At 59.4% G+C, this 57280-nt stretch carries 55 protein-coding genes (1 of these 55 cut by a window edge); 33 read left to right on the forward strand and 22 right to left on the reverse strand.

What is annotated here, in order from left to right:
* Positions 1–116: 116 nt before the first annotated feature.
* The 3 genes from LVD11_RS07445 to LVD11_RS07455 all read left to right on the forward strand — a co-directional run bounded on the left by LVD11_RS07445 (position 117) and on the right by LVD11_RS07455 (position 1652).
* Positions 117–437, forward strand: coding sequence for a hypothetical protein (locus tag LVD11_RS07445; protein ID WP_237057542.1), 321 nt, complete (start codon positions 117–119; stop codon positions 435–437).
* Between the two features lie 82 nt (positions 438–519).
* A complete protein-coding gene (locus LVD11_RS07450) occupies positions 520–936 on the forward strand; it encodes an FRG domain-containing protein (RefSeq protein WP_237058266.1) in 417 nt (138 codons plus the stop codon).
* Positions 937–1064: 128 nt separating this feature from the next.
* Complete coding sequence (locus tag LVD11_RS07455) at positions 1065–1652, forward strand: class I SAM-dependent DNA methyltransferase (protein WP_237057543.1); 588 nt, start codon at positions 1065–1067, stop codon at positions 1650–1652.
* Here LVD11_RS07455 and LVD11_RS16895 read toward each other — a convergent pair.
* Entirely contained in the window at positions 1646–1780 is a 135-nt protein-coding gene (locus LVD11_RS16895; protein WP_255775464.1) for a hypothetical protein, read from the reverse strand. The genes LVD11_RS07455 and LVD11_RS16895 overlap by 7 nt on opposite strands.
* A gap of 366 nt (positions 1781–2146) precedes the next feature.
* Between LVD11_RS16895 and LVD11_RS07460 the strand changes: the two genes are divergently transcribed.
* From LVD11_RS07460 to LVD11_RS07475, 4 genes are all read left to right on the forward strand, one after another.
* The gene (locus tag LVD11_RS07460) at positions 2147–2662 is read left to right on the forward strand and encodes a YcxB family protein (protein WP_237057544.1); all 516 of its coding nucleotides are present in this window, start codon (positions 2147–2149) and stop codon (positions 2660–2662) included.
* Between the two features lie 360 nt (positions 2663–3022).
* Positions 3023–3643 (forward strand): hypothetical protein, encoded by a 621-nt coding sequence (locus tag LVD11_RS07465; protein WP_237057545.1) that lies wholly within the window; start codon positions 3023–3025, stop codon positions 3641–3643.
* 105 nt (positions 3644–3748) lie between these two features.
* Positions 3749–4552, forward strand: a complete 804-nt coding sequence (locus LVD11_RS07470) for an NYN domain-containing protein (RefSeq protein ID WP_237057546.1) — start codon at positions 3749–3751, stop codon at positions 4550–4552.
* Positions 4553–4677: 125 nt separating this feature from the next.
* Entirely contained in the window at positions 4678–5286 is a 609-nt protein-coding gene (locus tag LVD11_RS07475; protein WP_237057547.1) for a hypothetical protein, read from the forward strand.
* Between the two features lie 256 nt (positions 5287–5542).
* On the opposite strand, the gene LVD11_RS07480 is transcribed toward LVD11_RS07475, so the two are convergent.
* Entirely contained in the window at positions 5543–7261 is a 1719-nt protein-coding gene (locus tag LVD11_RS07480; RefSeq protein WP_237057548.1) for a HEAT repeat domain-containing protein, read from the reverse strand.
* Positions 7262–7435: 174 nt separating this feature from the next.
* On the opposite strand from LVD11_RS07480, the gene LVD11_RS07485 reads away from it, so the two are divergent.
* On the forward strand, positions 7436–7573 hold the full coding sequence (locus LVD11_RS07485; RefSeq protein WP_237057549.1) for a hypothetical protein: 138 nt from the start codon (positions 7436–7438) through the stop codon (positions 7571–7573).
* 314 nt (positions 7574–7887) lie between these two features.
* On the opposite strand, the gene LVD11_RS16900 is transcribed toward LVD11_RS07485, so the two are convergent.
* Complete coding sequence (locus LVD11_RS16900) at positions 7888–8019, reverse strand: hypothetical protein (RefSeq protein ID WP_255775467.1); 132 nt, start codon at positions 8017–8019, stop codon at positions 7888–7890.
* Between the two features lie 252 nt (positions 8020–8271).
* On the opposite strand from LVD11_RS16900, the gene LVD11_RS07490 reads away from it, so the two are divergent.
* The gene (locus LVD11_RS07490) at positions 8272–8856 is read left to right on the forward strand and encodes a nucleoside deaminase (RefSeq protein ID WP_237057550.1); all 585 of its coding nucleotides are present in this window, start codon (positions 8272–8274) and stop codon (positions 8854–8856) included.
* A 60-nt stretch (positions 8857–8916) separates the two neighbouring features.
* On the opposite strand, the gene LVD11_RS07495 is transcribed toward LVD11_RS07490, so the two are convergent.
* Together LVD11_RS07495 and LVD11_RS07500 are read right to left on the reverse strand one after the other, a co-directional pair.
* Entirely contained in the window at positions 8917–9600 is a 684-nt protein-coding gene (locus LVD11_RS07495) for a spermine/spermidine synthase domain-containing protein (protein WP_237057551.1), read from the reverse strand.
* 96 nt (positions 9601–9696) lie between these two features.
* A complete protein-coding gene (locus LVD11_RS07500; protein WP_237057552.1) occupies positions 9697–11553 on the reverse strand; it encodes a cation:proton antiporter in 1857 nt (618 codons plus the stop codon).
* A gap of 1039 nt (positions 11554–12592) precedes the next feature.
* Between LVD11_RS07500 and LVD11_RS07505 the strand changes: the two genes are divergently transcribed.
* Complete coding sequence (locus LVD11_RS07505) at positions 12593–14998, forward strand: Ig-like domain-containing protein (protein ID WP_237057553.1); 2406 nt, start codon at positions 12593–12595, stop codon at positions 14996–14998.
* Between the two features lie 565 nt (positions 14999–15563).
* Positions 15564–16280 (forward strand): NYN domain-containing protein, encoded by a 717-nt coding sequence (locus tag LVD11_RS07510; protein ID WP_237057554.1) that lies wholly within the window; start codon positions 15564–15566, stop codon positions 16278–16280.
* Positions 16281–16356: 76 nt separating this feature from the next.
* Here LVD11_RS07510 and LVD11_RS07515 read toward each other — a convergent pair whose 3' ends face one another.
* Entirely contained in the window at positions 16357–16638 is a 282-nt protein-coding gene (locus tag LVD11_RS07515; protein WP_237057555.1) for a carboxymuconolactone decarboxylase family protein, read from the reverse strand.
* Positions 16639–16805: 167 nt separating this feature from the next.
* The gene (locus LVD11_RS07520; protein WP_237057556.1) at positions 16806–17996 is read right to left on the reverse strand and encodes a PilT/PilU family type 4a pilus ATPase; all 1191 of its coding nucleotides are present in this window, start codon (positions 17994–17996) and stop codon (positions 16806–16808) included.
* 424 nt (positions 17997–18420) lie between these two features.
* On the opposite strand from LVD11_RS07520, the gene LVD11_RS07525 reads away from it, so the two are divergent.
* The 7 genes from LVD11_RS07525 (at position 18421) to LVD11_RS07555 (ending at position 24132) form a co-directional block, all read left to right on the forward strand.
* Positions 18421–19011 (forward strand): class I SAM-dependent DNA methyltransferase, encoded by a 591-nt coding sequence (locus tag LVD11_RS07525; protein ID WP_237057557.1) that lies wholly within the window; start codon positions 18421–18423, stop codon positions 19009–19011.
* 66 nt (positions 19012–19077) lie between these two features.
* Positions 19078–20466 (forward strand): glutamine synthetase family protein, encoded by a 1389-nt coding sequence (locus LVD11_RS07530; RefSeq protein ID WP_237057558.1) that lies wholly within the window; start codon positions 19078–19080, stop codon positions 20464–20466.
* A 173-nt stretch (positions 20467–20639) separates the two neighbouring features.
* Positions 20640–21500 (forward strand): DMT family transporter, encoded by an 861-nt coding sequence (locus tag LVD11_RS07535; RefSeq protein WP_237057559.1) that lies wholly within the window; start codon positions 20640–20642, stop codon positions 21498–21500.
* Positions 21501–21545: 45 nt separating this feature from the next.
* Positions 21546–22133 carry a DUF6512 family protein gene (locus tag LVD11_RS07540; RefSeq protein ID WP_237057560.1) on the forward strand — a complete coding sequence of 196 codons (588 nt, stop codon included), beginning with the start codon at positions 21546–21548 and terminating at the stop codon, positions 22131–22133.
* Between the two features lie 254 nt (positions 22134–22387).
* Entirely contained in the window at positions 22388–22717 is a 330-nt protein-coding gene (locus tag LVD11_RS07545) for a hypothetical protein (RefSeq protein WP_237057561.1), read from the forward strand.
* A gap of 453 nt (positions 22718–23170) precedes the next feature.
* Positions 23171–23677, forward strand: coding sequence for an NlpC/P60 family protein (locus LVD11_RS07550; RefSeq protein WP_237057562.1), 507 nt, complete (start codon positions 23171–23173; stop codon positions 23675–23677).
* A gap of 68 nt (positions 23678–23745) precedes the next feature.
* Complete coding sequence (locus LVD11_RS07555) at positions 23746–24132, forward strand: DUF2750 domain-containing protein (RefSeq protein WP_237057563.1); 387 nt, start codon at positions 23746–23748, stop codon at positions 24130–24132.
* 33 nt (positions 24133–24165) lie between these two features.
* Here the strand turns inward: LVD11_RS07555 and LVD11_RS07560 are convergent, their stop codons facing one another.
* Positions 24166–24351 carry a hypothetical protein gene (locus tag LVD11_RS07560; protein WP_237057564.1) on the reverse strand — a complete coding sequence of 62 codons (186 nt, stop codon included), beginning with the start codon at positions 24349–24351 and terminating at the stop codon, positions 24166–24168.
* 687 nt (positions 24352–25038) lie between these two features.
* Between LVD11_RS07560 and LVD11_RS07565 the strand changes: the two genes are divergently transcribed.
* Positions 25039–25905, forward strand: coding sequence for a hypothetical protein (locus tag LVD11_RS07565; RefSeq protein ID WP_237057565.1), 867 nt, complete (start codon positions 25039–25041; stop codon positions 25903–25905).
* 9 nt (positions 25906–25914) lie between these two features.
* Entirely contained in the window at positions 25915–27111 is a 1197-nt protein-coding gene (locus LVD11_RS07570; RefSeq protein WP_237057566.1) for a DUF4785 domain-containing protein, read from the forward strand.
* 66 nt (positions 27112–27177) lie between these two features.
* Here the strand turns inward: LVD11_RS07570 and LVD11_RS07575 are convergent, their stop codons facing one another.
* Positions 27178–29622 (reverse strand): DUF305 domain-containing protein, encoded by a 2445-nt coding sequence (locus LVD11_RS07575; protein ID WP_237057567.1) that lies wholly within the window; start codon positions 29620–29622, stop codon positions 27178–27180.
* Positions 29623–29894: 272 nt separating this feature from the next.
* On the opposite strand from LVD11_RS07575, the gene LVD11_RS07580 reads away from it, so the two are divergent.
* Positions 29895–30809, forward strand: coding sequence for an alpha/beta hydrolase (locus tag LVD11_RS07580; RefSeq protein ID WP_237057568.1), 915 nt, complete (start codon positions 29895–29897; stop codon positions 30807–30809).
* A 244-nt stretch (positions 30810–31053) separates the two neighbouring features.
* Here the strand turns inward: LVD11_RS07580 and LVD11_RS07585 are convergent, their stop codons facing one another.
* Positions 31054–32475 (reverse strand): hypothetical protein, encoded by a 1422-nt coding sequence (locus tag LVD11_RS07585; protein WP_237057569.1) that lies wholly within the window; start codon positions 32473–32475, stop codon positions 31054–31056.
* A 489-nt stretch (positions 32476–32964) separates the two neighbouring features.
* Complete coding sequence (locus LVD11_RS07590) at positions 32965–33633, reverse strand: DNA-3-methyladenine glycosylase I (RefSeq protein WP_237057570.1); 669 nt, start codon at positions 33631–33633, stop codon at positions 32965–32967.
* 171 nt (positions 33634–33804) lie between these two features.
* Between LVD11_RS07590 and LVD11_RS07595 the strand changes: the two genes are divergently transcribed.
* Positions 33805–35289 (forward strand): amidohydrolase, encoded by a 1485-nt coding sequence (locus tag LVD11_RS07595; protein WP_305080668.1) that lies wholly within the window; start codon positions 33805–33807, stop codon positions 35287–35289.
* Positions 35290–35401: 112 nt separating this feature from the next.
* Here LVD11_RS07595 and LVD11_RS16905 read toward each other — a convergent pair whose 3' ends face one another.
* From LVD11_RS16905 to LVD11_RS07605, 3 genes are all read right to left on the reverse strand, one after another.
* Positions 35402–35533, reverse strand: coding sequence for a hypothetical protein (locus tag LVD11_RS16905; RefSeq protein WP_255775470.1), 132 nt, complete (start codon positions 35531–35533; stop codon positions 35402–35404).
* Positions 35534–35706: 173 nt separating this feature from the next.
* Complete coding sequence (gene tmpT, locus LVD11_RS07600; RefSeq protein WP_237057572.1) at positions 35707–36357, reverse strand: thiopurine S-methyltransferase; 651 nt, start codon at positions 36355–36357, stop codon at positions 35707–35709.
* Between the two features lie 153 nt (positions 36358–36510).
* On the reverse strand, positions 36511–37320 hold the full coding sequence (locus LVD11_RS07605) for a hypothetical protein (RefSeq protein ID WP_237057573.1): 810 nt from the start codon (positions 37318–37320) through the stop codon (positions 36511–36513).
* 592 nt (positions 37321–37912) lie between these two features.
* On the opposite strand from LVD11_RS07605, the gene LVD11_RS07610 reads away from it, so the two are divergent.
* Both LVD11_RS07610 and LVD11_RS07615 read left to right on the forward strand, forming a co-directional pair.
* Complete coding sequence (locus tag LVD11_RS07610; RefSeq protein ID WP_237057574.1) at positions 37913–39196, forward strand: acetyl-CoA C-acetyltransferase; 1284 nt, start codon at positions 37913–37915, stop codon at positions 39194–39196.
* 19 nt (positions 39197–39215) lie between these two features.
* Positions 39216–40574, forward strand: coding sequence for a 3-oxoacyl-ACP reductase (locus tag LVD11_RS07615; protein WP_237057575.1), 1359 nt, complete (start codon positions 39216–39218; stop codon positions 40572–40574).
* A 7-nt stretch (positions 40575–40581) separates the two neighbouring features.
* On the opposite strand, the gene LVD11_RS07620 is transcribed toward LVD11_RS07615, so the two are convergent.
* From LVD11_RS07620 to LVD11_RS07630, 3 genes are all read right to left on the reverse strand, one after another.
* On the reverse strand, positions 40582–41424 hold the full coding sequence (locus LVD11_RS07620) for a metallophosphoesterase (RefSeq protein ID WP_237057576.1): 843 nt from the start codon (positions 41422–41424) through the stop codon (positions 40582–40584).
* 141 nt (positions 41425–41565) lie between these two features.
* The gene (locus LVD11_RS07625; RefSeq protein WP_237057577.1) at positions 41566–43752 is read right to left on the reverse strand and encodes a S9 family peptidase; all 2187 of its coding nucleotides are present in this window, start codon (positions 43750–43752) and stop codon (positions 41566–41568) included.
* Positions 43753–43904: 152 nt separating this feature from the next.
* Positions 43905–45284, reverse strand: coding sequence for an SLC13 family permease (locus LVD11_RS07630; protein WP_232941372.1), 1380 nt, complete (start codon positions 45282–45284; stop codon positions 43905–43907).
* A 215-nt stretch (positions 45285–45499) separates the two neighbouring features.
* Here LVD11_RS07630 and LVD11_RS07635 point away from each other — a divergent pair, with 215 nt between their 5' ends.
* From LVD11_RS07635 to rrtA, 5 genes are all read left to right on the forward strand, one after another.
* Positions 45500–46123, forward strand: a complete 624-nt coding sequence (locus LVD11_RS07635) for an MliC family protein (RefSeq protein ID WP_232941371.1) — start codon at positions 45500–45502, stop codon at positions 46121–46123.
* 187 nt (positions 46124–46310) lie between these two features.
* Positions 46311–47663 (forward strand): Na+/H+ antiporter NhaC family protein, encoded by a 1353-nt coding sequence (locus tag LVD11_RS07640; RefSeq protein WP_232941370.1) that lies wholly within the window; start codon positions 46311–46313, stop codon positions 47661–47663.
* A 60-nt stretch (positions 47664–47723) separates the two neighbouring features.
* Positions 47724–48371 carry a signal peptidase I gene (lepB, locus tag LVD11_RS07645; protein ID WP_237057578.1) on the forward strand — a complete coding sequence of 216 codons (648 nt, stop codon included), beginning with the start codon at positions 47724–47726 and terminating at the stop codon, positions 48369–48371.
* 71 nt (positions 48372–48442) lie between these two features.
* Positions 48443–49021 (forward strand): SLATT domain-containing protein, encoded by a 579-nt coding sequence (locus tag LVD11_RS07650; RefSeq protein ID WP_232941369.1) that lies wholly within the window; start codon positions 48443–48445, stop codon positions 49019–49021.
* A 24-nt stretch (positions 49022–49045) separates the two neighbouring features.
* Positions 49046–49672: a rhombosortase gene (rrtA, locus tag LVD11_RS07655; RefSeq protein WP_232941368.1), complete on the forward strand. Its 627-nt coding sequence runs from the start codon at positions 49046–49048 to the stop codon at positions 49670–49672.
* A 45-nt stretch (positions 49673–49717) separates the two neighbouring features.
* Here rrtA and LVD11_RS07660 read toward each other — a convergent pair whose 3' ends face one another.
* The 5 genes from LVD11_RS07660 to LVD11_RS07680 form a co-directional block, all read right to left on the reverse strand.
* The gene (locus LVD11_RS07660; protein ID WP_232941367.1) at positions 49718–50596 is read right to left on the reverse strand and encodes an aldo/keto reductase; all 879 of its coding nucleotides are present in this window, start codon (positions 50594–50596) and stop codon (positions 49718–49720) included.
* Positions 50597–50691: 95 nt separating this feature from the next.
* Positions 50692–51987 carry a glycosyltransferase family 4 protein gene (locus LVD11_RS07665; protein ID WP_237057579.1) on the reverse strand — a complete coding sequence of 432 codons (1296 nt, stop codon included), beginning with the start codon at positions 51985–51987 and terminating at the stop codon, positions 50692–50694.
* Positions 51987–52712, reverse strand: coding sequence for a DUF8692 domain-containing protein (locus tag LVD11_RS07670; RefSeq protein ID WP_232941365.1), 726 nt, complete (start codon positions 52710–52712; stop codon positions 51987–51989). Before LVD11_RS07670 ends, LVD11_RS07665 begins: the two co-directional genes overlap by 1 nt.
* A 181-nt stretch (positions 52713–52893) precedes the next feature.
* Entirely contained in the window at positions 52894–53505 is a 612-nt protein-coding gene (locus LVD11_RS07675; RefSeq protein WP_232941364.1) for a serine O-acetyltransferase, read from the reverse strand.
* A gap of 1 nt (position 53506) precedes the next feature.
* Positions 53507–54463 carry a glycosyltransferase family 2 protein gene (locus LVD11_RS07680; RefSeq protein WP_232941363.1) on the reverse strand — a complete coding sequence of 319 codons (957 nt, stop codon included), beginning with the start codon at positions 54461–54463 and terminating at the stop codon, positions 53507–53509.
* A gap of 494 nt (positions 54464–54957) precedes the next feature.
* On the opposite strand from LVD11_RS07680, the gene LVD11_RS07685 reads away from it, so the two are divergent.
* The 4 genes in view from LVD11_RS07685 to LVD11_RS07700 are tightly spaced (at most 15 nt apart) and all read left to right on the forward strand, a layout consistent with a single transcriptional unit that may run on beyond the window.
* The gene (locus LVD11_RS07685; protein WP_232941362.1) at positions 54958–56019 is read left to right on the forward strand and encodes an XdhC family protein; all 1062 of its coding nucleotides are present in this window, start codon (positions 54958–54960) and stop codon (positions 56017–56019) included.
* 15 nt (positions 56020–56034) lie between these two features.
* Entirely contained in the window at positions 56035–56607 is a 573-nt protein-coding gene (locus LVD11_RS07690; protein ID WP_232941361.1) for a nucleotidyltransferase family protein, read from the forward strand.
* Positions 56604–57083 (forward strand): (2Fe-2S)-binding protein, encoded by a 480-nt coding sequence (locus LVD11_RS07695; RefSeq protein ID WP_233006732.1) that lies wholly within the window; start codon positions 56604–56606, stop codon positions 57081–57083. Before LVD11_RS07690 ends, LVD11_RS07695 begins: the two co-directional genes overlap by 4 nt.
* On the forward strand, positions 57076–57280 hold the 5' end (the start) of the coding sequence (locus LVD11_RS07700) for a xanthine dehydrogenase family protein molybdopterin-binding subunit (RefSeq protein WP_237057580.1). Its footprint extends 2063 nt past the window's final position; only the first 205 of its 2268 coding nucleotides appear in the window; the start codon lies at positions 57076–57078; the stop codon falls past the right edge of the window. The genes LVD11_RS07695 and LVD11_RS07700 overlap by 8 nt, the downstream gene beginning before the upstream one ends.

Raw genomic sequence — 57280 nt, forward strand, 5'->3', positions numbered from 1 at the left:
ATTGGGTATGTAAGCCCGGCAGAGTATGAGCGCAAATGCGCGTAGTTAGAGTGTCTACTTTTTGTGGGTAAGACCAGCCAAGAGGAATGATGAAGCAGAGTGCCCGGGTTGTCGTAATGCTTCTGGAACTCTTCCTGCTTGGCAATGCCATGCTGATAGCATTTCTGATGTGCAGTTGGATGGAGAGCGATGCCTTTGCGTATTCTGCAAGCGAGCTGGATTGGTGGGAGCTGGCCGTAAAACGGTTTCTCCTCCTATCGGTGCTGTCCGTCATTGCATCGGCAATTGTGTGGAAGATCAATAAACAGCTATTTGCATGGAGTGGTTTCAAGAATGAGCAACTTCCTGTTATCACGGCAAGGATAACCCTGGTAAGTCTTTGTGTAGCGGGTCTCGTGGGAGCGGTCATATTTGCGGTCACAAAGCCATACATGTAAGTGGCCTAATCAGCTGTTAGGAATATCTTCGATGGGATGCTGCGACACCGACATTTTTGGTTCTGTACCCTTGCCTAATTCAATGACCGAGATTCTTGATTTGGCGAGGGAGCATTCTTCTGATAGGCGAAACGTCCACTTATGGAGGGGACAAAGCAATATTGCTTGGCCAATTCATAGCTCAGCCTACAGAAGACTCATTAGAACCAATCGAGTTGTAAATGAAAGTAGCATGCAATACTACGAAGAATATTTGCTGAGGCATGCAACTCATCAGGGCTATCGGTTTGAATCAGGGCGGGAGTTATCAGATTTTGAACTCTTGGCCAAACTGCAACATCACGGTGCTGCAACAAGGCTAATAGACTGTTCAAGGAACATTATGGCTGCTCTCTGGTTCGCTTGCGCATCTGAACCCGATAAAACAGGCCTTCTTTTTGGTGTTGATTCTGATCACCTAGGTGGAGGCGAGAACAAACCCGAGACGCGCCAAGAATAAATGGGGTCAGATCAATTTTTTGGCGTTGAACCACCCAGGATAAAGACTCTCCAAAAGCTCCGTCTGACCACATTTTACCGACTACCGACGACCCTGGCTCGCACTGATAATTGGAGAAGTAACCCGCAATGACCGACAACAGCTGGGATAGTTACGCCGAGGGGTGGGACAGCAATAGCGATGTAATCACCTATTCAGAGCGCGCCTTCCGGTCGCTGACCGAAACCCTGGATTGCAAATGCGCCCGGATTCTGGATTTCGGCTCGGGCACGGGCCTGCTGACTGAACGCCTCTCTCCCCTGGCAAGCAGTATCGTCGCCCTCGACCCATCAGAGAAAATGCTTGCCGTACTGGACGCCAAGCAACTGGGCAATGTCACAACCATACAATCCAGCCTGACTCGGGAGCTGGTCGACGAGAGCAGGCAGCTCCAGGAAGGGTTCGACCTGATCGTCGCCTCCTCCGCACTGGCGTTTGTTCCGGACTACAGGGACACAATACGACTGTTGGCCAAGCTGCTGAACAGGAATGGCCGGCTGGTGCAGTGGGATTGGCTGAAGGAAGACAGTGGCGAAGATACCGGATTTACCCGCGAAGGCATCGCTGCCGCCTTCAGGGACGCAGGCCTGTCCCACATCCAGGTAACCGTCCCCTTCTCCATAGGCACGGGTGAAAACCAGATGGACGTTGTAATGGGCACAGGCACCAATCAATAAGAATACTCCTGCCCGCGCTGGCGCAGCCTGGGTATACCGCCGTTATTGGGAATCTCGGCGGTACCGAATTCGACCCAGGGATTCATGGCGTAGGCACGCTGTGTGGCGGTGGTAACAGATAGAGCCAATAAAAAGGACATCCATTGATTGTCCCCCCTTCTTTACCGCTCACAGCTGAACCGCTGAACTTGATGAGCCGCCTGCAATATCTGCAGGGCAAATGTTGTGCGCATTGGCTTTTTAACAGCCAACCTCCTCCCAGCAGAATGGCGACCGCATCACACAATCGGTAAAATCCCGCTCACGTGTTTAATTTATAAAACCTGGGGAAATGTGGTTTCTTTAATGATGATTCGCTGGGGTCTGTGGGCGATGCCTGGCGCTGGGGCCATGCTGGGAGTGTCGTTCCTCGCGGGTCTGTTCCTCGCCGACCAGGATTGGAGAAGTCCCAAAACACCTTTCTACAATCCCTGGGGCAAGGTATAACTTGAGACATGACAGGCAACCCAAAACAACCCGTGGCTCCCGTGCAACCGTTTAATACCCAATTTACGCTATCCCGCGAATATCTTGCCGAGTGTTTCGACCAGTCTTTACCCCACGGTAAAGGTGCCAAGCCAAACTACCTGTTCCCGCTATTACTGTTTGCTGCCGGTGCAGGCTTACTAACGTTCACTGAGCAGCCCAAGGTCGCCGGTTACATGTTGATCGCTTTAGCGATTCTGGAGCTGCTGCATATTCGATTCCGGCGCGCCTGGTGGTTGACACGGCAGATGTGGGGCAAGGGTGCCGGCGGCGAAGTGAAATTAACTGTAGATGATGACGGTATCCAGACCCAGACAGCCCATACGCAAACAGCGCTATTGTGGTCTGATATAGAGCGCGTCATTGAAACCGATTTGGGACTGATTCTGGTGGCCAAATCCGGCGGCCGGCAGTACTTGTCCAAATCGCTGTTTCCTGCCGATTTGGTGCCCGAGATCATTGCCACGGCCAGTGGAGAAACTTGAACCTATTCCAGGCACGACCAGCAAAACAAATGGGGTCAGATCAGCATTTTGGCGCCGAATTACTCAAAATAAGAACGCGCCTAAAGTGTGATCTGACCTAAGTTATTACGGTCACCGGAATGGCAATTTGCTTTTTATACGGTAGTAATCGTAGCCCAAGGGCGCTTTAATACATATATAAGAATCACAGGCAGCGAGGCTCCAGCCCTTTGGGCCTCCGCGGGACACCCAACACTATGCAGATTTTTGCGGGTCACTGCGCCCCAAGATTCGCACAAAATATGAACATCACTGGTCGGCATTGCTGCGAGCGTTATAGGACCCAAAACCCGAAACAACCCGAGGCATCCCATGCAAAATATGTCAAAACTGCTGTTGTTGAGCTTCGCCCTTTCATTCGTAACCAGCGAAGCCAATGCTTCCGAAACCATCGCTATCAACCCAACCAACAAAGCTGCACTATTAGACGGCCACTGTGGGAAAGATGAATGGCAAGCAGCAACAAAGATCGAGCTTCCCGCAGAGGCTGCCATTTATCTAATGCACGATAAAGACTCCTTATATGTTTGCGCCAAAGGGAAAGCAGAAGACACCACGGTCCTGGATCTCTACATAGAAAATGCAGCAACTGGCCATCTCCACAAGTTTCATCTCTCCGCTCAAATGGGGGAACGAGTACTCACAGACGAAGGGTGGAGTGAACCCGAGACGTGGATTCTCAAGGATTGGACTGGATTCTGGGTACCCTATTTTGGTTATGAAGATACCGAAGATGGAAAGCGCCCTAAATTCTTTAGAGGATTACACAGGCAAGTGCAAGTGTTACGTAAAAAATTCCCAGGCAACAGCTGGAATATGATGTTTGGCGTAAGTATTAAACGTGATGGTGAGTGGACTGATTCCTTCTATCCAGAAAAAGCAGAAGACAGCGATAAGTCGACCTGGGGGACGTTTTCATTTACTGAATACAGTCCTGAATAATTGGGGTCAGGAATAGTTGGGGTAAGAGTTGAATTTTGGCAGGTTAGGAATCATCTGCCAACCCCTAATAATTGAGTACCGGAAATAACAAGAGCAAGGAAGGCAATGAAAGACCTCGATGACCACAAGAAAATCGCTGTTTTGATCGATGCGGACAACGCCCAGTACTCCAAGGTCAAGGCGATCCTCGACGAGATTTCGGCACACGGCCATATCGTCATCAAGCGTGCCTATGGCGACTGGTCCAGCGACAACCTGAAGAACTGGAAGAAATCCCTCAACGAGCTGGCCATCCAGCCGGTGCAGCAATTCGCCTACACCACCGGCAAGAACTCCACCGATGCCTCGATGATCATCGACGCCATGGACCTACTCTACTCCAAGCGCTTTGATGCCTTCGCCCTGGTCTCCAGCGATAGCGACTTCACCAAGCTGGCCGCCCGCCTGCGTGAGGACGAGCTGTTCGTGTTCGGCGTTGGCGAACGCAAGACGCCCATCTCGTTCCGCAACTCCTGCGATGATTTCATCTTCACCGAAAACCTGGGTGGTGATGACGAGTCCGCAGAGTCCAGGGCAGCGGACAAACCGAAAGCACCGGCAGCCAGGAAGAGCCAGAGTGATCCAGAAGAGCTTATCCCTTTGCTGACCAAGGCCTGGGAGCAGTTCCAGGATGACAGCGGCTGGGCCAACGCCTCTGCGGCAGGGAGCTTCCTGAAGAGATCGATGCCGGATTTCGATCCCCGCTCCTACGGAGCGGCCAAGTTCTCACAGTTATTAGAGAGCCTGAAAGGCAAACTCGAAATCACAAAGAGGAAGGGGAATGGCAACCAGATCGCCTATCGAGTGAAGCGCATGAAATCCCAGGCCAGACGCCAGCCGACTGCATCCAGGGTAGAAGAACCTGCATAACAGCAATAAACGGGTTCAGATCAAACTTTCGACATTGCAAGACTCAAAAATTCGGCGAACCATAGGCCTGTTCTTTCCAAATTATTCAGCTGACCATGTCACACCAAGATAGCGGATCATAAAAAATGCAAAAAACTAACCTCTTTCTCGCCCTTCTTCCCTGGATGGCCATCCCATATGCACAGGCGGAGGAGTGGGTCTGTTATAGCTCGTCTAGAGCCGAAAGCTCAGTTATTGCAACCCAAATCGAATCTGGAGAATCTCATCAAATTTCGCTTCCTTCCAGCGACTTCTTATGCCTGGAGAAGCCGCTTGATTCGGGGAGAGTAAACGTATTGGATTTTGCTGCGGGTGTACCGTTCAAGTATATCCGCAATCCGGGTGAATACGCATTTTCTATAAATCCGGCAGAATTCGTTAGAGTGCAGGAATCAGGCAGTGAATTGCTGGAGGGATTTCAGTCGGTTTCCTTCTACCACGAGGATGGAAGAATCCAGAAAATACTCAAGGGGCAGGACACATATCAGGACAGCTTCGCTGACGACCTTAAGGCAGGCATCAATGACGAAATGAACTTGGTCTATTTCTTCAATCTCGACAAGTCAGCATTTAATTATGTCGTACTGCTACTGGACCAAAAGAGGAAATGCGCATGGTCTGAATGGCCCGGCATTCATACTCTCGAGTGGGAGGGGTGGGACACCTGCTCAAAGTCTCCTTCACTAAATAATTAGAAGAAAATGAACGGGTGGGTGTCAGATCAAGATTTTGGCATTGGATTACTCTAAGCAAACACGGAAAAATCCCGATTTAACCCCATCTCCCTGATTCCCCGTACGTTAGCGGTTCACGACCGGGAAATCACCAGGATTGGTGTGGCGGATCTGTTCTATCACTCCAATGAGCTGCGAGCAAACCTGATACGCCAGGGCCTCAAAGCAATAAGTGGGATACAGGAAAAAGGATCAACTGTTAGCCGGCCTCGCTCAATTACTTTGCACATTCAGCCATACGCATACTGCCATCGGCTGCAAGTAAAATAGAGCCGCCGGAATAAGTATCAATAAATAGCTCACCGGTATCAACAAAATACGACCTGCCAGGTGCGCCGGGCAGAGAACGCCAAAGTTCAGCCTGCCAGTCGCCCCCTACCCCCTCCTTAAGTTCATAAACCGCACCTTCATTGGAAAACATGTGGGCAAGGCCGGTGACCGCAATATACCTTTGACCCAGGCGGTATATATCCTCCACGTTGGCCTTGAGAATCACTTCTGCTTGAGCTGAGTTGTCAATAAACACCAGCTCCCCACCCCATTCTCCGCGATCACTTCCCACAAGCCAGCCGCCATTTACCTTGAGCCCTTTCGCAGGCACTTGCCGAACCTGTTCGCGAATCTCCTTGATATTGTCCTGATGAATCTCGATGACGCCATCTGGGTTTTCCGCTCGCTGCTCGGCTTCATCCGCTGCTATATAGCTGATTCTCTCAACTTTATATGCCAAACGGTCCAACTCTTTAGCCGCGTAACGGGAATATAGCTTGGCATCCCGGGGCTCCTCTACCATATTTCCGCTTATCGATTCACAGGAATCTGTCGCAAAATGCTGATAGGCAAAGAAGCGACCAGGGAAATTTCTGTCTTCGCCAAGCTCCGTACCACCCTGCTTTTTACTGGTAGGTAAGGCAGCCTGCCTTACATGTGGATGCCAGTGGCTGGCCGCAGCTTCTCTGAGTGCCTCGCCAGCTTGAACACCCCCTATACGAGCTAGAGCCTCTGCAGCCACGAGATTCATCACAACATCGGAATCATCATTCAACAGTTCAACCAGCTTCGGGACTGCGGGCTTGTACTCTAGATAGCCTATCGTGCGCGCTGCGCCAATTCGCAATTCTCTATCGTGGGATTTCAGGAGGCGTGCAACTACGGGACCAGCACTCTTTCCTCTGGTTTTTAGTTCAGACAAATCTCGCAAGACTAGAATATTCGGCTGTTCACCTAGCGCCTTAGCGAAAACTTCGCCGGCAAACTCTGAGTGAATACCGATTAGTGCCCGGTCTGCGCAGTTGCGAACAGGAGGATCCTCCCTCCTCAACCGGAGCAGGTCACGCTCTACGTTGATAGCTGGCTGACCGAGACTGCCGATCATACAAACCATGCCCGCCCTGGTTTCGGCAAGCGCGACATCTGGAAGCGTATTGATGATTTCACGAGCTGCGTGTGCCCGTGTCTGGGCGTCCATTTCTCCCAGGATATATCCGACAAGATAATGTCGATTTGCTGGGCAGCCGTCCTTACACAACGATGCGTCGATCAGGAAGGGCAATGCGCGTTCCCCACTATGCTCAACGGCAAAGGAGATCTGATTACCTCCCGCATCCCCCTCCTTCAGGTATCGCTTCACCGCCTCCCTGGCAGCCTCGGGATCGTCTATCTTACCCAAAGCCACTGGCAGCCACCCCAGGTCCCTGCCACTATCCAGCGCAGCCACAATATCGGGCAAGTATCGCGGGTCAATTGAATCCATTTCCCGCAGTGCTACGGCTGCGACCTGCGCGACATCAATATCGGTTTGTGCCATTAACGGAACCAACTCCCTGGCTGCCGCATCACCAAACTGGCTCAGGCGCCGGGCAACTTCCCATTCGCGCTCGGAGACCGTCAGGTAGCTGGCCTCAGCGGGTTCAGCCACCTCAAACAGCTTGGCCATACAGGCAGTCAAGTCTGCACAGTCGTCTATAGGGCGCTCCCTTTGCTCCGCCTGCGCACTTACCATGACCACCAGGCTTAGCAATACGAAGCAAAACGCCCTGCAGCACCGGGAAAGCGCACTTATCGATTGAAAGTATATTTTTAGCATAACGTTTCCGGACCAGACGTGTTTATGATTTTTGATAACAGAATCCGTGAAGCTAAGCAAGTTGGGGCGATGCTGGATACTTACATTGAAGCGGGGGAAGACAGCAGGCCACTCTGGCTGGAATTCATGAATATCTGGGGAGGCCATCCAGAATTGAAATGATAGATGGGTCAGATCAACATTATGATCCCCCAATCAATCACGAAAGAGTATCAGCTCATCGTGAAGTGGACAGGTGGAAATACAAGCTTGAATCGGCCAAAGAGTTCTCTAAGGATTAATCTGACTTAATCTGTCCCGGCATCTTACACGGACGTTTTCTTTGCCAGAAAAATGGTATGCCGCGCCCCCTTGCCCGGCCGTTCGCGCACCGTCTTGATCTCGACGTCAAAGCCGGTCTTCCTCAGCCGGTTGACATACATAGTGTCGGGCCCTGCCGACCACACCGCCAGCATGCCGCCCGCAGTCAGGCTCTCTTAGATACAGCTGGTGCTCTCGAGGGAGTACAGCCAGTTGTTGTCGCTGTGGGGCAGGCCCTCGGGGCCGTTGTCCACATCCATTAATACAGCGTCCCAGGCACTGCCGCGCCAGTCCAGAAGCGCACACACATCGCCGAAATAAACCCCGCAGCGACTGTTGTCCAGAGGCCCTGGCAGCGCTGTGCCAATGCTCGTCCAGTGGCATAATCGTCATCCCGAGCGCCGGGGACTGGGCCCCGATTGTCGCTTCCTTCTTCCAGGGCTTGCGTGTATGAGCGGGTTACTGCCTGTCCTGACGTGGCTGATACAGCTGCGGGCGACTAGCCTAATAAATCCGCTGGCTAGTAACCGCGCTACAGGTCGACTTCCTGAGAATCCAATATGATGAGCCTTTTCAATAAGCAGACAGAGAACAGTGATGCAGTATTAAGGGCTATAGCGCACATGCCGACCAAGAGCCTGCATGTTTTGATGGCCGAGGAGTTTACACTGGGGCTGTCAGATACGGACTTCATGCGAATTGCTGTATTCCTGGCAGAAAAGAGCTATGCCGAAGGAGGCTGCCCGATTGGTGCGGTTATCATTGATAACTCGACAAGAAAAATCCTGGGAAAAGGCCATAACACGCTTGTTCAGGAGAACCACCCCTATAACCACGGTGAAACCTGCGCTATCCGTGATGCCGGTCGAATTGATTTTAGTACAACGACTCTTTTTACGAGCCTGAGTCCATGTGACATCTGCGCGACGTTGATTTATATGAGAGGGTTCAGTCGTGTGGTCATAGGCGATGTCACCAATGCTGGCGGCAATGAAAATTTTTTGGAGGAAAAAGGTATTCCAGTGGACATCCTGCAGGACCGGAATGGTATATCGCTTTATGCGCGCTTCAGGTCTGAAAACCCTGACCAGGAGCTGGAAGACTGGCACGGCCTGAGCGCCGTGAAAAATCAGGGTATAAAATAAATATACGGGATCCCTAGCCTCCGGCTAGCAATAAATTGGCCGAACCTGCGTTCCAGCGCGTCACATTGACGTTTTCTTTGCCAGAAAAATGGTATGCCGCGCCCCCTTCCCGGGACGCTCGCGCACGGTCTTGACCTCGACTCTGAAGCCTGCCTTTTTCAACCGGTTGACATACATGCTGTCGGGCCCCGCCGACCACACTGCCAGCATACCGCCCGGCCGCAGGCTCTCGTAGATACAGCTGGTGCCCTCGAGGGAGTACAGCCAGTTGTTGTCGCTGTGCGTCAGCCCTTCAGGGCCGTTGTCGACATCCAGCAGCACGGCGTCGTAGTCACTGTCATGCGTGTCCAGCAGTTCCCGCACATCGCCGATATGCACCCTGGTTCGGCTGTCGTTCAGGGGCCGGCCGGCGCATTCCCCCAGTGGGCCACGGTTCCACTCCACCACTTCGGGGATCAGGTCGGCAACGATCACCTCGGCGCTGGATGACAGCACCTCGAGGGCGGCGGCGAGGGTGTAGCCCATGCCCATGCCGCCCACTACCACCCGGGCGCTCTCGCGGTTCTTCAGGTGGGCGCAGCCCAGCAGCGACAGCTCACGCTCACTGTTGAAGCGGCGGCTGTTCATCAGTTCACCACGGGGGCCGGACAGGGAGATGGAGAACTCCTGGTCGCGCTGGCGCAGCGTGAGTATGCCACCATTATTGGGAATCCGGGCGGTACCGAGTTCGATCCAGGGTTTCATAGCGTGTGCTCGCGGTGGGAGGACGGGGATACGGCGCGCAATGTAGCATAAAGCCTCGCCGCTTTGGCGATCAGCAACGCTGCTTGTAATGTCGCCCTAGCCGTTTGGCAGGCGGCCGCCTGCCGCCGGCGAGCCCCGTGCAGGCGCTTCCGCCCCCTCCTCTGGCGCGACCAGGCTGGCAATCTGCCAGCCCTCCCCCACATCAACTTCCTGTGAAACCGTATAGAGATGGACCCTGCCGTCTGGATCCACGGCATAGAGTGGCGTGGCACGGTTGCCGTAGGTTTCCCGGTAATCGTCGACGGTGAAGTCTTCCGTGAGTCCCGTGGTCCTGATCGTTGCTCCTCGCGCCACCAGGCTGGCAAGGCGGCCAAAGGTTGCCTTCTCCGAAAAGAGTTCCAGTGTCTTTGCGTATTGTTCCGATACCCGGTGGCTGGGCCGCCCCTCCTGCTGGCCGTAGCCAAGCCCCACCACCGAGCCCTGGCCGAGCACATGCTCGAAGTGATAGGTGACCAGTGGATTCAGCTGCCTGTAGGGAGACAGCACCAGCACCTTGCCAACTGCGGACAGATCCAGGGTCAAGCTGGCGTGCTCCGAGATTGGGTTACCGTAATAGGAGGGGATGTTTTCCATCCGCGCCTCGCGTATGGCGTCCCAGTTGGTATCCGCCAGCAGGACGGGAATGTCCTTCTCCATCAGGTCTTTCGCCAGCATACGTGCGAACCTGCTGCCACCGAAGATCAGGTAACCGCCGGGATAGGGGGCGCGCACACCCAGCAGTTTGGCGCAGCCCTTGGCCGTCAGGCTCTGCAGGACGACGGTGACGATGATCACCAGGAATACCATCGGTACCAGCAGTTCGGATTTTGGCAGCCCGAACTGCTCCAGCTTTAGGGCGAACAGTGCGGATACCGCGGCAGCCACGATACCCCGTGGTGCAATCCAGCTCAGCAGTGCCAGCTCGCGCCAGCTCAAACCTGACCCGGGCGAAGACAGGACCACGCCCAGCGGCCGGGCGACAAACATGATTGCCGCCAGCACCACCAGCGCCCCCCACCCCAGCTGGGTAAGCGTGGACAGCTCCAGCCGTGCTGCCAGCAGGATAAACAGCGCCGAAATCAACAGTACGCTGAGGGTTTCCTTGAATTCGATAATATCGTCCACATCCAGGCCTTTCATGTTGGCCATCCAGACACCCATCACCGTGACCGTGAGCAGGCCCGATTCATGGGTCATCAGGTCGGATGCGGCGTAGGCGCCGAGCATCAGGGTGAGTACCGCGGTATTACGCAGGTAGTGCGGCACCAGGTTTTTCCTGAGCAGCGCACCAATGAAGTACCCCATCAGCGAGCCCAGGCCAAAACCGATAGCCAGCACCTTCAGGAACGTGACCAGGGTATGCTCGAGCGCGTCTTGCGAGACAGCAACGTACTCGTACACCAGCACCGCCAGCAGCGCGCCGATAGGGTCTATGACGATGCCCTCCCAGCGCAGGATGTTGGATATACGGCTATTGGGCCGCACGGAACGCAGCATTGGCACAATGACCGTCGGGCCGGTAACCGTGACAATGGCACCGAAGAGTGCGGCCAGCTGCATGGGCATGCCGAGTGCGTAGCCGGCGGCGAGTGCGGCGACCAGCCAGGTTACCAGGACGCCCACCGTACACAGGTTGCGCACCATAGAGCCGTGCCCGCCGAGGTCCGACAGCTTGAGGGTCAGGGCCCCTTCAAACAGGATAATCGCCACCGCCAGGGATACGACGGGGAAAAGCAGGTCGCCGAACAGGGCATCGGGGTCGAGCACGCCAGTGACCGGTCCCAGCGCCAGACCGGCCAGCAGCAGGGGCAGGATCGCCGGCAGCTTGAGCTTGTAGGCCAGGTACTGGCACGCAATCGAGACGATACCCACCATCACCAGCAGGGCCATTGGATTGGTGATGATCTGTTCCATAGTGCTGATCGCCCGCTTACGATATGTACCTGAGCACGAAAGTATAACTTAGTGAAGTCCCCGCACATCGATTGTCGAACAGGCGAATGCGATGTTAGGCTCTGGCGACCCGCCCACCGATCGCGGTGCGCGTCGGGTGCGCCCAGGTGAACTCGAGCGACACGCGAATGATGGATTTGAGGCCCCTGACGAGGCCTTCCTTCAGTATTGTGACAACCGCAGCCAATTGCTGGCCGATCACATGGAGGCGGCAGGGCATTAAGATAGACGGCGTCCACTGGAAAGCGGTGGCCACGGCAATCCGGAATCAGTGCAGCGCCCAACTCCTTATAACCTTTGATACTGAGACCCAGGTCACTAAAGCGTGTTTTCCAAGTGAGGGCAGGCCCCGCAACCAGGGTGCGCCGGCAGCTTTGAGGCTGGGAACGGCTGCTTGCGCGGCTGAGACACATGGGGCTCGCTGTCACGCATCCCCGGCACCTCTGGTTTGCAGGCCAGGATCAGCTTCAGGTGCACCCATCCCCTGCAGTCCGTCAGCTACGCTGTATCGATGTGAACTGCCGCACGATAGTGAGTGCTCATTACCGTTATAGACGGACACAGGTGTGCGAGAGCGCGAGGAACCAGCCCTTTATCATTTCGGTCGACGGTCAAAACAGCGTGTACTCCGTTCGTACCGCTCGTAGAGCAGCCCCCCATGGATATCGGGAAACGCAGTGATACTGGGGAGTGAACTCCGGGCCGGCGGGGACTGCACACGGCCTGGCCGGCTGGCAGAAGCCATGGAGGTTCACCATAGTTTGCCTGGAATACGACAAATCCAGTGCTGTAGCACAGGTCACTTTATATTTCCGGGGCTTCCTGCTGTATCATGATGTAGCCCCCCTCCTCTATTAGTCCCCGCATTAATATACTCAGGGCAACCCCACTTTACTCAGGGCATCCCCATCAAAACTGACTTCTTTTAAATATTCATTCAATAAGTCCTCGCCCCCTTATATTATTAGGCGTCATAACAAAAAAATAAGGGTTTTGCGCTGTGATTACACGCTATTACACCAAGTTATTCCTGCTCCTCTTTCTATCCGCCAGTATCGCATGCGGCGGTGGTGGTGGCGGCGGCAGCGACGGCGGGAATGTTCCTGGCACCAGCCAGGATTCGGTTCCGGATTCTTTCTCGTTCGAGGCGCAATCCGGGGTCCCGGTCAGTGCCTGGATATCGTCAAACAGCATCACCATATCCGGAATCAACACTGCGACCAGTGTTTCGGTATCGAATGGTGAATACGCTGTGAACGACGGCGCCTTTACCAGCGCCAATGGCTCTGTCAGCAACGGTGATGTCGTCATCGTACGTGTGATGTCCGCACCCAATTCACAGGTGACGGAATCGGCCACGTTTACCGCCGGGGGCGTGACGGCTGAATTTTCCGTGACCACAGGTTACGATGGTCAACCTCCCCAGGGAGCCATAACCTTCCCAAGCAACCGGGAATTCGTGGCTACAGGGGACTCCATCGTGATTAGAGGCACGGCCAGTGATGACTCCGGTGTCGCCGCTGTCTATGTCAATGACATTCTGGCGACCACCAGCGACAACTTTGCCAACTGGCAGGCACAGGCCTATTTAGCCCCCGATAGCCTGACCGACCTATCCATCACCGTAAAAGATATCTATGGAAACATCCTGGACCTGGACAACCTGCGGGTGAAGGTTCCCGGCAAGGTCGAGAGCCAACGCATGGACAGTATCGCCTGGGATTTTGCGCGCGGGAAACTGTACACCAGCGGTTACCTGGGAATTTTTGATCCAAACACCGGTATCCGTTCGGACATGCCCCTGGTCGGGCAGGGGCCGGCGGAGTGGGCGCGTTTTGTCATGTATGACAATATCAATGCCCGCCTTTTTGGCTTTAAAGGTACGCAGATTTTTGAGTTCAATCGCAATACTGGTGAATCCCTGGGGCTCGTCCGGGAAACGCAGAGCAGCAATATCCATGACACCGCACTGGATGCCTCACTGGGCCGAATTTACTGGATAGCTGACTTTTCGCTGCGCTATTACGACTTGAACAGCAACACTGAAACCGTTCTCTCGAACGACGGGGGCATCCTGGGCAGGGATTCCAGGGTGGCAGCCGCCGGCGGCCGGGTGTTCGTGAGTGACAAGGGCAATGAGTGGGTATACGAGATAGATGCCAACTCCGGCACCAAGCGCTTTATGTTCAACAGCGTTGACTGGGATCACGTCGAGACTATGACGGCCTCGGAGAGCGGTGACATGCTCTATGTGATTGCCGACGGTGCAACGAGCCACCCATACCCCACTGTTTACCGGATAAACCCGGATACTTCGACCTTTGCGCACCTGGGGCCTACAAGCAGTGCCGGGGAGCTAGCCAATTTCAACCTGCAGTCCGCCGACATGGTGGTGGATGAGACCAACAACCGCCTCCTGATTAGTGCCAGCAGGTCGAACCACCTGATTCGGATTAGCCTGACAGATTCCTCTGCAAGCTGGTTTACGATGACCCATCGCGGTTCGGGCATTCCCATCGCCGGTGAAAATACACTCCGGCCCCTGGCGCTCGATGAACAGGGCAACCGCGTCCTTGTCGCCAGCTCAAGCTATGTCGACGCCTATGATGGCGGCAGCTCTACAGAATCACCCAAACTGATCGCCGCAGACCAGCAGACAGGTAACCGTGAAGAGCACTCCGGGCCGACCCGGGGCAGTGGCCCCCTGTTTGATAATATCGCTGGAGTGGACGTCGGTCCCTCTGGAACTGCCTATGTCATCGATTCGACCGTCGAGGGTGGCGCCATTATTGCAGTTGATCCCGCCACGGGTGATCGCGATGTGATCACCAGCGAAGATACCAGCCTTGGACTCACAATGACTGGAGGAAGCCAGATCAGCATTTCCTCTGACGAAAATACTGCCTGGTATCTTGACAGTGGCGACACCATCGTTGCCGTAGATATGCTGACTGGTTCAGGAACAGTCCTCACCGATGGTACCGGAACTTACTCGGGTGGCGACAACTGGTCCGGAATCATCCATATGGATGTCGACAAGGAATCCAGAGTTGCCTATGTCTTTGGCAATGTTTCGGGGAACTTTAAATTGTTCCAGGTAGACCTGGAGACAGGGAAAAGAACCGTGCTGAACCCGAACCTGACCCTGAACATACTTTCCCCCTGGTCGATTCTGTACAGCAAGCCGGACAACTCGATTCTGCTGGCGAGCTCTCGTCTTTATCGATTCGACATAGGCAGTGAAACCCTTGAGCAGGTGCATATCAACGGGATTGCTGCAGGTGACGACCTGGGCGGGCTGGCCAGGGGAAAGGCAAGCGATCACGCCTACTTCAGCGGCGTAGGCTCCCGTTTCATCGGCGAGCTTGATATCAGTGCCGCGTCGGGCGCAGTCATCTCCTGGTAAAACATTCAACTGAATGGGGTTAGATCGATATGGTGCTTAACGGTGCAAGTGGCACCTTGAGTGTTGATCTGGCCCCATTTACTTTTCCGGCCTCATGGTTTTCACCCTGCCTTTCCGCTAGTGCACCTACGTCGACAGTAAACACGGCGCAGCGGCTTCTGTGCAGGGGCCGATCGGTCCCGCGGAGCCAGGTCATGCTCGGGCTCTTGAAACACAGGAACCTCCAGGCACCCTGCGGCGACACATGGCAACCCCTGCCACGTATGGTCCGGTGTAACAGCCATTCTGGCCCGGGCCGGGTTCAGGCACATATAATCCTCGCAGGCCACCAGGACCAGGGCTCTGCCACCTTGCACAGACTTCCGCCCACCGCCCGCGTCCTATTAATGGCCGGGACCACGTGGTAGAGATTGCTCATTAACTGGAACCATGCACAGCACTCTGCCCACGGTCTAAGCAAGCGCCACATTTATGGCGTAGAATGCCTGGTAATTAATGGGTGTACCGTACCGGGCTTTTGATCTGTGACTGATACAAACCTGTTTGGCAAAGCGGTGGATACTAAATGGACGAAATAAAACAGAAGATCGCGCTTTTTATCGATGCGGATAACGCACCTGCGGGCAAGTTTGAGGATGTGCTCAGCGAGGTGGCGAAGTACGGCGTGGTTACGATTCGCAAGGCCTATGGTAACTGGAAATCCCCGACCCTCAGGGCATGGGAGGATTTGCTGCATGAACACGCGATCCAGCCGGTGCAGCAATACGATTTGACCAAAGGCAAGAATGCTTCCGACATCGCCCTGGTTATCGATGCAATGGATGTGATGTACACAAAGGATATTGATGTGATGTGCTTCATCTCATCGGATTGTGACTTTACCCCGATGGTTACCCGGGCGCTGGCCGAGGGCAAGGTGGTGCTCGGCTTCGGCGAGCGCAAGACGCCGCCGCCTTTTGTGAACGCCTGCTCCAAGTTCCTCTTCCTTGATCAGTCGGAAACCGCCAAAGAGAAAAGCGGTGAAAAACGAAAGAACATAAAGTCAGATACGAAACTGATTACCCTGTTACGCCATGCCATCGAAGCCACAGAAGATGACGATGGCTGGGCTGAGCTTGGCGCTGTTGGATCGAACATCTCCAACCGGACATCATTCGACTGCCGCAACTATGGCTTCAAGAACCTGAGCAGCCTGTTCAGGGCCATTGACCTGTTCGAGCTGAAGCGCGGCCAGGGTAAGTCCTACCTGGTAAGGGATATCAGGAGAAGCAAGAAGACCTGACAGCGGTGTAAACGGGCGTTTACCGGCACTACGGGGAGGGAAAGGCTATCATCCAGGGGCATCAAGCCCCGGCGCTCTATCCGTCTGGTGTGTCGCCGCCCAGCATGCGATTCGCCGCCTCGAGCACTTTACGGGCGGGCACCTTACGCACCTTGTCAGCGAGCAGGACCGCCTCGCGTATCTCTTCGTCTGACACGCCTGCTTTCTTCGCCTCGGGGATATGATACTCGATGCAGGGCACGCAATTGCTGCCCAGTGCAGCGCCGATTGCGACGAGCTCAAGCTCGCGCCGGCTAAGTTGCGCCATGGTAGTTTTCTCCTTCGTCACCCGTGCCTCACCCTCTCCGTCCGCAGGCATTCTGCCCATATTCACTGGGGCACAGCGGGATTGCCCGCCAGAAAGAAGGCTCTGCAACCTTAAACACTTCGCACCAATTCGACTTAGCGCGAAGTATAGACAGCGACCGGCCGGGCATGAGAAAAGTAGTGGCTGGAATAAATGGCGGCCAGATTAGCTCTGCGGCGCTAAAACTGCTCGCTTTCCGGCTCCCCTTCCTCGTCAAGTGCTTCCAGGGACAATTCGAGGCCAGAGCCGGCCTTCTGGCTCTGGCTGCTCTCACCAGCTTTTGCTGGAGCTGCAGCCTTGGGCTTCTTGCCCTGCTCATAGAGCTTGATGCGCAGACGCAGGTTGTTGGCAGAGTCGGCGTTGCGGATGGCATCCTCGTGGCTGATGCGGCCCTCGACATAGAGCTTGAACAGCGCCCCATCGAAAGTCTGCATGCCGAGGTTCTCGGATTTCTCCATCATCTCCTTGATGGAGTGGAATTCCCCTTTCAGGATCAGCTCGTTGATGGTCTGGGTGCCCAGCAGGATCTCCACTGCGGCGCAGCGCTTGCCGTCCACGGTGGGCACCAGGCGCTGGGACACAAAGGCGCGGATATTCTGTGACAGGCTCATTAACAACTGGGGCCGGCGCTCCTCGGGGAAGAAGTTCACGATCCGGTCGAGTGCCTGGTTGGCATTGTTGGCGTGCAGGGTGGAGATCGCCAGGTGACCGGTTTCGGCAAAGGCCAGCGCATGCTCCATGGTCTCCCGGTCGCGGATTTCCCCGATCAGGATCACATCCGGTGCCTGGCGCAGGGTGTTCTTCAGGGCGGCGTGGAAGCTGCGGGTATCCACCCCAACCTCGCGCTGGTTGATCACGCTTTTCTTGTGCTTGTGCACATACTCGACCGGGTCCTCGATGGTGATGATGTGGCCACCACTGTTGGTGTTGCGATGGTCGATCAGCGCCGCCAGCGAGGTGGACTTGCCGGAGCCGGTGCCGCCCACAAAAAGCACCAGCCCCCGCTTTGCCATCACCACATCCTTGAGGATAGGTGGCAGTTTCAGGTCATCGAACTTGGGGATCTCGGTGACGATATTACGGGCAACAATGGAGACCTGGTTGCGCTGCCAGAAGATGTTGATCCGGAAACGCCCCACACCGGGGATGGTCATGGCCAGGTTCATCTCCAGGTCGCGCTTGAACTCTGCCTGCTGGGCCTCGTCCATGATCTCCATGGCGATCTTCTCGATCTGGCCGGGGACAAGCGGTTCCTTGCTCAGCGGTTTCAGTACGCCCTGGAACTTGGCACAGGGCGGAGCGCCGGTACTGAGGTAAAGGTCCGAGCCATCATTCTTGGCGAGCACGCGGAGGTAGCCGGTAAAATCCATCGATCCGTATCCTGCTGACAGGTAAAACTTCGGTCGCGCAGCTTATCGAAAACGGGAAGTGCCGGTAAAGCAAAATTTTTTGAATTGCCGGCCCGCTGAATCAGCACCCAGGTTGGTGAATTGGAGAGCGAAAAGGTAGCGTTCCTACGCGCAAAATACGTGCAGACAGCGTGCCTACGGAGACTCGCCCGGCGACACCCGCTGCAGTTTAAGGACATTGCTGAGAGAGCAGTCTATCCATTGAACACAAGAGTTCAATCCTCGCCCAGGCAGTAACTCCAGCGATTCAGGACACCTGGTCGATGGCGAGATGAATTGCATACCTTTTACACAATCAATATATTCCCCTGTCATTACAAACGAGACTTGGCCTTGCCCACCGAAATCGGCCCGGGCATACACAGACAGCCGGAGAATTACCCGTATGAGTGCTAACAGCTGGGATGATTATGCCGAGGGATGGGACAGCAACAGTGACGTTGTTACCTATGCAGAGCGGGCACTTCAAGCGCTTAATGAGGCCATCGACTGCACGGATGCCCGCATTTTGGATTTCGGTTGCGGAACCGGCTTGCTAACAGAGAGGCTCTCCGCCCGGGCAGGCAGTATCGTCGCGCTCGACCCGTCGGAGAAAATGATCTCGGTCCTGAATGCCAAGCAGCTGGATAATGTCGCAACAATCCAGTCCGAGTTAACCCGGGAACTGATTGAGCGGAATGAGCATCTCCAGACCCGGTTCGACGTTATTGTCGCATCCTCTGCCCTGGCGTTTGTGCCCGATTACCGTGAGACACTGCAGCTGTTAACGGAGCTGCTGACTGACAACGGCAGGCTGGTGCAGTGGGACTGGCTGAAGGAAGCCGACGACGGCGGCAGCGGGTTTTCCAGGGAGGACATCGCCAATGCCTTCGGGCAAGCCGGCCTTGCGGATATCAGGGTAACCGTGCCGTTCTCCCTGGACGCGGGGGGCGGCAGCATGGATGTTGTCATGGGCATCGGCACCAAAACCCGGTAGGCTGACTCAAGCCCGCCCCCTGGCGGGCCAGGCCGGACATCAATCCTTCTTGTCATCGGAGTCACAATGCCCCAGCTTGATAGCCACTCCTGGCTGGACGAATTACCCGCAGCCTTCCAGGCCTACCGCAATGGCCGCAGGCTGGATGAGGTGGAGTGCATCATTCCGGACCTGAACGGCATGTCCCGCGGCAAGGCGATGCCGCTGAAGAAATTCTCGCCGGACACCCCCATCTTCCTGCCCATCTCCATTTTCTACCAGACCATCACCGGCCAGGACGTGGAGATGGACATTGTGAACCAGTGGGCCGAGAGCGATATGCTGCTGGTACCGGATATGTCAACGGCGGTGGCGGTACCCTGGGCCAAGCAGGCCGCACTGCAGGTCATCCACGATCTGCAGGACCTGGACGGCAAGCCGATTTTCTGTGCGCCGCGCAATGTCCTCAAGCATGTGATCGGCCTGTACCGGCAACGTGGCTGGATGCCGGTGATTGCGCCGGAGCTGGAGTTCTACCTGACCCGGCCGAATGTCGACCCGAACGAGCCGATACAGCCCCCGGTCGGCCGCAACGGCCGCTCGGGCACGGCGCTGCAGTCCTATTCCATGTCGGCGGTGGATGAATACGGCCCGGTGATCGATACCATCTATGATTATGCCGAGGCAGCCGGCCTGTATATCGACTCGGTAATCCAGGAGGACGGCGCGGGCCAGGTGGAATTCAACCTCACCCACGGCGACCCGCTGTTGCTGGCGGACCAGGTGTTCTACTTCAAGCGCATCATCAAGGAAGCCGCCCTCAACAACGGCATGTTCGCCACCTTTATGGCCAAGCCCATGCGGGACCAGCCCGGCAGCGCCATGCATGTACACCAGAGCGTGGTCGACATTGCCACGGGGCAGAATATCTTCTCCGATGCGCAGGGCCAGCCCACCGACCTGTTCCGCTACTTTGTCGGCGGCACCCAGAAACACCTGGTTGAGGTGATGCCGTTTATCGCCCCCAATGTGAATTCCTACCGGCGGTTCGAGTCGGAGGCCAACTCCAGCGCGCCCACCAATACGGCGTGGGGCTACGACAACCGCGCCACCGGTTTGCGGGTGCCCCACTCCGGTCCCCAGGACCGCCGGCTGGAGAACCGGGTGATTGGTGTCGATACCAATCCCTACCTGTCGATAGCCGCCAGCCTGGCCTGCGGTTACCTGGGCATGCAGAACCACATCGGGCCCGGCGCCGCGGCGGAAGGTGAGCTCGACGACGCGCAACAGGCGGAATCCTATATTCCCACCACCTTCGACGAGGCACTGCGTATCTTTGCCGAGGCGGACGAGGTACACGAAATACTGGGCAGGGATTTCTGCCAGCTGTTTACGGCGGTCAAGAGGGAAGAGCTGCGCCAGTTCCACCGGGAAATCTCACCGTGGGAACGGGAACACCTGCTGCTGAACGTCTAGGGGTAACCCCGCACTGCAATAGTGATATATCCGCCCTCTCGCGGCCAGCCCCGGCTTTTTTTGCGGGGGTTCGCAGCGAGTGCCACACTCGTGCCCGGGGTGTCAGGCAGTCGAGGAGGGAACCACGTATCAGTTTGTTGCCCACAAGAAACCATGCGGCTGGCACGGGTTTAGTGCTCGTGGCCCTGGCAGCACTGTGCTGGGGCTTATCCGGCGGTATCGCCGGCGTTCTTATCGCCGGCGGCTGGGACCCTTTTGTCGTTTCCTTCTGCCGGGGCGCGATCGGGTTCCTGTTCGTCCTCGCCTGGCTGCTACTGCGACCCCGTGGCAGTGGCCTGGGGAGTTCGCGCTTATGGTTCTGGTCAGCGCTCGCCGGCCTGGGTGTGGCAGGTAACTTTGCATTTTATTTCGTCAGCATCGCGCAGGGGAGTGTCGCGGTTGCTGCCACTTTGATGTACAGCGCCCCGGTATTCGTTTATCTCGTCTCATTCGCCTGCAGGCTCGAAAGGCCGACGCCGCTCAAGCTGGCCGCGATTGTCCTGGCGATGCTGGGCATCATCTTGCTGACACAGGTTTACAAAACCAGCGCCAGCGGTATCACCCTGACCGGCGTGGCGGCAGGTCTGCTGGCCGGGGTTTCTTATGCGGTATTCATCTTCGGCTTCAAGTATGCCGCGCCGCACGGCAGCCCGCAGGCAGTTCTTTCAGTGGCATTCGCAATGGTTGCAGTGCTCCTTATCTGGCCCGCCGGTGTCGGTTGGGCCACTGCCGTCCCGGGCCCAGCCGATTTGCAGCTGTTCGTGACACTCGGTGTCTTTGGTGCCGGGCTGTCGTTCGCCCTGTATGTTATTGGCCTGCATCACATTGCCCCGACTGTGGCTTCGATTGTGGCCATGGTCGAACCGGTTACCGCCGCACTGTTCGGTGTGGTGGTTCTGAATGAAAACCTGGCTGGCGCGCAAATCCTCGGCATGGTACTGATACTGGTCACGGTGACCGCCCTGAGCGTGCGTTCACAGTTCCGGAGGTCTTAGGCCGCCTATCACAGCGGCTGTTCAGCCGGTCCCGGAGCAAGGTTTATGCAGCAGATACCCCAGTCCCCCCATCGAGCACCGGGCCGCCGGTACCAGCGGCTGCGTACCTGGGAGATTCTGGGCGGCCTGTGGATCCTGGCTGCCGGGTTCCTGCTGCATTCCGCGTATGAATGGAGCGGGCACTGGCGGCCAATAGCGGCGTTCGTCCCGGTCAATGAAAGTGTGTGGGAGCATCTCAAGCTGGTGTTCTGGCCCGGTGTAGTGTTTGCCCTGCTGGAGTCCCGGTTTCTCGCGCAGGAAGCCACCAGCTTCACCACGGCCAAGGGCCTCAGCCTCTGCTGTATGCCCCTGGTCATCATTGCGGGCTTTTATGCCTATACCCATATCCTTGGCGACAATTCCCTGGCGCTCGATATCCTGATTTTTATGCTGTCGATCCTGGTTGGCCAGCGGCTCAGTTATTCGCTGCTTGTCCGCCCACGCGAAGCCAGGGCCTGGCGGCTGCCGAGCCGGGCCGGCCTGGCATTCCTCCTGATCGCTTTTCCCCTCTTCACGTTCTACCCGCCACACCTAACCCTGTTCGAGCATGCGGGAACCGGCCTGTATGGCATACTCGGGCAGCCTGCCCGGTGATGAGGTATCGCCGAGGCGGTTGCCCTTTACCCCGGACAGGGGCCACCGTGGTACCGGCCGGCTTCGGCTACCGGGCCCGATATTCCTCGCCGTGCCGGTCGGTGAGTGTTCGTGTCTGGGGACAGTCCTGCGTGCACCTGGAACGGTTGGCAGGCAAGCCTGTTAGGATCTTGACAGGACAGGAGTACTTCCGTCACTGCCATCAACATGGCAACCTGTTCACTCTCGATAACGATAAAGCAGAGATAGAGAGCATGACGAATTACGGCCTGTTCGGGCATTTCCGCCTCAGGGACGCGCAACTCACGGCGGATGGCGCCGCACGCAAATCCAGCGACAATCGACTCGATATCCAGGCGCTGCAAGACCAGGTTGATCACCTGTCCGTGGTCTGCGAGGCAATGTCTGAGCTGATGCAGGAAATGGGATTCTCCCGCGCAATGCTGGAAAAGAAGATCCAGGAAATCGATCTCCGTGACGGCCGGCTCGATGGCAGGCACCAGCCGAAGAAAACCTGCCCTTCCTGTGCCCGTATCTCCGCCAGCCGGCATGTGCGGTGTCTCTATTGCGGTGCCGGCCTCTGAGAGCCCTGGCCCACGGCGCGGGGAGATGGCGCTTCGCTGTCGCGCCCCCAGGAATGCGCGAGCCGCCGTCACCGACGACTCGTCCCCTCCGGGTGCGTCTCCCGGCCAGCCACAGAAGGTGCCACTGGCGCCGGCAACCGCAATGCCGGTCAAATTTTGAACAATCCGGAGTGGGTGCGGAACAATCTGGCGCCCAGCTTTTCAGAGAGGCATCGGGTGGGATTTCGTTCTGATACGATTGTGCCATGGCCCTGCCGGGCCGGGGTGTCACAGGCTTCCACCGACCGGAGGCCAGGGAGTGGCACAACTGTAACCCGGGCTGATTGCAACGCCGCCTCCTGGACCGCCCTTTCCCTGGCCCCATTGCCGCCTCGCCGGTGCCTATGGAGGCCCTGTGCCAGGCCGCTCCAGCCGAGCGCAGGCGTCGTGCGCCCGTTCGCCACGAGATAACCGATGCGTAAGAAACTGCTGCTGATACAGATCCTTTGCCTGGCCGCCCTGGCAACGGGCTGTAGCCTTTCCCCCTATCGCGACGCACCGCAGCAAGCCGCCCAAGCCAACACGCAGGGGCAGCACCTGTCTGACACCGGGGCGGTCAGGGACAAAATCTACGCCCAATACCGGGAGTGGAAAGGCACCCGTTATGCACTGGGCGGCATGAGCAAGCGGGGCATCGACTGTTCCGGGCTGGTCTATGCCACCTACCGCGACCACCTGGGTATTGAGATTCCCCGGACCACAAGGCACCAGTCCCGGATTGGCCGGGCCATCAAGCGCAGCGACCTCCGCGCCGGCGACCTGGTGTTTTTCAAGACCGGGCACAAGGTCCGGCATGTGGGCATCTATATCGAGGACGGCAAGTTCTTCCACGCTTCCACCTCCCGCGGCGTCACCATTTCCAGGCTGAGCGACTACTACTGGCGGGACAGGTACTGGCACTCGCGAAGAGTGCACTTGTAAGCCGTTTGTGTTCTAGTGGCGATGCGGAATCGGCCGCTCCCAACAGCAGAAGCAGAAGTTAACGAACTATGAGCAAAGAAGACCTGGATGCCATCCTGGGCCTGGAAACCGAAGATCGCTACGACTATTTCCTGGATGTGGTCGGTGAAGAGCGTGAGGTCTGGATACTGGTCAACAGCCAGGAGCACTTCCTGAAGCTGCACTCGGACGAGCACGGCGGCTTCGAATACCTGCCGGTGTGGCCTGCAGAGGCATTCGCCGCCGCCTATGCCGGTGATGACGCCGACCTCGCCCCGAAGAGCATTGCCCTGCCCCAGTTCCTGAAGAAGTGGCTGCCCGGGCTGGACGGCGACGGTATCGAAGTGGGGATATTACCGGGCCCGGACAAGAGTGTCTGGGTCATGGAGCCCCGCGAGCTGGAGAAGGACCTGCGTGAGGAGTTGTCCCGTTTCTAGCGGCGGGGCCTGGCGACTGGCGCAACGCCGTCGCTAGAGGTGCGGCGTTTTCACCACGATACAGGTCACGGATTCCGGTACCTGGCGGCAGCAGGTGCCATTGACGTGGTAGCAATGCTGCGAACCAGTGGTGAAAGTGCTGTAGCGGACCGACAGCACTTTCACCCGCGCACCACTGCGAACTTCCTGACGAAACTCTTTGCGGGCCTTTTCACGCACATACTTTTTGCCGTGCCTGTACTGATGGAGTGACCCGCGTCGGCCGGCAATGCGGCAACGGTGCCGGACAGGACCAGCGCGGTCCGTGCCATCCCCTTCAATATATTTTTTCAGCTTCGGTATTAAAGGGTTCCTTTTTTCAGCGGCCCGCGGCGGCCGGTGGGAAAATTCGATGGGAGGACTCCCAGCAGCCATCGGCAAAGCCGAATTAAGTGATCCGTAAGATTTGTAAAGCACTGCGGCCTCACTGCAATGCCGACGGAAAACGATCGCACTTTTTCTCTTGTCCGGACCCGCCTTATTCTTATTTCTGGACCGACTTTCCAGTCACTCCTTGCAGGATTATTCACAGACTTGCCAGTCAAAAATGAACAGCCCGCCACAGCCGCCTCCCCGATCTGAGTAGCCAGATAACTGTTCAAATTTTTTCTTGCGCTAGCGCACAAATATTCAATCTTTCCGGTGCCTTTCACCGGAACACACTTCTCGGTAACACCCGCGGCTGTAGTATGAAAACGGGCGCAGGCAAGGAGTCGTGCCCGACGTACCGGGCGGACAGCGGATACCCGAATAATAAAATCCCGCTGCCGCCGGAATGTGAAAGGAAGCGATCAAGGCATTTCCGTTTCTCCTGCAGCTTCATATTCCACCGCTAAAAAATCAAAGCAATAAAAAGGTGAATCATCGATGAAGACGAGAAATATCCCATTACTGGCTGCGTTACTGGTAGTGCTCTGCGCACCATTGCCGGCGTTCGCCGCCACCGGTGTGGCGCTGGTACATGGCACCGGTAACCAGTCGGACGCCTACAATGACTACTGGAAATCCGGCATGGTGGAATCCATCCGCCAGGGGCTGCCAAGCTCCAGTAACATGCTGGTGGTCAACTGTGATTTCGAGCAGTACATGTGGGACGACGCCGCCGCCGGTTGCCTGGCGACGCAGCTCCACAACTTTATCAACTCGATGAATATTGATGACCTGGTCGTTATCACCCACTCCAACGGTGGCAATGTAATGCGCTGGATCCTGTCCAACCCCACCTGGGACAGCCGCTACCCGGCCATTATCGACAGTATCCGCTGGGTGGATGTACTGGCGGCATCCAGTGCCGGCACCCCGCTGGCCGATGCCGTGATGGCGGGCAATGTGTTCGAGGCCTCTGTGGGCTGGTTGCTGGGCTACCAGAACGACGCCGTCCGTATGCAGCAGACCAGCTGGATGGCTCACTACAACGATACCTGGCTACTGGGCACCTCCGGCCGCCCCTCCCTGCCGGTGGGTTTCTGGAATGTGGTGGGCAGTGATGTGGAAAGCGCGGTCTGGGACCCTGACAGCTATTGCGGCGGCTACACGGAAAACGTCGGTCTGGAAATCACCCAGGAGTGGCTGGACAGCTGCTCGGATGGTTTCCTGAACTGCAGTTCGCAGAACGCCGCCGGCAGCCTGTGGTTTTACGACACTTCCGCCACCGCTGGTGGCGAGCCGCTGAGCCACAACCAGAGCCGGCGCAAGTGCTTCAACCTCGACGTAATCCTGAGAAACGATATTTAAGGTGCCGCCATGAAAACCATACCGAAAAAAGCAGTACCACTGTTCCTTGTGCTCGGCGCCACAGTACTGGGCGTCACCCTGCCCGGCCCTGCCGCGAGTGCTCAGCAGGTCCTCAACGACAGCCGCGAGCGGGTCAGTTTCTCCCAGCTGGTGGAACCGGGGAAAAAGCAGCAGCTTGCCGACACCGGCGCCCGGGAGCAGAGCCGGGCCTTCTACCGCCGGGTGACCGGCGCCGAACTGAATCGCGGTGCAGAATTCTTTGTCGACGGCGAGCAGGCCGTCATCCAGGTCTCACCGCTCGACCGCGCCAGCAATGGCAAGCGGGTGGTGGATACCGAGATTCCCCGCGGCATGACCCTGTCCAACGGCACCGAGCGCCGCCCGGTGGACGATGACAGCATCGCGCTGCACCGCAAGAGCCAGGGCCTGCGACAGGAGTTCCCCGGCTTTTATGGCCGTGCCCACGTGATGAAGGTACCCGAGGATATGGGGCGTGGCCGGTTCACGCTGAAAGCCAACGGTAACGCCCGTGCAAATGCCGAGTACATCCTCTACGTGCTGGACAAGCGTAGCGATATCGAGCTGGCGGTGGAGACCCCGAGCAAGCGCTTCAGCCGCTCCGGCACCCTGGCGCTGGAGGCGAAGCCGGCCGGCAAGGCTAACGCCTCACTGGAGTCGGTCTCCGCCACCCTGATCGCACCGCGGGGCGATCGCTACGACCTGCAGGGAAACCGCTCAGGAAACCGCTATACCGTCAGCTGGCCGGTGAATGTGGATGCGCCCTCGGTACCGGGAGAGCTGTGGCGTATCGAGGTCCGTTCCACCCTGCGCAATGCCCGCAAGGAGCCGGTGGAGCGCGTGGCCGTGGTGGCCGCTGACATCTTCACCGAGACTGCCACGGCCAGCGTCGGCGGCAGTGACGCGCGGGGCCTGGCCCTGTCGGTGGATGTGCGGGAGGCCGGGCGCTACGAGGCCCGTGCACTGGTCTACGGCCTGGACGGCAACGGCGAGTACCAGCCGGTACTGCTGGCCTACCAGGCCGAGTGGCTGGATGCAGGACAGCGGGAAATGACCGTGCCCATCGATAACGCCAAGCTTGCTGCATCCGGCCTGCGGGCACCCTACCAGGTGCGCAGCGTGCAGTTCCTGGACCAGGGGCGCATGTCAGTACTGGGGTATTTACAGGGCAACTGGGAGCTGCAGTAGCCCCTTGCTGCATTGACCGGGACGCGGTCCGCAGCTGCCTGCGGATCGCGTCCTCCGGATCAGGTTTCAGCGCAGTTCCCGCGCTATTCCCTCCAGGGACCTGGTCAGTGCCCTGGTCTTTTTCTCCGCCTGCTCATCCTCGTTGTTGACCGTCGCCAGTGAGGCCAGCATCACCAGCCTGCCGGCCACCTTGCGGTCCTTGGCACGTTGCTGCAGCAGGGATTCAGAACTATCCAGCGCTTCCAGCAGGTTCGCGGCCATGGTGTCCGGTACCGACTGGCTGCGCTGCAGCTGGTCCAGGTAGGCACGCGCTACCACGGGCCTGGCCGGCCACTGCACCGGGAACTGCTGCTGCGGGTTGAAGCTCCCGTGCTGGTCGGCGACCTGTGCCGCGCCCACCTCACTGGCGGTCAGGTACTGGCTTGGCAACAGGGAGAAGACATCAATACCCCGCGCAATCTCCGTGCCGTAAACCTTGCCGTTATACCAGTAGGCGGACCAGTATCCCCCCAGGACCATGTGCTCCTCGTCGATGGGACCGCGGTCGAAGTAGGCGATTTCCACCGGGTTAGCGGAGTCGGTGAAATCCATCAGGGAGATACCGCCCTGGTACCAGGCCTGCACAAAGATATCCCGGCCCGGCACCGGTACGATGGAGCCATTGTGGGCCACGCAGTTTTCCTGCTCGCTCTGCGGGGCGGGCATCTTGTAATGGCTGCGGAATTCCAGCTTGCCGTCGACGATGTCGTAAATGGCATTGGCGCCCCAGTCCAGCGGGTCGAACGCACGGCACCGCGGCCGGCTACCGCCACCCCACTCATCGGTGAAAATCACCTTGGTGCCATCATTGTTGAACGTGGCGGAATGCCAGTAGGCAAAACCGGTGTCCTTTACCACGTCAATCCGCCGGGGCTTCAGCGGATCGCTAATATCAAACAGGATGCCATTACCCGAGCAGGCTCCGGCAGCCATGTTGCGTTCGGGGAACACGGTGATGTCGTGGCAGTGGTCGGTGCGGCTGGTGTCCTGGGTATCGTCGCCATGGTCACCACCACGCCAGAGGCCCGCCAGGGTATCGGAGTCAGGATCGGCAAAAACCGCTGGGCTGTCGACAATACGTGACTTTGACGGGTCGGCGACGGGAATTTCGATCACGTCGATACGGAACAGTGCGGTGCGCTTGTCACCAGGTGTATCGTCGACACATCCGGGCATCTCGTCCTCTTCACGTACCGGGGCGATCCCCGAGTTATAGACAATGATCCTGCCGTCCTCGCCCGGACCGGACACCACGGAATGGGTATGGGAACCACGACAGGTCTGTACCGCGCCCACCTGCTTCGGGCGCTCCAGCTCACTGATATCGAAAATGCGCAGGCCGCGGAAGCGCTCGGGGCTGGCATCGTCATTGACACCCTGCAGGCCACAGTCGACGCGGCCACGACTCTGCTCCACCGACATAATCAGCAGGTCGCCCACCACTGACACATCGCCCTGCCCGCCCGGGCAGACCACTGAAGTCACCTGTTGTGGCAGGCCGTCTTCCTGCAGGCGGTATATATTGAAGCCGTGGTAACTTCCGGCAACCATGATATCCCCGGAAAAGGCGATATCGGTATTGGCAAAGCTCATAAACGGGAAGCGATCCCACTCTTCCCCGTCTTCCTTCCCGTCCCTGCCTTTCTTGCCCGCCTTATCCTTGCCCTCTTTCTCCGGCATTTCCGGTGGCAGCCCGGCCAGGTTTTCCGGGTCATAGAACCCGGCGGGCTTGGGCAGGCGGCCTTCGTGCCGCAGGTTAAGGATGGCCTCGCCGGCATCGGCGTAACCGGCGGCGAGCCCTGCTCGCGGATCATCCGAGAGACCGGCCAGCAGCCCGCTCATCCGTTCCACCTCTGCCGACTGGTCATTGGTGATATCCGTGGTGAACTCGAACAGTACCGGGTCGTAGGCCGAACCGGGCGCCTCGTGCAGCTCTTCCACCATGGTGACCGCGCCCTCGTGGTGGGCGATCATCAGCTCCAGGAACAGACGGTCGAATGCCTTGCCGGTGGAATCTGCCAGCGCGGCCATCTGCTCCGGCGTCGCCATGCCGGCCATCTTGTGGTCGGTCTGCATGGCCTGATGGTGCTTGGGATCAGGCACCTTTTCCCCGCGCTCCCGCAGCCATTCCTGCATAAAACGGATTTCGTCCTCCTGGGACACATCGATGCGCCCGGCCAGGTCGACGATTTCCGGATTATTGGTGCGCTCGCCCACCAGCGCCGCCATCTGCAGTGCCTGGTGGTGATGCGGGATCATGTCCTGCATAAACTGCACATCCGCCGGCGAGTAACTGGTAACGGCAACCTGTATTGCCTCTTCCGCACTCAGCTCGCGCACCGCTTCTCCCGGCGCGCCGGGCTGCACAATTGTCACCTCGTCAGCAACAATAGCCACTGAAGCCCCCAGGGCGGCAGTAAACACTGCCCCCTTGGTTATCGTTCGGTAGAGACGTCGATGAAGCTCGGTCATGGAATCACCCCTTATGCATTTGCCCTGCAACAGCAACTGTCCGCACTGCTAAAAATACAATCGGGCGCCCCGGGGCGCCGGAGTGACGGGGAGAATACAAGGCTGTTTGTGTTTATGTTTTTGCTTGGTTCAACAAATTTATACAGGCACACCAGACCACAAGCAATCACGGTGGATTACATCCATTGGAGCCTGGCCACAGCAGCACCATTTTGACACTTAACGAAACACTCCGATAATGAACCCTCCCTGGCCCATCAATGGAGTAACGATTGAAACATTATCTATTGGGAGCACTGGTCACCATTGTGCTCGCCGCGGCCCTTACCGGCTGCCATAGCGACAACAAACCCCGGACCCGGGAGGAAAGCCCCACAGTAACGCCGCTTGACTTCCTGCCGGCGCTGAAGGGGGATTATTTCCGGCTGGACTCAGAAATTGTGGGCCGCCCCTATCATATTTATGTCCGCTATCCAGAGGGCTACGAGGATCATCCCGATCGGCAGTATCCGGTGATCTACCTGCTGGATGGCGACTCCCTGTTTCCCATCCTGGCTGCCAACCACCTGTTCCTCCACTACGACGACCTGGTCCCCGACGCGATCGTTGTGGGCATTGCCTATGGCGGCTTTGACCCCAGCATCAACTGGCGCGATGTGGACTTTTCCACCCCCACGGAGAGTCGTGACAGGAGCGGCGGTGCCGCAAACTTTCACCTTTTCCTGGAGCGGGAACTGTTGCCGGCGGTGGAAAGCCGCTACCGGGCGGATGCCCGGCACCGCATCCTCTACGGCCAGAGCCTCGGGGGCTTTATGGTGCTCTACTCGGCCTTCAACCATCCCGACCTGTTCTGGGGCCGAATCGCGGGCAACCCCAGTTTCCAGCCGGATATGGAGCAGTTCTTTGCCACACCGGCAGAGGCGGCACGTGATGACCTGCTGCTGGTGCTGTCCAGTGCCCAGGCAGATCGTTTCCGGCAAAAACCCGAGCGCGCCCGCGCCTGGCACGAATACTGGCGGGACCGCCCCAACGCCCCCTGGGATATCCACTTCAACCGCATGGAGACTGGCACCCATGCCGCCAACAGCCCGGATATCTACCGGTATGGCCTGCGTCAGATTTTCAGGGAGGAAATCGAGACTGCCCGTCGACAGGCAGCTCGGCGTGAGGCCTCAGCGGGACACTGAGCCGGCCAGGCCTTGCGGTGGGAATCCCCGATTTATTATTGGGATCGCAGGGGGCAGGCTCGCCGCTGGCCAGAGGGATCTATCCCGGCCGGGCAGAGCCCTTCTCACTCCTGCCCCTTCCCGGCACAGGTGGGCAACTTGCCCTCACTGCCGGCCGAAAAGGGCATCGGGGAATTCAGGTGAATCGGTGAAATTAGCAACGAGGCCGGGCAAGTAAATCGCCAGGAGCGGCCACACGGGTGCGTCAGACATTGATAATGGTGAACTCCGCCGGCTTCACTGTGGCCAGGCCGATAGAGACTTTCAGGGCCGGCTCCAGTCGGCCCCCATCCGCGGCGGTTTCCGAGAGGTAACACCTGACAAAAAAGGCCGCCTCAGGCTTGGTGCCCTGCAAGGCGCCAGCTCGCCACTGCGCCGTGAGGAAATCCCCCACTGCTGCCTCTACCATATGCCGGGAATATCTGCTGTCAGTAATCTCACCCTGGGTAGCGAGAAATCTTCGCACGGATGCCCGCACCATATTGCAGTAGCGCCTGACGTTGATATATCGCCATTCATTACTATCTCCCGCCAGGGTGCGTGCGCCCCAGACACGGTTGCCCTTGTCCGTGAAGTAGCGCAGTGGATTGATGGCTTTACCACTGCTGTGCGCAGTCAGCCGCTGGCCCAGCCGCAAGTCAATATCCACCGCCAGAGACCTGACACCTGACAGCGCGATATTGGCCGGGGCTTCCCATACACCGCGCTCACGGTCCACGCTACAGTAGATTCCAGCCAGGGCCGGTGATGGCGGCAGCGTTACCGAAAACCGGTCCAGGGCGAAACGGACTTTGCGGTAAATTTCCGGGTTGGCGTTTCTGCCACGGCCCTTCAGGTCCGCAAGTGTACGGCTATCGCCACTAGATGGTTCCGCAGGCTGCGACACCTGAATTGCCTGCTCATCCCAGCGCCACGGCAAAGTGGTGTGGATAGAGGGAAAGTAAGCGGCACCATATTCGAGACAGGACGTGCTGATGCCATCGCGGAAGGCAGTCAGGGAAGCCTCGTCCGGGTCGGTCCCGTCCCAGGGGTCCGCTATCAGGAAACGATCACCGGTTTCCGCACACTGCTCCAATGCGACACGCAGCACATCGTAATACTGGGACCGTATGGAGGCGATCGACAGGGCGTCATCCGGCGCAGCCGGCCGGATACCACTGAGGTCAGGCATCACGATCAGCGTGGGGCCCTCTGTCCGGGCCAGTAGAGACAGCGCCCGCAGGTGATCAGCGGCCACTGCCAACATGACACCGGTGCAGTCGAAACTTCCGACACTGACGACATAGCAGCGGCCACCGCCGTTGAGGAAGTAATGCTTCAGCGCATAAGCCAGCCGGAACCTCGCCAGCGCGCTGTCATTGGGATCGGGTATACCGTCGACGGGATTGCCGTCGGCGTCCAGCTGAATCCGGAAATCACCGACAGCCGGGGGCTGCCCGAACATCATGGCAAAATCGGCCAGGGACCTGATTTCCACAACGCGATTGAGCAGTGACTGGCCGAGGTAGGTGGTTCTCTCGGAGTATCCAATGAATACAGGAACTGCAGTATCCACTGCACTCACCTGCTGGAACGGCGCCGGGACTTCTTCAACAAACACGCCCGGCTGACCATAGAGTTCGCTCATGGTACCTCCTCCACTCTGGTCTTCGATCTCTGCTGGCTCGCGGCATTTCCTCCCTATACTGCCAATCGCCGGCCAGGCAATCTATTCCCATACCTGCAGCAGGCGGCATTTTCGAAAAAAATTGGCAGCTTTTCCTTTTTGAGGAAGCACAACCGGTTGGACTGGGAAATTTCCAGCGCAGGTTTCCTCCCGGGCAATGGCTGGATCCGGCCGGCATTGCCGCCCTGGTGTGCCGGGTTGTACACCTGCCGGAAGGCCGGCCACTTGCCGAAAATCTCGGGCCAGATGACCACCGCGGCCTGCCTGCCGCTGACCGGATGCGCGACATAACACTCAGCCTCGCCATCGGGTATCGCGACAGTGATATGGTTCTCCACAACCGGTTCCGCCTGTCCCATCACAGGTAGCAGCGCTGTTATCTGCGTACTTACCTGCGGTCACGCGGGCCGCCACCACCTCCACTCACGGACATACACCCGCTACCCGCAATCAGCCCACCGAGTACGCCAGGATCTGGCTGATCTCATTGAGGCTGCGCCCGCCCTGCTCCTGCCAGGTGGCGATGGCCCGCTGCAACGCGGCCCAGTCTTTTTTCGACGACGGGGTCTTCTGGACCACGCCTTCCCGGACCAGCGCCTGCACCATGTCCGGGGAAAAGATCAGCGTATCCACCCCCATGCGGCGCAGGAAGACCTGGCCGGTGCGCCCGCCCAGGCGAGAGCCGCCTTTCTGCAGGTAGCGCAGGTTGTCCCCGTAATCCGCCGCCCGCCAGCCGGCGAAATAGTTGCCCAGGCCATTGTGGGCACGGGAGAGTTCCAGAAAGAAAGTGGCGTTGTCACGGATGGCTTTGGTCTTGGCCCAGTGGCGGATCATGCCATCCTGCTTCATGACACTTTCCAGCTCATCGTCGGGCATAAAACTGCAGTGGTGCAGGTCGAAACCGTGGAAGATCTCTTCGATACGCGGCCACTTGTTGCGCACCACCGTCCAGTTGAAACCGGCCTGGAATACAGCGCGCGAGGCTGCAGACAGCCACTCGCTGTCAGGGATTTTCTTCAGGGTCCCCGCCGGTTTGGGTTTGACCAGCTGCTTCTCCAGCCCCGCCATCCCACCGAAACGCTCGACCACAACGGCCTCTATATCCCTGAAATCCCGCACTGCTTTTACCTCGCCATCGCTGCCTGGTAGTCCGCTGTTTATAACAGGGGCCGGCCGCGCCGGCCATACCCGCCCGTACCGGTGCAAGCCACCGGGATATTCGGCACAATGTGGTAAAGCCGATCCCGGGTGCCACTGGTGCCGGAAAGAATCATAAGAAGGGGAACCGCCATGATCCGAAGCTCCATCTCTGTTGTCGCCACTCTCGCCACCACCTCCGCGCTCACCCTGGCCGGAGCCGCCTCCACGGCCCATGCCTATGACGAGCAGTCCCTCAGCGGTGACGCCGCCTGGGTGGAAAGCCAGTCGGAGCGCATCGCACCCCGGGCCACCGGCCTTGCCGACAAGCTGTGGAACTGGGCGGAGATGGGCTACCAGGAAACCCGCAGCGCCGGTGCCATCCAGGATCACCTGCGGGAGGCGGGATTTACCGTCAAGACCGGCATCGCCGACATCCCCACGGCTTTTGTTGCCAGCTACAGGCAGGGGCGTGGCGGGCCGGTGATCGGCCTGCTGGCAGAAATGGATGCCCTGCCCGGCGTCGCGCAGGCGGCAGTGCCGGAGCACAATCCGATCCAGGGGCAGGCCGCGGGACACGCCTGCGGTCACCACCTGTTCGGGGCCGGTTCCACTGCCGCGGCCATCATGCTGAGCCGCTGGCTGGAGGAAACCGGCACGCCCGGTGAAATCCGCCTGTATGGCACCCCCGCAGAGGAGGGCGGCTCCGGCAAGGTATATATGGTGCGCGACGGCGCCTTTAACGGCACCGATGTCGTGTTGCAATGGCACCCGGGGGACCAGAATGCCGCCCTGCCCCATTCCAGCCTGGCCAACCGTTCCGCCAAGTTCCGCTTCAAGGGCATCGCCAGCCATGCCGCTGGTGCGCCGGAACGGGGCCGCTCGGCACTGGACGGGGTCGAGGCGATGAACTTTATGGTGAATATGCTGCGCGAACATGTGCCCGACAGCACCCGGATCCACTATGTGATTACCGATGGTGGCCTGGCACCCAACGTGGTTCCGGCCAGGGCGGAAGTGTTTTACTACGTGCGCGACACCTCTGCGGCGCAACTGGAGCCGGTATGGGAGCGCGTCGAGGAGATCGCCAGGGCGGCCGCGCGGGGCACCGGCACCAGCGTGGAGTGGGAGATAATTCACGGTAACCACAGCCTGCTGCCCAACCAGGTGCTGAACCGCCTGCTGGATGCCAGCATGCGGCAGTTCGGCGGCATTGAATACAGCCCCGCGGAACAGGCATTCGCCGAGAAACTCGACGGGCTGGCAGACAAGCCGGGGCGCCGACTGGGGGACCAGGAGCGAATCCAGCCCTACGATCCCGCTGAGAAAACCATGCCCGGTTCCACCGACGTGGGAGACGTGAGCTGGAATGTCCCCACCGGGGGATTCGGTACCGCCACCTGGGTACCGGGCACTTCCGCCCACACCTGGCAGGCGGTGGCCGCCGGCGGCACCAGTATCGGCCACAAGGGAATGCTGCTCGCTGCCGAGACCCTCACGCTGGCCGGCATCCAGTTGTTGCGGGAGCCGGAGCTGGTAACCCGGGCTACGGAGGAATTCGAGGCCAAACGCGGCAAAGACTTCGAATATGCGCCCTTGCTGGGCGATCGTGAGCCGCCGCTGGATTACCGCCGCTAAACCACGCCCGATTCCCGGCGACCACTACCACCGGACCTTTTCCAGCGCAATCCCGGCGGCGCGCGTCACTGCGCATCTGCCCATTCACTTATCGGACCTGGTTGGGCGCCTGTCAGCCATTGCGCTGCTGGCGAAGCTTCCGCCGGTGTTCCAGGCGCTCTTCCTTGAGCGCCTCCAGGGTCGCCTTCTGCTCGTCGGTCAGGATCGCCAGCAACTGCTCGTGATGATCCCGGCGCAGTGCCATCTGGCGGATTTTTACCCTGCCCAGGCCGGTGTAATGGAGGGCTAACCGGGGTTAAACACTGTTAAGAAAGGCAGGGCCGTGAATGCCGGGGATATTTGCCGGGGCGGGCCCATGCCCCACGGAGCTGTGCGGGGCATGGAAACCGGAACATGAAAGCCTTGAAGACGACCGCCCTATTTACGCTCCAGGATCCAGGCGCTCTCGTCTGCCGCATGCATGCCTTTCAGGCCGCCGGGCAGCGTGCGGCGCTCTGCCAGCGTTACCCGGTGGCTGTCCCCGTAATGGCGCTCAACCTCGGCCGGTGTAATCGAGAAGGGAGGCCCGTCGATCAGGCGCTGGTCGTACTCGAAGGTGATCAGCAGTTGTGGGACCTGGTGTGTCAGTGCCAGGAGGTGGGCCGTATAGCGCCCGCGCATGGATCCGGGCAGGGCCACCAGGGCCGCGCGATCGTAGACCGCATCGACCGGACCCAGCTGTGCCGGGGACAGGTCGAAGATATCGCCCACGAAGATATCGATACCGGGCTGTTCTCCCGTGCCCCCGTCACTGTACAGGCGCAATTTGCCGGCCTCTGTCACCACCGGATCAATCCCCAGCTCCCCGAACAGTTCGCGTACCGCGGTCTCATTGAGCTCGGCGCCCGCAACGCTGTATCCCTGTGCCAGCAGCCATTGAATATCCAGTGTCTTGCCACACAACGGCAGGAATACCCGCCCTGTGGGTGCCAGTTCGCCGAAGTAGCGCACCAGCAATTCATTGGCTTTGGGCGCATGAAAACCGATATCGCGCTCTTTCCACTTCCGGTGCCAGAATTCTGCGTCCATCTTTCCTCCGCTATTTACCGCTGTCACCGGGAATATACCCGCATCGGACCTGATATTCACTGGACTGCAGACGGACCGCTTGAGCGGGAATTACATGCAATTAAAAAGGCCCGCCAGTGGCGGGCCTTGTTCGTTTCCCAGGAAGGCAGCCTGTCAGTGGCCTTTCGCCCAGGTTACGTGGGTGATATGGCGAATACCCTGCGGGTCGATACGGATAAAGGTCTCGTGCTGTCCGCGCCGTCCCAGGGACATACCCCAGCCGGTATTACTGTTCTGCCAGCCGATATCTGCCTTGTTGCAGCCCTTTCCGGGCGGGGAGTTACAGTCACCACCACCGCCACCACCGCCGGAGCCGCCGCTGGCGTAGGAGTCGTAACTGTCCACATGACCGTAGATGGTATCCAGCTGCTCCATATCGTGATTATTGGGATACTCGTAAGGCGGGTCCTGGTAATCCATGCAGGAGAACAGCGACTGGTTGTTGAAGTTCTCGTCCTGGTGACCCAGGCCGACATCATGGCCCAGTTCCTGGCAGGTGACACTCTGCTTCCAGCTGAAGTTGTTGTAATAAGACTGGCTGAAATAGGTATCATTCAACTTGGTGTAGCCGGTCATGATATGACCCTGAGGGTCCAGTGAAATACCGGCGATCCCCAGCCAGCCATTGTTACCATAATCGAGGTTACAGATCCGCACCATGCCATCCGGTGCGCTGCACTGGCGACGAGTCTTCGAGGCAGTATCCCCGGCCGGGTCCTCGACCATGTTGAGTTTGGACGACTTTGACCAGTCGGCAATCGCCTGGGTCACGTAGGGGTCCCAGTCGCTGGTGGTGCTGTTGATCACCACCAGGTCAAAGGAACTGGTCGTTCTGGCCCAGTGGTAATCAGCCCATGAGTGGTCGGCCGAGGCTGTAACCGGCAACCCCGCCGCTAGCAGTACCGCTAGAAAGTGCTTTTTCATTATTGTCTCCAGAAATTTACACCGCTTCCAAAGTAGCGCCTGGCAGCTTGACAGGGTTACGGCTCTTCCGGAAAAACCACCCGGCGCGATTCACCGGTCCAAATACTGGCTGGAGAAGCCAACTGCTGGTGGTGACTGCAGCGTTGCAGCCCTCCCAGTGCTCGTCAAGGTAAATTACAGCGCCAGACAGAACAGTCCAAACTGTCATTAATGCGCCCGGCTTTTCCGGCGGGAAATAATTCAGTTATTTGCTGTCATCCTGCGCATTTTTTTGAAATTTCCAGCGCGGCAGCTTGCTAAAAATAATCCGGCTGGTACGAAGGTTTCAGCCCCGCGACAGCTCGACTTTATTTAAATATTGCGAACTAATACATTTTTTCGGCCCAGGTTTTGGCACCGGGGCGGGAACCTGCTTGTGCCGCCCCTATCCTTCGCTGGCGCAGGTCATAAGCCATTCGTCCCGGGAGCTACTGGAAACTGCTGGCTCACTTTAACCTCCCCAACCAGGGGCAGGTAGCGTACCCTTGCCAACGATATAGCTTAGGCTCCGATAGCCGACAGTCCACTGACACACAATTCTGGAGACCCTCTTATGCTTACAGGCAATCCGCGCCGGGTGGCCATCGTCGGCGCCAACCGCATCCCCTTTGCACGCTCCCACACCGCCTACGACGGGCTCAGTAACCAGAATATGCTGACCGATACCCTGCGCGGGCTGGTCGAGAAATACTCCCTCACCGGTGAGAAGCTCGACGAGGTGGCCGGTGGCGCCGTACAGAAACATGCCAAGGACTGGAACCTGGTGCGGGAATCGGTGCTCGGTTGCGGCCTGGATCCCCACACGCCTGCGTACGATATCCAGCAGGCCTGCGGTACCAGCCTGGAAGCAACGATTCTGGTGGCCAACAAGATCGCCCTGGGCCAGATCGACTGCGCCATTGCCTGTGGCACCGACACCACGTCGGATATCCCCATGGGGGCTCACTCCGGCATGCGCAGGGCATTACTGCGACTCAATAACGCGAAAACCACCGGCGAGCGCCTCAAGGCCGCGGCGGGGCTGCTCAATCCCCGCCACCTGCTGCCGGAGGTTCCCACCGGTGCCGAACCCCGCACCGGCATGACCATGGGGCAGCACGCCCAGGTTACCGCCACCCAGTGGGGGATTACCCGCGAGGCGCAGGACGCGCTGGCCCTGGCCAGCCATAAAAACCTGGCCCGGGCCTATGACGAGGGTTTCTTCGACGATCTGGTAATGCCCTACCACGGCCTGGAGCGGGACAATAACCTGCGCCCGGATGCCACCCTGGAAAAGATGGCCAAATTAAAGCCCGCCTTCGACCGGGAGAACGGCACAATCACTGCCGCCAATGCCACGCCGTTTACCGATGGCGCGTCCGCGGTACTGCTGGCCAGCGAGGAATGGGCACAGCAGCGCGGCCTGCCGATACTGGCCTATATCACCGCCGGCCAGGCTGCCGCCGTGGATTACGTCAAGGGTAATGAGGGACTGCTGATGGGGGGCGCCTATGCCATACCGCATATGCTGCAGCAGCGCGGCCTGTCACTGCAGGATTTCGACTTTTATGAAATCCACGAGGCCTTTGCGGCGGTGGTGCTCTGTACCCTGGCGGCACTGGACTCAACTGAATTCTGCCGTGACAAGCTGGGCCTGCCGGAGGCACTGGGCAGCATCGACCGCAGCCGCCTCAACGTCAACGGCAGTTCCATCGCCACCGGCCATCCCTTCGCCGCTACCGGTGGGCGCATTGTCGCCAGCCTGGCCAAACTGCTCGACCAGAAGGGTTCCGGCCGCGGCCTGATTTCGGTCTGTGCCGCCGGTGGCCAGGCGGTGACCGCCATCCTGGAAAAATAACACTGAAGAAACCTTTACCATGCCCGACCTGCTGCAACAGCTTCACAGCAATCCCCTGTCCGGCTGGCTGGCGCGATCGCTCGGCCTGCCCAACCCCGTCACGCTGGCGCGCGAGGACGGACCCTATGCCGCCCGTCCGTTTGCCGGCAAGACCGCCCTCCTGGTGATCCCGGGCGATGGCATGCTGGAACAGCCACTGGCCGAAATCCTCGAGCGCGGGGGCGCGAATCGCCATGCCCCCGATGACCTGGCCGGGGACGAACGGATCGATATCCTCGTGGTGGACGCCAGCGGTATCCGCTCCCCCGCGGATTACACGACTCTGCACGGGCAATTGCATCCCCTGGCCCGCAGGATCGCCCGCAATGGCCGCGTATTACTGCTTGCGCCACTACCGGAGGAAGCGGCAGACCCGGTGGGCGCCGGGGTGGCCCGGGGCCTGGAAGGGTTCGGCCGTTCCCTGGGCAAGGAGCTGGGAGCCAAAGGGATCACCGTCAACCTGGCCTATGTGGCACGCGATGCCGGCAACCGACTCGAGATGCCCCTGCGCTTCTTCTGCGGCCCCCAGGGCGCCTATGTCTCCGGCCAGGCCATCACCATCCGGGGCTCTGTGCAGGCACCGGAAGCCACACCCGAAAAGCAGTTACTGGCCGGCAAGGTGGCACTGGTGACCGGCGCCGCCCGCGGCATTGGGCTGGCAACGGCGCAGCGCCTGCGCCAGGAGGGCGCCACCGTGGTCTGCGTGGATGTACCGGGCGCATCTGCAGAGCTGGAACGATCCTGCGAACAGACAGGGGCCACGCCGCTGGCCATGGATATCACCGCGGAAAACGCCCCGGAAGAACTGGCGGCGTTTATCCAGGGGGAGTTCGGCGGCCTGGATATCCTGGTGCACAACGCCGGTATCACCCGCGACAAGACCCTGGGCAAGATGCCGGCCGAGTACTGGCAACAGGTGATAGACGTGAACCTCGAGGCCATCATAGCGATCGACCGGGCCCTGCTGGATGCCGGACTGGTGCGCGACAATGGACGCCTGGTGTACCTCTCTTCCATGAGCGGTATCGCGGGCAACTTCGGGCAGACCAACTATGCCACCACCAAGGCTGCCCTGATCGGTTACGTGCGCGCGCTGGGACAGGTGCTGGCAGATCGCGGTATCTGCGCCAATGCCGTGGCACCCGGCTTTATCGAGACCGCCATGACCGACAGGATGCCCTTTTTCACCCGCGAGGCGGGCCGGCGCCTGAACTCCCTCAAGCAGGGTGGACAACCGCGGGACGTGGCAGAGCTGGTGTGCTTCCTGTCGTTGCCGGGCGCCTGTGGCCTCACCGGGAATACCATTCGCGTGTGCGGCCAGGGACTGATCGGGGCCTGAACCGGCTTCAGGCAGCGCCGATACAGACAATCCCCAGCGCCTGCCCCGGTTCCCCGCGGTAGGTATCGAGGAAATGGCAGTCGCCCACCTGCGTCGGCACCGGCACGAAGCTGTGGCCCATATAGACGGCGTCGATTCCGGAAACCCGGAATGGCGCCAGCCGATCTTTTGAGCCCTCAGCAACCCATTCCGTGCACTGCCCCGCACCTGTGTCGCCGGCACGCTGCATCTCGCGATTTTTGAAGGCGGCAATTTCCCGCGCGATCGCCTCGCCGGCGAGGAAGTCGCCATAGAACTGCTCGACCAGGGTCCGTTCCCACAGTATTCCCCGGGCCACGCCCGCCAGCGGCTCCCGTGCCGGGGATTCCCCGGCCCGCCACACGGCGTCCACTCCGGCAAGCGCACGAATCATTTTTCCCCAGTCGCCACCCGGCAGGTTGGCGTGCACCAGGCCGACACGCCCCTCCCCGGTGTCTATCTCGATTGCCCACGGCCACTGCTGTACTTTTTCCACCCAGCGTCGCCGGCGATCTTCAGGCAGGCAATAAAACCAGTCGCCACCATTCAGCTGGTGCAGGGCAGACTCCGCCGGGTCGGCAAAGCCGGCCAGCATCATCGCCTCGTGGTTGCCGACGATGCTGATATAGGTGTGCTGGTCCACCATGGCCAGCAGCTGCTCGCTGTCCGGGCCACGGTCGACCAGGTCGCCGACGAAGAAGAGCCGGTCACAGGTGGCATCAAACCCGATGTTTTCGAGTTGAAGCTTCAGTTGCTGCAGGTGGCCGTGGAGGTCGCCGACAACAAAATCTCTGCCCCGCTGATTGCGGTCAACGCGACGCAAAAGGTCCATGGGAATGATAATCCGGTCTGGATCACAGATAACGGTTACCCGCTAATCCTAGTCGTCACCACCTGGACTTGGGATGTTCCCGGCGCCGGGCAATGGACACCGGCGCCGGGACAGTGTGTAAGGAATGTCCGCCGTCGCGGCTTACTCGCCGCTGCCGGCCATTGGGGTCTTGCCGAGCAGGTCGAGGTAGAAGGCGTATTGCAACGCCCGCTCCTCGTAGCGCCGGTAGCGCCCGGATGCGCCGCCGTGGCCGGCGTCCATATTGACATGGAATACCAGCCGGTTGTCATCGGTCTTCAGTTCCCGGAGCTTGGCCACCCATTTCATGGGTTCAAAGTACTGTACCTGGGAATCGTGCAGGCCGGTGGTCACCAGCATATTGGGGTAGTCCTGGGCACTGACCTGGTCGTAGGGGGAATAGGACAGCATGTACTCGTAGCTGTCCCTGTTGTTGGGGTTGCCCCACTCGTCGTACTCGTTAACCGTCAGGGGGATGGACTCATCGAGCATGGTGGTGACCACATCCACGAATGGCACCTGGGCGGTAATCCCGCGGTACAACTCTGGTGCCATATTGACGACAGCCCCCATCAGCAAACCGCCGGCACTACCGCCTGCGGCAAAGACCTTATCGGGAGCAGCATATTTTTTCTCCGCCAGCCCTTTGGTGACGTCGATAAAGTCAGTGAAGGTATTGATCTTGTTGAACATCTTGCCATCTTCATACCAGGCGCGACCCAGCTTCTGGCTACCGCGGATATGGGCAATGGCAAACACAAAGCCCCGGTCCAGCAGTGAAATTACGTCCGGACGAAACGCCGGGTCGATGGTGTATCCATAGGAACCGTAACCATACTGCAGCAGGGGATTGGTGCCATCACGGTTAAAACGGTCTTTGCGGTACACGAGGGAAACCGGGATCTCCTCACCGTCACCGGCCGCTATGGTAATACCCTCGCTCTGGTAGCGCGCCGGGTCGAAGTCGCCGGGTACCCGGTCCCGCTTCATCAACTGCAGATCGCCAGAGGAAAGGCTGGCATCGTAAATCGTGTCGGGCGTGGTCAGGCTGGAATAGGCAACACGCACCGCGCCCGCTTCCGGATCGGGATTATTGCCGAGGGAGAGTTGGTAAACAGGATCATTGAAACCGACCTCGATATCATCATCCCTGTCCAGGCCCAGGATGCGCAGGGCCTTCTGCCCCTCCCGACGCTCGATTACCGCCAGCCTGTCGGTGAAGGTGGTAAAGTCAACCAGGAATACATCGTCCCGATGGGGGATCACCTCCTGCCAGTTGGACTTGTCGCCTGCGCCTGCCACGGGCGCTTTCATCAGGCGGAAGTTCTCCGCATCCCAGTTGGTCTTGATATAGAACTCATCACCGAGCTTCTTGGCAAAGTACTCGTGCTTTTCTTCACGTGGGTAGACGGGTTTGAATTCCCCTTCCGGCTTGTCCGCATCCAGCATGGACATTCCCTTCACCAGCGTGGAATAGTGGTGGATATAAACCAGCTCACCGTCGCGGGATTTGGAAATTGCGGTATAAAACGACTTGTCGTTTTCCTCGTACACCAGCTGGTCTTCGCTCTGCGGCGTACCCAGTTTGTGGCGCATGACCTGGTAACCGAGCAGGGTTTGCGGATCCTTGTTGATATAGAAAACCGTCTGGTTATCGTTGGCCCAGACCGCCATCGCCTCTGCGTTCTCGAGGCGGTCATCCAGCAGCTTGCCGGTCTCCAGGTCCTTGAAACGGAGGGTGTAAATCCTGCGGCCGACACTATCCTCGGCATAGGCCAGCAACCGGTTGTCCGGTGAGACCGCGGTCTCACCCACGTTAAAATACGACTTGCCGTCCGCCAGCGCATTGACGTCCAGCATTACCTCTTCCGGCGCATCCAGGTCACCCTTGCGGCGCGCATGGACAGGGTATTCCTGGCCCGGCTGGTAGCGGCGGTAGTACCAGTAGCCGCGCACCTTTACCGGGACCGTGGACTTGTCCTGCTCCAACCGCCCGGTCATCTCTTCGTAGAGGACCCTCTGCAGCGCCTCGGTATGCGCCATCACACTCTCGGTGTATTTGTTCTCCGCCTCCAGGTGCGCGATAACCTCGGGATCCTGTCGCGAGTCATCGCGCATCCAGTAATAATCGTCGATGCGCTCATGGCCATGGATCGACAGTTTATGGGGTTCTTTCCTGGCCACCGGAGGAACGGCGTCGGGAGACAGCGCGTTGGCAACAGCCGGCGATTCCCCGGATTCGGGCTTGCCACATCCGGTGACAGTGGCCAGGCTGGCGAGGGTGATCAGGAGGGCGACTCTTGTATTCATGGTTGCTCCGGATGCGTGATTATCGTTATACCGCGGGTCTGGATATCCTATACCAGGTTCTTATGCAACAAACCGCAGGACACTTACAGGCCATTACAGTGCCGCTCCGGAACAGGCGCCCTCGTCCAACAATCCGCCAGCAACGGCAGCTGCTACCCCGGCAACAATAACCAGCTCATGCCCGCGATAATCAGCGAGGCCAATACACTCAGCACCGCCCCCTCCCGCACCATATCCTGCATCCGCAGCACCCCAGTGCCATAAGCAATGGCGTTGGGGGCCGTTGCCACCGGCAGCATAAAGGCACAGCTGGCACACATGGCCGCGGGAATCATCAGCACCCTGGGATCGAAACCGGCAGTTTCCGCCGCTACCGCCAGGATGGGCATCAGCAGCGTGGCGGTCGCAGTGTTGCTGGTGATTTCGGTCAGGAAAGTCACCGACAGGCACAGCAGTACCAGCATCAACCAGAGTGGGAGTGTCGTCAGGAACGACAGGCCATTGCCCAGCATGTCACTCAGGCCGGAGGCCGAGAAACCCTTGGCGATGGCGATGCCGCCGGCGAAAAGCAGCAGCATTCCCCAGGGGATGGTCTCGGCGGTGGGCCAGTCCAGCAGGCGGCCGCCCTTGCCATTGGGCACCATGAACATCACGACCACCGCGGCCAGCGCCACCGTGCTGTCCCCGGCACCTTCCACCCCGAACAGCCCGCTCCAGCCGCCAAATGGCTCGCTGCGTGTCACCCAGGCCAGGATGGCCAGGCCGAATACCGCCAGTGTCCGCACCTCTTCCGGGCGCCACTCGCCCACCTGCGGCGGCTCGATGGGTTTTTCCAGCCGTACGCTGCGGGTCAGCCACAGGGCCATCAGCGGCAGCGTCACCAGCACCACCGGCAGGCCGATGGACATCCATTCCAGGAAACTGAAGCCGCTGCCGGTCACCTCCTCGTAGATGCCCATAAAAATCACATTGGGCGGAGTGCCGATGGGACTGCCCACCCCACCCAGGCTGGCGGCGTAAGCGATGCCCAGTACCAGCGCCACGGTAAGCTTGCGATTATCCGCCCGTGACAACACGGCCAGGGCGATGGGCAGCATCATCAGCGTGGTGGCGGTATTGGAGATCCACATACTGAGCAGCCCCGCCGCCAGCATAAAACCCAGCACCAGCCGACGGCCGCTGGACACCCCCACCACCTGCAGCATGTACAAGGCCAGGCGCTCGTGTGCACCACTCTTTTCCAGCGCCTTGGACAGGATAAAGGCGCCCATTAAAAGCAGGATCACATGGCTGCCGAGGGAAGACGCCACCAGCTTGTGGTCGGTCACCCCGAACAGCGGCAGCAGCACAAACGGGGCCAGAGAGGTGGCGGGAATCGGCAATGCCTCGGTCACCCACCAGATAACGGTAAGGAGGGTGATGGCAGCGGTAACCGCTGGCAGGTAAGCCATGCCCAGCGTGGTGAGCACACCATAGAAAATCACCGCCAGCACTGGCCCGAAGATAATAAAGTGCTGCCGCGTCAATGCCATCGCGAGTCCCCTCCCTTACCGGTTGTACCGGCTCGTTATGATTTTTGTTGTTTTTCCAGTTTTCCCCCAGGCGCTTCTCCCAGCCAGGGGTTCCCTGGAGAAAGACAAGGGTACCGCAAATTCCGGCAAAAGTTGCCCGGCCACTGCCCTTGGGTGGATAACAACAGGAAAGCAAGGTCTATGCTTACAGGTAACCTTTGCATCACGGAGCTTCCATGCACCGGCTATCGCCCAGGCAACTTGCAGCCCTCCCGTTCATTACCATTCTTTTACTACAGGCCACCTCCGCCGCCGGCGCTGAGAGGGGCCCATCATTCGACTGCGAGGGCGTGCGCGAGGGCAGCACCGAGGCGATGGTCTGCGCGGATGAGGTACTGGCGTCGCTGGATCGCCAACTCGCCGGGGTTTACGCAGCGGCGCTTGCAAAAGCCTCCAACGAGCATCCTCCGGTGCTAATGGCCGGCCAGCGCGGCTGGATCAAGGGGCGCGACGAGTGCTGGAAAGCCGACAACCAGCGGCAGTGTGTGGAGGACAGTTACCGCCGGCGTATCGCCGAGTTGCAGGCGCGCTACCGCCTGGTGCCGGGCAAGGGCCCGGTTGCATTCACCTGTGACGACAACCCCGCCAATGAAGTGGTGGTCACCTATTTTAAGACGCAACCGCCAACGCTGATCGCAGAGCGCGGTGACAGCGTCTCGCTGATGTATCGGCAGCCCGCCGCCAGCGGGACGAAGTACCGGGGTCGCAATGAAAGTTTCCGGGAGCACGGGGGCGAGGCCACGATTACCTGGGGCTCCGGCGCCGAGCCGATGCAATGCCGGAAATCCACGAGCCAGTGAGCCGTCGCTTATAACCAGGTTGCCCTACCCCACACAGAACCGTTATTGGTCAACTCCCGACCGCCCGCTATAATTCGCGATCCATTAAATTCGCGCTGCGGGGACACGTCCTGCGCGCCCCAGGATTTCCTGCCGGCTAGCGCCAGGGGAATTCCTGGCCTTCCTGCTGTTCGTCAAAGTTGTATCCATGACCAAAGCATCCCCGCTTGCCCTCCTTCCCCTGGCCCTGTTCCTTGCCCTGTTTGTCGGCAGCGGCCTCTGGTTCCAGTCACAGGGAGTGGGGATGGCCTTTTACCAGGTATCCGCACCGGTCGCGATCCTGCCCGCCATTGCGCTCGCCATGCTGCTGGGCCGTGGTCCGCTGGACCAGCGCATCGAGATCTTCGTACGTGGCGTCGGCGACCAGACCATTGTCACCATGGTGCTGATCTACCTGCTGGCCGGTGGCTTCGCCAGCGTGGCCGGGGCCGTGGGCGGGGTGGAGGCCACGGTCAATTTCGGCCTGAGCGTAATCCCGCCCGCACTGGTGTTACCGGGCCTGTTTGTAATCACCGCTTTTGTCGCCACCGCCATGGGCACCTCCATGGGCACCGTCGCGGCCATTGCGCCGATTGCCGTCGGCGTGGCCACGGCCACCGACCTGCCGCTGCTGCTGACCGTGGGCACCGTGGTGGGTGGGGCCATGTTCGGGGACAATCTCTCGATTATTTCCGATACCACCATCGCCGCCACCCGCACCCAGGGTGTGGAGATGCGGGACAAGTTCCGCATGAATTTTCGCATCGCCCTGCCTGCAGCCCTGGCCACCATGGCATGGCTCTATTTCCAGGGTGACTCTGCCGCTGTGGAGGTGCCCGGGGATTATGAACTGTTGCGCGTCCTGCCCTACGTGGCGGTGCTCGCCATGGCCGTGTTCGGGGTCAATGTGCTGCTGGTACTGTTTATCGGCATCCTGCTGGCGGGGGTTGTTGGCCTGGCCCTACAGCCCGGCTACAGCCTGGCGGTGCTGGTGCAGGACATTAACCAGGGCTATGTCAATATGCAGGAGATCCTGATCCTGTCCCTGCTGATCGGTGGTCTCGGCGCCCTGATGAAGTCGCAGGGCGGCCTGGAGTGGCTGGCCCGCACCATCGACCGGCTGAGCCGGCTGGGACGTCGTACACCGCCCTCATCCCGTACCGGTGCACTCGGTATCGGCACGGCGGTGGCGGCCACCAACCTGTGTGTCGCCAACAATACGGTCGCGATCCTGCTGAACGGGGACCTGGCGAAAGAGATCAGCCACCGCTACGGCGTCGATCCCCGCCGCAGCGCCAGCCTGCTGGATATATTCTCCTGTGTGGTACAGGGCCTGCTGCCCTGGGGCGCCCAGCTGCTGCTGGCCTCTTCCCTGGCCTCGGTGTCGCCGCTGGCCCTGGTGGGCCAGGTGCAGTACTGCTGGCTGCTGGCGATTGCCGCCGTCGCCGGTATAGTGCTGACAGGGAATCAGCGACCAGTGGGCGTGGGGAGCGCGCTCCCGGCGGACCGCCCCTGGCAGTAGCCGGGAACTCCAGCGGCCGGCAGGCCTCCAACAGCGGTCAGGAAACAAAAGGATCGCATGATGGACCAGGGATTGGGGTTCAGGCTGAAGGACCACCGCGGAATACTTCTCTTTGTGGCGCTGATGCTCATCTTCCGCAGCGCCCTCGCCGACTGGAACCATGTTCCCACAGGGTCGATGCGCCCCACTATCCAGGTGGGCGACTATATTCTCGTGGACAAGATGGCCTATGACCTGCGCGTGCCATTCACCCACCACTCCCTGGTGCGCTTCGCCGGCCCCGCACGGGGCGATATTGTGGTGTTTGATTCGGCAGTCACTGGCAACCGGCTCGTCAAACGCGTGATCGGCGTGCCGGGGGATACCGTAGCCCTGCAGGGCAATCGCCTGGCCATCAACGGGCACCCCGTACAATACCTGCACAAGTCCGGCAGTCGTACCTCACAGCAGCTGGTCGAGATGCTCCCCGGGCAGGACCACCCAATCCGCCTGCTCAACAGCAGCCACAGCCCCGGCTTTGCAGCGGTCAGCGTTCCTGCCGGTTTTTACCTGGTGCTCGGCGACAACCGGGACAATAGTGCTGATTCCCGGGTAATCGGCCTGGTGCCCCGCAACGAGATTGTCGGCAGGGCACACAGGGTGTTGCTATCCCTCGATTACGACAACTTCCACCTGCCACGACGCGAGCGCTTCCTCAAACCGATCTGATGCTGCCCGGCGATTCGAAATCGCCGGCAAAGACTGTACACTGCCAGCAGATAAGTAAAAGAAGTCCCGGCATGTCCACGATCCCCAATACCGTCGAAGTCCTGGAAAAACTCCGCTGGAACGCCCACCTGTGCAAGCACAGTCACTTCCGCGCCTCCATGCGCGGGCGTAACCTGCATGTACTGTGCGGCGTGCCCATCGTGGTCATCAACCTGTTCCTGGGCTCCCTGTTTTTCTCACTCATTAACGCTGAACTACCGGACTGGACCAAGTGGGTGGGCGCAGCCCTGGCGCTGATCACTGCGCTGCTTGGCGGCGTGCAGACGTTTTTCAATTTCAAGAAGAATTACGAGGGGCACCGGGAGATCGGTAATGAGTACCTGGCCGTCGGGCGGGAGTGTGAGCGACTGATCGCCCTTTATTTCGACCGGATCCTCGACCTGGAACACCTGTCGGCAAAGATTGCGGAGCTGAATGCGCTCTACTCCGATATCAACCAGCGCGCCGAGGAGTTTATCGTGTCCAATACCGATTACCGCGAGGCATTGCGAATCCAGAACAGGAAGGCAGAGCGCGAACCCTCCCTGGTGGAGCAGGCGCGTCGCGGCCAACTGGAGGCGCAGCAGGAGCCCGCAGCCAGCGGGGCCTGACAACAGCCCCCCCGGAGAACCACCATGCAAAAGGTGCTGGAAAAACTCAGCCTCTGGACCGGTCCGGCAATCCTTGTTGGCCTCGCCCTGGTGGTGCACTTCTCCCCCCAGGACCTCGATATGCTGCTGCGCTACGACCGGGGCCTGGTCCTCTCGGGCGAATACTGGCGGATTGCCAGCGGACACTTCGCCCATACCAACCTCAACCACCTGTTGCTCAACCTGGCGGCCCTGCTGCTTTACTGGGTCCTCTTCCCGAACCGCCTGCCTCTGCCCCGCCTGCTGGTAGAGGTTGCCGTACTGGCAACACTATGTGGGCTGGCGCTGGTGCTGTTCGAGCCGCAGGTCCACTGGTATATGGGTCTCTCCGGGCTTATTCATGGCCTGCTGGCACTCAGCGCAACCCTGGAGATCCTGGAGCGCGAAACAAGGTGGCGGGGAGGACTGCTACTGACCATCCTGGCACTGAAGGTTTACTCGGAGCAATACGGCACTGGGGGTTCATTGGTCTCGCAATGGATCGGGGCGCCCGTGGTGCACGAGGCACATTTGTGGGGACTGCTCTGCGGGGTTGTGGCGGCACTCTGCATTGCACTCGGCGCGCTGCTGGGGGAAACCCTGGCGCGGGGAACCGGTGCCCTGCGCCGCTAGCACCGCTGGCGCATAAGTTAACGATCACATTCCCCCGGTATTTTGCTATTCCGGCACCTGCACCTTCCGGTTGGCCTCATGTGCGGTATCCGGATCTCCACCGAAGCGCTGACCGCGATTGAGGTTATCGATCATCGCCAGCTCCTCATCGCTCAGCTCAAAGCCCCACAGTTCCAGGTTACCGGTCATGTGCTCGATGCTTTCGGCCTTGGGAATGACTATCCGCCCCTGCTGGATATCCCATTTGAGGATGACCTGCCCGGTGTTGACGCCGTGCTTTTCAGCAATTTCCCTGATCACCGGGTCACTGACGGGCTTCTCTTCGGCTTTGACATCACTCCAGCCCCCGGTACCCAGGGGGGACCAGCAGGACACCGCCATCTGGTGGAACTGGCAATATTCCACCAGCTTTTTCTGGGTGAAGTAGGGATGCAGCTCCAGCTGGTTATACGTGGGCTTGATACGGGCAAAAGTGGCAAGCTGCTCGATATCGGACTGGCGAAAATTGGACAGGCCCAGGGCGCGGACTTTCTTGTCATCGTACAGCGCCTCTAGGTTTTCCCAGGTTTCCCGGGTATAGGCGGGTACCGGCCAGTGCACCAGATACAAATCCAGGTGCTCAAGCTGGAGCCGTTCGAGGCTGCGCTCGAATGCCGCCCGGGTTTCGCTGCCCTGCTCTGTATCCCATACCTTACTGACAACAAACAGCTCGTCCCGGGGAATACCGGATTGCAGTATGGCGCGCCCAAGTGCACGCTCATTGCCATATACGGATGCGGTATCGAAGTGACGGTAGCCCACCGCCATGGCCTTGAGGATGGTATCGGTGACTCGGCTGTCATCCTGCTGCCAGGCACCGATAGCAGCGGTACCGAAGCCAATCTGGGGGATTTCAACGCCATTATTGAGAGTGAGTGTGCGCATGGAGTTACCTTTCAGGCGAGACAGATGCGCCGTCAGCGGACCCGGCCGGGGAAGTGTTCCGTGACAGGCAATGGTCGTGATGATGTGGCCTGAGTCTAGCCCATCTGTGACCCCGTGCAGCGGCGGGCCGGCACTGACGCCCGGCGGTTCCCGGCCACGACCCCACGATAAATCCCCTCCAGGGCATCACCCCGCGCGCGCCAGTCCATACCGGTCACAGCCGCCCGGCGACCCGCGGCCCCCATCCGCTCACGCAGCCTGTCATCCGTCACGAGCCGCGATATCGCCGCGGCCAGCCCCTCCACGAACCCACTCTCGCTCCCCACCGGCACCCGGATTCCGGCAGCGGCGGGCAGGTAGTCCGCCGGACCGCCCCAGGCTGCGGCCACAACCGGCAGCCCTACCGCCATCGCCTCCATGACCACGGCACCGCCAGCCTCACGCAGGCTCGGCAGGACGAACACATCCGCGCGTCGATAGCAGTCAGCCAGCCGCGACGCATCCACCCAACCGGAGAAAGAGACCCGCGCCTGCAATCCCAGCGACCGTGCCTGGGCTTCCAGTGCCCTGCGCTCGGCACCATCACCGACAATTTCCAGCGCTACCGGTACGGCAGTCGGTAATCGCGCCAGCGCCAGCAACAGCAGGTCGATCCCCTTGAATTTCACCAGGCGGCCGCAAAACAAAAGTCGCACCGGACCTGCCCGCTGCCCGGGCGCCCTCGGCGCGTAATCCTGTGTATCCACCCCGTTGGCAACCAGCTCAACGACCTGGCCCCGCAATCGCGGGGGCAACGCAGCCCGGGTCCGCCCATTGCAAACCAGCACAACCCGGGCCTCCGGGAGACCGCGGCAGAGTGCCCCCAGGGGACGCGCCAGCATTCGCGCACCGCTTACCAGCAACCGTGACAAGAGTGCTTCGCGGTGCCGGAATGCCGGGGGATAGTCGATGGCGCCGTTCAGGGGGCCGACAATCACCGGGATACCAAACCCGTACACCAGGGATGGCGCCCGGGGTGAAATGGGTATTGGCTGGTGGATCAACTGCAGGCCTTTTCTGCGCACCAGATCGCGAATAAGCGGGCGGGCCCGCCACTGGGTGGCCATCCACAACAACATGCCCGTGGTTATTGTATGGATACGCTCCGGCAGCCGGTCCCCCAGTTTTGCCAGCCAGCGCTCGACCGGGGCTTCCGGAACATAGTGGATATAACAGGAAAGTGACGGGTAGCCCGCTTCCAGCCAACGTTGGTTGCGCCCATGCACCAGCAGGTGGGCGGCAATACCCCGGCGATGCAACTCGAGAAAATAGCGCAACGGCCGCGCCGCCTCGCCCCCAAAGGAGGTAGAGGCATTGGGGGCAAAAAGCAGTATGGGGAAACGGGCAGGCATCAGCTGTCTTCGCGCATCGCAGTGGCAGGCACGGCTTCAAGGAGAAACAGGAAAGACATTCGCCCCAGGTAAAACAGCCAACTGACGATACCAATAAACTTGCTGCCGTCCTCGAAAATATGGTGCAGCGGCAGAATATCTTCCGGCAATTTATCCACCCCCAGCGACAGGGTGAAAAATCCGCAGGCACACAGGAAAATCAGAAAGTCTGTCTGCAGTATCAGCCGCCAGAATCGCAGCAGGAAAACCACCATACAGAAACCGTAAAGCAGTATTACATAGCGTTCGCGCAGGTTGAGGTAATAGGGAAACACCACTTCGTGCAGAAGGAACAGGTCATCCAGCAACAGCACGGTCGTGAATGCGCCGGACCAGAGCAGGAACAAGCGTTTTTCTCCCGCTCCGCCGAGAGGCCCCAGCAACACGGCACTGAACAGGCAGATTGCGGCGGTGGCACACCAGAGCAGAATACCGAGGTTGGACAAAATGCCTGTATAGAAGGGGGCGCGGACTACTGCCAGCGGATCCCGGGTCAGGTTCTGCAATGGCACTTCCAGCAGGCGTGACAAAAGCACCAGCGCCACCAGGCCGAGGAAAACGGGCAGGTACAATTTTGCCAGGCTCTTGCCGAGCTTTCTCGCCTGGCTCCAGGTCAGTCTTACCAGCTGCAGGCCAAACCGCCCCGGCGAACCGGCCGGGTTCAGCGAAATGCGTTCCATATCCATAAGGTTGGTCCCGTCATCCAATGACACCGACTACCCGTTTATTAGACGCAGGTAACACAAGGAATGACAATCGGTTTTGCAGGTTGGCACCATGCAAGTACAAAACAAACAACGGTAACAACCCAGCCTTCCTGAAGGCAGGCAGGAAAGAGGTACCGCCCCAAACCGGCTCTTGTATTGATCAGCTTTCTTCAGGCTCCGCCACCCGCGGGGCCAAAACCGGATCCACCAGGACCTTTGCCCTTGGCGCTCGCACCCGGGCCCCGTCGGGCACATCAAAACTGACCACAGTATTGGCCCCGATGGAGACATCATCACCGACCACAATATCCCCCACAATCACGGCCCCGGCCCCCACATTGACGCGTGAGCCGATCGTGGGCTTGGCGTTGCGGTCACTGGCGCTGGCAATTCCCAGTGTCGTATTCTGGCGAAACACCACATCATCGCCGATGGAGCGCGCGCCCAGCACGATGCCACCAAAGTGCTCGATCTTCACCCGCCGCCCCAGCCTGACGGTATAGTCCAGCTTGATCCCGCACAGCCACTGGCAAAGGATCCTCCAGCCCCGGTAGAGGAGTGACAGTGGTGCCCGCAGAAACCGCGACCGCACCCCCATGCGCCAGTTTCCGAAGCGGTGGCAGAAAACCGACCAGAACCCCTGGCTCAGCCAGTCCCGGTCGTGGGTGACAAAGTCCTCCCGTACCAGTGCCCAGAAACCGATGCCCTCCGGATTACAGTTACGGTCTCCTCTTGGCAACGGTGCGGCAGAGGTGCAATGACCTGTTTTCATATCAGTTCCCCAATACGGCTTTTTTCAGGAATCGTCCCATGGAGTGCCCATCGGCGGGACGGCGCCGCGGGACAAATATTGCGAGCAGGTGATTGGCCACGCGCCCCGACAGCCAGGCAAGGCCGGCGGCAAGGGCGTAGCCTCGGGAATGGTTCTTATAAAAGTAACGATTCCAGGATTCGTACCAGTAGTCCGGCATGGGCCGGGTGGCTGACTGGCTGCCGACAATCTTGGTGGCCGCACCGGCCAGATGGACAATCCTCGAATCGGGCAGGGAGTAAATCGTAATATCCATGCGCCGTGCACGACGCATGTAATCCACTTCCTCGAAGTAAAGGAAATAACCGCTATCCAGATGGCCCAGCCGGCTCAATACCTGCTCGCTTAAAAAGAAACCGGCACCGGTCACCCAATCCGCCTCGATCGGTTGCTCCGGAACTCCCATACTGACACGCCGGTGGGGAAACAGACGATCAATCAGTGCAAGCGAGACAGCCCGCTGCAGCTCGGAGACCAGGGACGGGAAACGAAAAGCCGAGGGCCTGGGCACCCGGTTTTCATCCAGTAACGTGGACCCGAGAATACAGAGATCGCCCTGGTTACGGGAAAACGCCACCAGCGCATCGATGGCGCCTTTTTCCGGATAGGCATCAGGATTGAGGAAGTAGTAGTAATCGGGATTCAGGCCGCTGCGGGATACGGATTGCAGGGCTAAATTGTTGCCGTATGAGAAGCCACCATTCTGCTTGCTCTCGATCAGGTTGATCGACCCGGCATGGGGACTCGCCGCCCGGGCCCGGGACAGGATGGACAACGAATCGTCAGTGGACGCGTTATCGACAATAAACAGACGCAGGCCCAGCCTGGTATCGATTACCGAGGAAAAAATCCGCTCGATATTTTCCGCTACCAGGTGACCCGTATTGTAATTTACGATGATCACCGCAACATCAGTCATACTCTTCCCTAAGTAATTGAGCTGGTTCCCCGCACAATCCCGCAGCTGCCGGGAGGCTTCTACTGCATCGTACTGTCCGGCAACCGCACCCGGCGCTCCCCTGCGCCAACAGTGCACCCGACCATGCCCATGCACATCATGTGAGGACAGGCAGCGGACGATCATAGCGCCCCTGCTCGACAGGGTGAAACCACAACACATTACACCGACTTTAATCCGGAAGCGATGTGCCGCATACAGGTTTCAACGGCACAGAAGGATGATTGTGCGGTGACAGGCCGGGAACTGTACCTCTTGCCTCAAAGCACCACCACAAAAGAGCTAATGCGCGCCAAACTGCCCGACTATCCCCCTGGGAAGCATCGCTACCCGGATCGGCGGCCATATGCGGGCCTGCCGACGGCGCCGATGCGATGAACGCCGGTGCAGCAACAAAAGGGATCGGGTAGTATCGGCAGCAGGCGGCGACAACAGAACGACAAACAGGCGACCTCATGGCCAACCAGCTGACAGCCCTGCTCGATCTCTGGTACCAGCACCGCGATGACCGGACCTGGGTACTGGGCAGCATTTACCGCACCGCCGGCCCCTGCTACCGCAAGGCCGGAGCGATGATGCTGCTCGATGACCTGGGCCGCCACTACGGGCTGCTTAGTGGCGGCTGCCTGGAGGCGGACATACAGCGCCACGCCCGCCAGGTCGCCGATTCCGGCGCAGCCAAAACCCTGTGTTACGACGGCAGCGATGAGGATGACTTTGCCTTCCAGCTCGGGATCGGCTGTGGTGGAACCGTTCATATCCTGCTACAGCCTGTGCGTACCGACAACAATCACCTGCAACTGGGTGAGTTACGGGAGTGCCTGCAGCAACGCCGCCCCTGCTATTTCCTGCAGAAAATCCCGGTCTCCGGCGAAGTCGGCGCCTATGTAAAGCTGTCAGGGGAAGACGTCCCGTCGGAGCGCGCCACAGTCGTCGAGCACGCCGGCGGGAACTGGCTACAGACCCCTGTCACGCCGGTGCTCCATATCCTGATTGTCGGTGCGGGCGTCGATGCCCGGCCAATGGCGCAGCTGTTTCGCTCCCAGGGATGGCAGGTAAGCCTGTGCGACCCGCGACCGGCCAATGGACGGCCCGCCTACTTTCCCGGCTGCCACTGCTACGCCTGTCCACCCGATGAACTCGGGCAACACCTGGACCTTTCCCACATTGATGCCGCCGTCGCCATGAGCCACAACCTGGAGCTGGACGCTGCGGCGCTGCGGTTGCTGCAGGGGCAACCACTGCGCTACCTGGGGCTGCTCGGTCCTGTCAGTCGCCGCGACCGCGTACTGGAGCTGGCCGGCACTACGCTCAACCAGTTGAACCGCAGCCTGGGCACTCCCCTGCGGGCTCCGATCGGGCTGGATATTGGTGGCGAACTACCGGAGAGCATCGCCCTGTCCACCTGCGCCGAGCTACACGCCGTCCTTCACGGTGGCAGCGGGAAATTTATCACCACCCTCGACGAGGAAGACGAGCAGGTGGCTGGCACCAACCGGGCCCGGATCCCGGCCTGAGACAGGGGCGCACATATGCAGCACGTCCAGCCCATTATCCTCGCTGCAGGCGCCGCCAACCGTTTCGGGGCCTGCAAGCTCCTCCTGCGGTACCGGAATAAAAGCCTGCTACAGCACTGCGTCGATACAGCCGCCTCACTGCAATTGCCAGAGCCGATTATTGTCAGCGGCGCATGGCACCGACAACTGGAAGAGACTCACCCGCAGCTGGACTTGCGCGAGCATCGCGGCTGGCGCGGTGGCATGGGTAGCTCCCTGGCATTCGGCATACGCCAGCTGCCGGCGCAATGCGAAGCGGCACTGGTATTACTGGCGGACCAGCTTGCCGTCAGCGGGGCGGATATTGCGTGCCTGCTGGAGGAATGGCGGAAGCACCGGCGCATCGTCTGCAGTTTTTACGCCGGTCGCCGCGGCGTTCCGGCTATTTTCCCGCGACGGGTCTTCCACCACCTGGAAGGCCTGGACAATGACCGCGGTGCCCGCGGACTGCTCCGCGACCAACAGGCCGATGTCGTCAGCGTACCCATCGCCAATGGCGCCATCGATATCGATACCCCGGAAGACTGGCAAGCGTACGGAGAAGAATAATGCAGCTGATCATTAACGGCGCAACGCACGAAACAGACGTGGACGAGGATATGCCACTGCTGTGGCTATTGCGGGACGAACTGCAAATGACCGGCACCAAGTTCGGCTGCGGTCGCGGCCTCTGCGGCGCCTGCACAATACACCTGGACGGGCGGCCGGTGCGCGCCTGCCTGACGCCGGCAAGCGCCGCACGGGGCAAGGCAGTGACCACCATCGAGGGTCTGTCGAAGAACAGCGACCACCCGTTGCAACAGGCCTGGATCAAACACAATGTGCCCCAATGCGGTTACTGCCAGAGTGGCCAGTTGATGTCCGCCGCAGCTTTACTGCAGGACAATCCGAACCCCACCGACAGCGAAATTGACCGCGCCATGACCGGTAACCTGTGCCGGTGCGGCACCTACCCCCGGATCAAGGCGGCTATCAAGTCCGCCGGCCAGTTCGTCAATGCAGCCGGAGGAAACGAGGATGCCTGATTCCAGCAAGCAAATCCGGAATGTCAGCCGCCGCAGTTTCCTCAAGCTTACCGGCCTCGCCGCCGGGGGCCTGGTGCTTGGCAGTGCCCTGCCCGGCTGGCAACGTCCCTGGGCGTCGCCGACCGGTGGCAACAGCGAACTCAACCTGTTTATCAGCATCGCCCCGGACGATACGGTATCGATCATCTGCCACCGCT

The sequence above is a fragment of the Microbulbifer sediminum genome (assembly GCF_021729035.1).
Lineage (GTDB): Bacteria > Pseudomonadota > Gammaproteobacteria > Pseudomonadales > Cellvibrionaceae > Microbulbifer > Microbulbifer sediminum.

Bases quoted from the DNA above. Each gene is read 5' to 3' on its own strand.
- LVD11_RS07445 (WP_237057542.1), top strand. From the start codon at position 117: ATGCTTCTGGAACTCTTCCTGCTTGGCAATGCCATGCTGATAGCATTT.
- LVD11_RS07450 (WP_237058266.1), top strand. From the start codon at position 520: ATGACCGAGATTCTTGATTTGGCGAGGGAGCATTCTTCTGATAGGCGA.
- LVD11_RS07455 (WP_237057543.1), top strand. From the start codon at position 1,065: ATGACCGACAACAGCTGGGATAGTTACGCCGAGGGGTGGGACAGCAAT.
- LVD11_RS07460 (WP_237057544.1), top strand. From the start codon at position 2,147: ATGACAGGCAACCCAAAACAACCCGTGGCTCCCGTGCAACCGTTTAAT.
- LVD11_RS07465 (WP_237057545.1), top strand. From the start codon at position 3,023: ATGTCAAAACTGCTGTTGTTGAGCTTCGCCCTTTCATTCGTAACCAGC.
- LVD11_RS07470 (WP_237057546.1), top strand. From the start codon at position 3,749: ATGAAAGACCTCGATGACCACAAGAAAATCGCTGTTTTGATCGATGCG.
- LVD11_RS07475 (WP_237057547.1), top strand. From the start codon at position 4,678: ATGCAAAAAACTAACCTCTTTCTCGCCCTTCTTCCCTGGATGGCCATC.
- LVD11_RS07480 (WP_237057548.1), bottom strand. From the start codon at position 7,261: ATGGCCAAGCTGTTTGAGGTGGCTGAACCCGCTGAGGCCAGCTACCTG.
- LVD11_RS07485 (WP_237057549.1), top strand. From the start codon at position 7,436: ATGATTTTTGATAACAGAATCCGTGAAGCTAAGCAAGTTGGGGCGATG.
- LVD11_RS07490 (WP_237057550.1), top strand. From the start codon at position 8,272: ATGATGAGCCTTTTCAATAAGCAGACAGAGAACAGTGATGCAGTATTA.
- LVD11_RS07495 (WP_237057551.1), bottom strand. From the start codon at position 9,600: ATGAAACCCTGGATCGAACTCGGTACCGCCCGGATTCCCAATAATGGT.
- LVD11_RS07500 (WP_237057552.1), bottom strand. From the start codon at position 11,553: ATGGAACAGATCATCACCAATCCAATGGCCCTGCTGGTGATGGTGGGT.
- LVD11_RS07510 (WP_237057554.1), top strand. From the start codon at position 15,564: ATGGACGAAATAAAACAGAAGATCGCGCTTTTTATCGATGCGGATAAC.
- LVD11_RS07515 (WP_237057555.1), bottom strand. From the start codon at position 16,638: ATGCCTGCGGACGGAGAGGGTGAGGCACGGGTGACGAAGGAGAAAACT.
- LVD11_RS07520 (WP_237057556.1), bottom strand. From the start codon at position 17,996: ATGGATTTTACCGGCTACCTCCGCGTGCTCGCCAAGAATGATGGCTCG.
- LVD11_RS07525 (WP_237057557.1), top strand. From the start codon at position 18,421: ATGAGTGCTAACAGCTGGGATGATTATGCCGAGGGATGGGACAGCAAC.
- LVD11_RS07530 (WP_237057558.1), top strand. From the start codon at position 19,078: ATGCCCCAGCTTGATAGCCACTCCTGGCTGGACGAATTACCCGCAGCC.
- LVD11_RS07540 (WP_237057560.1), top strand. From the start codon at position 21,546: ATGCAGCAGATACCCCAGTCCCCCCATCGAGCACCGGGCCGCCGGTAC.
- LVD11_RS07545 (WP_237057561.1), top strand. From the start codon at position 22,388: ATGACGAATTACGGCCTGTTCGGGCATTTCCGCCTCAGGGACGCGCAA.
- LVD11_RS07550 (WP_237057562.1), top strand. From the start codon at position 23,171: ATGCGTAAGAAACTGCTGCTGATACAGATCCTTTGCCTGGCCGCCCTG.
- LVD11_RS07555 (WP_237057563.1), top strand. From the start codon at position 23,746: ATGAGCAAAGAAGACCTGGATGCCATCCTGGGCCTGGAAACCGAAGAT.
- LVD11_RS07565 (WP_237057565.1), top strand. From the start codon at position 25,039: ATGAAGACGAGAAATATCCCATTACTGGCTGCGTTACTGGTAGTGCTC.
- LVD11_RS07570 (WP_237057566.1), top strand. From the start codon at position 25,915: ATGAAAACCATACCGAAAAAAGCAGTACCACTGTTCCTTGTGCTCGGC.
- LVD11_RS07575 (WP_237057567.1), bottom strand. From the start codon at position 29,622: ATGACCGAGCTTCATCGACGTCTCTACCGAACGATAACCAAGGGGGCA.
- LVD11_RS07585 (WP_237057569.1), bottom strand. From the start codon at position 32,475: ATGAGCGAACTCTATGGTCAGCCGGGCGTGTTTGTTGAAGAAGTCCCG.
- LVD11_RS07595 (WP_305080668.1), top strand. From the start codon at position 33,805: ATGATCCGAAGCTCCATCTCTGTTGTCGCCACTCTCGCCACCACCTCC.
- LVD11_RS16905 (WP_255775470.1), bottom strand. From the start codon at position 35,533: ATGGCACTGCGCCGGGATCATCACGAGCAGTTGCTGGCGATCCTGACC.
- tmpT (WP_237057572.1), bottom strand. From the start codon at position 36,357: ATGGACGCAGAATTCTGGCACCGGAAGTGGAAAGAGCGCGATATCGGT.
- LVD11_RS07605 (WP_237057573.1), bottom strand. From the start codon at position 37,320: ATGAAAAAGCACTTTCTAGCGGTACTGCTAGCGGCGGGGTTGCCGGTT.
- LVD11_RS07610 (WP_237057574.1), top strand. From the start codon at position 37,913: ATGCTTACAGGCAATCCGCGCCGGGTGGCCATCGTCGGCGCCAACCGC.
- LVD11_RS07615 (WP_237057575.1), top strand. From the start codon at position 39,216: ATGCCCGACCTGCTGCAACAGCTTCACAGCAATCCCCTGTCCGGCTGG.
- LVD11_RS07620 (WP_237057576.1), bottom strand. From the start codon at position 41,424: ATGGACCTTTTGCGTCGCGTTGACCGCAATCAGCGGGGCAGAGATTTT.
- LVD11_RS07625 (WP_237057577.1), bottom strand. From the start codon at position 43,752: ATGAATACAAGAGTCGCCCTCCTGATCACCCTCGCCAGCCTGGCCACT.
- LVD11_RS07630 (WP_232941372.1), bottom strand. From the start codon at position 45,284: ATGGCATTGACGCGGCAGCACTTTATTATCTTCGGGCCAGTGCTGGCG.
- LVD11_RS07635 (WP_232941371.1), top strand. From the start codon at position 45,500: ATGCACCGGCTATCGCCCAGGCAACTTGCAGCCCTCCCGTTCATTACC.
- LVD11_RS07640 (WP_232941370.1), top strand. From the start codon at position 46,311: ATGACCAAAGCATCCCCGCTTGCCCTCCTTCCCCTGGCCCTGTTCCTT.
- lepB (WP_237057578.1), top strand. From the start codon at position 47,724: ATGGACCAGGGATTGGGGTTCAGGCTGAAGGACCACCGCGGAATACTT.
- LVD11_RS07650 (WP_232941369.1), top strand. From the start codon at position 48,443: ATGTCCACGATCCCCAATACCGTCGAAGTCCTGGAAAAACTCCGCTGG.
- rrtA (WP_232941368.1), top strand. From the start codon at position 49,046: ATGCAAAAGGTGCTGGAAAAACTCAGCCTCTGGACCGGTCCGGCAATC.
- LVD11_RS07660 (WP_232941367.1), bottom strand. From the start codon at position 50,596: ATGCGCACACTCACTCTCAATAATGGCGTTGAAATCCCCCAGATTGGC.
- LVD11_RS07665 (WP_237057579.1), bottom strand. From the start codon at position 51,987: ATGCCTGCCCGTTTCCCCATACTGCTTTTTGCCCCCAATGCCTCTACC.
- LVD11_RS07670 (WP_232941365.1), bottom strand. From the start codon at position 52,712: ATGGATATGGAACGCATTTCGCTGAACCCGGCCGGTTCGCCGGGGCGG.
- LVD11_RS07675 (WP_232941364.1), bottom strand. From the start codon at position 53,505: ATGAAAACAGGTCATTGCACCTCTGCCGCACCGTTGCCAAGAGGAGAC.
- LVD11_RS07680 (WP_232941363.1), bottom strand. From the start codon at position 54,463: ATGACTGATGTTGCGGTGATCATCGTAAATTACAATACGGGTCACCTG.
- LVD11_RS07685 (WP_232941362.1), top strand. From the start codon at position 54,958: ATGGCCAACCAGCTGACAGCCCTGCTCGATCTCTGGTACCAGCACCGC.
- LVD11_RS07690 (WP_232941361.1), top strand. From the start codon at position 56,035: ATGCAGCACGTCCAGCCCATTATCCTCGCTGCAGGCGCCGCCAACCGT.